Genomic DNA, 57,671 nt, shown 5'->3' with positions numbered 1-57,671 from the left:
GACGTCGCGCGTGGAAGGATCGGCCCAATGCACGTCGTCGAAGCAGATGACGCCGCCTTCGGGCACCATGACCCGCAGCAATTCGTGGCACAAGGCGCCGATCTCGTCCACCGCGCCGGGCATGCCCGGGCCGGGTGTACCCGCCTGTGCCCCGACCATCATGCGCTGGCCGATCGTCTCGAGTATGCGCTGCGCGCTTTCGGGCAGGGATGACGGTTCGGCGGCAAGGCGCTCGCAGGCGCGCATCCATCGCACGAAGGGGTGATAGGGCATCTGCCTGAGCTCGGACGAGCATTGCAGGACGACGCGCTCGACCTGCAGGGTGTCGCAGAAATGCTCCACGAGAAAGGACTTCCCGAGCCCCGCCTCGCCGCGCACCAGGCCGACGTAGCACCCTCCCCGGTGGTAGGCGTCGACGAGCCGCGCCATTTCCTCGTCCCGCCCGCAGAACGCGCGCGCAGCGTCCTGCCGTTCCGGGGAATGCTTGCCGCTGACCAGGAAAACCTGCACCTCGACACCGCGGGACCAGTCGGTCAGCTGTCCCGCCGGCTCGATACCGTACTCGTCGCCCAGCAGGTGCAGGGTGACGTCGCTGACGGCCACGCCGGCCCCGCCGGCCATGGCGCCAAGCTGGAGCGCCAGGCGCGACACCATCCCGCCCGCGTCGGGAACGTCGTTCTCGGCGGAACTGATGGCGATGCCGGTATGCACGCCCAAGGCGACGCGCACCGGCAGGCTGCTTTCCTCGTCGCCCCAATGCCGCGACCAGATGCTGTTGTGGCACACCAGCGCCGCCGTCACGGCGCGCCGCGCGGAATCCTCCTGCGCGAAGGGATAGCCGAAATAGGCCAGCAACCCGCTGGGCATGCGCACGACGTGGGCGCCCGCGGCCCGCAGCGTCGGTTCGCAGCAGGCCATCAGCTGACGCTGGACCTCGACGATGTCCTCGGGTTCGCCGGTCACCTCGAATTCGCAGGAAAGCACGGTCAGTTGGCGGCGCTCGCCCATCGACGCCTGCCGGCGCGCTCCAGCCTCGCGGCCCGTGCCAGGCGCCTCGAGCAGCGCCGCCACCGAAGCATCCGGCGTGGTTCCCAGTTCCATGTCGAGCAGGTGGCGATAACGCTGAAACTCGCGCCTTGCCCGATCCAGCTGGCCGGCTTTCACCAGCAGGCGCAGCATCTGGTGCCAGGCCGTGCCGTCCAGCGGCGCGACGGTCACCCATTGTTCGGCGCATTCGATGCCCGCCTGCAGGTTCCCTTCCCGCTCGTGGCTCTCGACCAGCATCCCCAGTGCCTGGAGATAGCGCTGGTGATATTGCTCCCGGCGCATCTGCACCCAATTACCGAAGTCGGGCGCATCGTCCAGCTCCAGCCCCTGCAGGAATTCGCCGCGATACAGCGCCACCGCATGCGCGATGCGCTCGGAGTCGATCACCGCACCCATGGCCAGCGCGCGCTGCTCCCCATCCAGCACGGAAGTGAAGGCTCCGACATCGGTCCACAAGCCGGCCTCGGCGCGCAGCCTGAGCACGTCGCGGCTGCTTTCGATCGCATCGGGCTTGAGGGCGTCCTTCAGCAGGAACAGCATGCGCCGCAGGTTTTCCCGGCCGGCCTGCACGCTGGCGTCGGGCCACAGCATGAAGGCCAGCGCCTCGCGCGTATGGAAGCCGCCCTCGAGTGCCAGGTACGCCAGCAACGCTCTTGCCTTGTTGTAACGAATGGAAAGCGGTCCATCCGCGCTTTCCATGGCCAGGGGCCCCAACAGGTACAAAGAGAGCGAAGATCGCATAGCCTCGTGGATTCCGCGCAATAGATGTCTGAAGAGAACCGTGCCGGGAGCGAGCCCGCCAGGCTTACCGCCGCGGCCGAGTCCCAAGCTTACGGTTCATGCGTGACGGCTGTTTCAAGCCGCGCGCCGAAGCCTTTTCGTGGCCCCTTATTTTGCGTTTGGGTGACTTAAATACATCATTTATAGACCGCTTGCTAGAGGTTGTCGTTCCGCGAATCTTTTCCAATTGAAAAGAATGTCACAATCATGCGAACTTGGCATGTGCAACATGTTTCAGTCGGTTTTACGCTGACAAAAAGACAAGACATGAATCGCCGCAGCGAAGGCAGGCCCGCGCTCGGCGGGCCGGGCAGCTCAGTGCACGCGCCGCGCCTTGGCGGCGATCAGCGCGGCGAAGAAGGCCGCGAGTACGAACGCAAGAAATGCGCCCAGGTAGGGCCCCTGCCGCAGGCCCGCATCCAGCATCACGCCAAAGGCAAGCGGTGCCAACGCCGAACCCGTGTCCATGCCGGAGTATACCAATCCGTAGACCGAGCCCGTGGCGCCGCGCGGCGTGACCCGGCGTACCAGCATGTCGCGGGACGGCCCCGCGACGCCCGCGCACAACCCCGCCAGGGCGACGCAGGGTACCGCCGCCGCCACCGGCAGCCAGCCGGTGGCCAGCAGGGCCAACAGCGCGCCGGCCGCCACGAAGGACATGCCGACGATGCGCTCGCTGTAGGGACCGCTGGAGACCAGGAATCCGCCCAGCACCATTCCGCAGGCGCCGGCCACCATGTAGCCGGACAGCGCGGTACTGGCGGTCACGCTGGAGATGCCGTAGATGGAACCCAGGATGGGAATGGTGTAGTTCTGGACCGCCGAGATCGCGACGGACGAAAACATGAAGAACAGGAAGGCCCCCCACACTACGGGGTTGATCAGCAGCGCGCCCAGCGACGTACCCGCCGGGGCCGCGTCCAGGCGGCGCCCGCGGGCGGGGCGGCGCGCCGCCTCCACCGCCAGCAGGCGCCGGCCCACCACCGTCATGGCCAGGATGACTGCCACCAGCAGGCCCGCGCCGAAGGCGGCGACCCGCCAGTTGAACAGGTGGGTGAGCGTCGTGATGAATATGGGCGTGGTGGCCCAGCCCAGATTCCCGGTGATGCCGTGCGCGCTGAAGGCGTGTCCCAGGCGGGGACTGCTGACGCGGCGGTTCAGGATGGAGAAATCAACCGGGTGGAACACCGAATTGCCGATGCCGGCCACGACGGCCGCGGCCATCAGCCAGCCATAGTTGCTGGCCAGCCCGAGCAGCAGGCCCGCCACGACGAAGCAGGCGAGCCCGAACCACAGGACCGGACGCGCGCCCGCACGGTCCACCACGAAGCCGGAACTGGCCTGGCCCACGCCCGAGATCGCATAGAACACCGCGACCAGGACCCCCAGTTCGGCAAATCCCAGTCCGAACTCCGCCGCCAGCGGCGCGAACAACGAAGGAATCACCAGTTGGAAGAAATGGGAGCTCGCATGGGCGATTCCCACCAGTCCGATGACTTTCCAGTCGAGCCTGCGCCGGGCGAACCTCATCCCGGGGGCGGCCAATGCTTGCTGCACGTCGTCTCCTGCTTTATTGCTCTGCGGACTGCGCCGCGAATCCCGCCGTGCCGGCCCTAGGCAGATCGCCGGATGACCGGCCAGGCCCGCTGCAGGTAATACATCATCGACCACACGGTCAGCACGGCGGCGATCTCGATCAGCCTCGACCCCCACCAAAGCGTGTCGATGCCGGCCACGCGTCCGCCGTACAGCAGGCACGGGATCGCGGTCATCTGCGCCGCGGTCTTGAACTTGCCCAGCCAGTGCACGGCGACGCTGGTGCTGGCGCCGATCTTGGCCATCCATTCGCGCAGGGCCGAAATGGTGATCTCGCGGCCGATGATGACCAGTGCGATCATGGCGTCGACCCGCCCCAGGTTCAGCAGCACGAGCAGCGCCGCGCTGACCATGAGCTTGTCGGCCACGGGGTCCAGGAAGGCGCCGAACGAGGATGTCTGGTTCAGCCGCCGCGCCAGCCAGCCATCGAGCCAGTCCGTCAGCGCGGCGAAGATGAACATGCCCGTGGCCACCGCATCGCGCACGGCCGTGGGCAGCACATGCTCCGGTACGTAGTACACGCTGACGACCAGCGGGATCATGGCGATCCGCACCCAGGTCAGGATAATCGGCAGGTTCAGAGGCATGGTCGAATGCTAACAGGCTACGGGGAAAAGTTCTCGGCAGGGGTCAGTGCAGTTGGCGGTGGATGCGCTCGGCCAGTTCCAGGGAGATGCCCTCGACGGACGCCAGGTCCTCCACGCTGGCCGAGATCACCCCGCGCAGGCCGCCGAAGCGCGCCAGCAGGCGCTGCCGGCGCTTGGCGCCGACACCCTCGATTTCCTCCAGCCGCGACACGTTGCGGGCCTTGGCCCGCCTCGCCCGCATGCCGGTGATGGCGAACCGGTGCGCCTCGTCGCGGATCTGCGCGACCAGCATCAGCGCGGCCGACTCGCCCCCCAACGCCAGCGGCTCGCGGCCGTCGGCGAAAACCAGCGTCTCCAAGCCCACCTTGCGCCCTTCCCCCTTGGCGACGCCGACCAGCAGCCCGATGTCCAGCCCCAGTTCGGCGAACACCTGGCGGGCGATCTCGACCTGCCCCTTGCCGCCGTCGATCAGCACGACGTCGGGCATGATCCCTCCCCCATCGGCGATTTTCTCGTAGCGGCGCGTCAGCACCTGCCGCATGGCCGCATAGTCGTCGCCGCCGGTGATGTCGTCGATATTGTAGCGACGATACTCCTTGGGCTGCATGGCATGGTGGTGGTAGACCACGCACGAGGCCTGCGTCGCCTCGCCGGCGGTGTGGCTGATGTCGAAGCACTCCATGCGCAGGGTTTCCAGCGCGGCCTCGTCGGCGTCTATGCCCAACACCTGGGCCAGGGCCGCGGTGCGCGCCTGCTGCGACCCGGCCTCGGCCAGCACTCGCGCCAGCGCCAGTTCGGCGTTCTTCCTGGCCTGCTCGAGCCAGCTCTTGCGCACGCCCTGCGGTTGCTTGACGAGATTGACCTTCGATCCGGCCTGCTCCGCCAGCATCGCGACCAAGTCGGCGTCGGGCAAGGGGTGCGACACGACGATGGTGCCGGGCAAGGCACGGTCAATGTAGTGCTGGGACATGAAGGCCTCCAGCACCTCGGCGGGCGAATCGCCATCGGTATGCGAAGGGAAGAAGGCCTTGTCGCCCAGGTGGCGCCCGCCCCGCACCATCGCCAGGTTCACGCAGGCCTTGCCCCCCTGCATGTCGACCGCGATCACGTCGGTATCGCCGCTGCCCCCCTCCATGGTCTGCTGGTGCAGCACGCGCGACAGGGCCGACAACTGGTCGCGCAGGGCGGCGGCTTCCTCGAAGCGCATCTCCTGCGAGGCGGCGAACATCCGCGTCTCGATGTCCGTGAGCACGGCCTGGGTCTGGCCGCGCAGGAACTGCGTGGCCCGGTCCACGTCCAGGGCGTAGTCCTCTTGCGAGACCAGGCCCACGCAGGGCCCGGAACAGCGGTGGATCTGGTACAGCAGGCACGGCCGCGACCGGTTGGCGAAGACCGTGTCCTCGCAGGTGCGCAGGCGAAAGACCTTCTGCAGGATCTGTATGCTTTCGCGTACCGCCCACACGTTGGGGAAAGGGCCGAAGTACTGGTTGGCGCGGTCGGTGGTCCCGCGATAGTACGCGATGCGGGGGAACGCATGGCCGCTGACCTTCAGGTAGGGATAGGACTTGTCGTCGCGGAACAGGATGTTGTAGCGCGGCGCCAGCGACTTGATCAGGTTGTTTTCCAGCAGCAGCGCCTCGGCCTCGGAGCGCGTCACGGTGACCTCGACCCGCGCCACGCGGGCCAGCATATGCGCGATGCGCGGGCTGCCCACCTGCTTCTGGAAATACGAGGAAACGCGCTTCTTCAGGTCCCGCGCCTTGCCGACGTACATCACCTCGCCTTCCGCGTTGATGTGCCGGTACACGCCCGGCAGGTGCGGAAGCTGCGCCAGGAAGGATTTGATGTCGAAGGCCTGCCCGGGCTCTTCCGCGGCGGCCGGAGCGGGCGACGCCGGGGGCGCCACGGGCGCGTCCGGCTGCGCCGTCGTCTCCGGGGCCTGGTTCTCGTCCTTCTTGCGGCCGGCCATGTCGCCCTCCTCAGGCGCCGGCCCGCGCCAGGGCCTGGACCGCCTTGCGGGCCTTGCGATAGGCCGGATCGGCCGTCAGCGCCTGCCAGTCCTGCGCGGCGAACCTCGGCTTGAGCGACCGGATGCGCGCCACCGAGGCCGGATCCTGGACCCAGTCGAGCCGGCCCAGCAGGTCGTCCGCCATGTCGGGCCGGTTGCAGACCAGCACCATGTCGCAGCCCGCGCGCAACGCGGCCATCGCCCGGCCATGGATGTCGCCCGCCACCGAGGCGCCTTCCATGGTGAGATCGTCGGAGAACACCACGCCGCCATACTGGAGGCGCTTGCGCAACACGGTCGTCACCCACTTGCGCGAGAACCCGGCGGGCGACTTGTCGACCCGCGGATAGATGACGTGGGCCGGCATCACGGCGCCCAGGATGGCATCGCCCAGCCAGCGATAGGGCTGCGCGTCCTCGCCCAGCACCTCGTCCAGCGACCGGTCGTCCACCGGGATCTCGTAGTGGGAATCGGCGGCGGCAAAGCCGTGGCCGGGGAAATGCTTGCCGCAGGCGGACATGCCGGCCAGCGCCAGCCCCTGGATCAAGGCCCGGGCCAGCATGGCCACCACGCGCGGATCGCGATGGAAGGACCGGTCGCGGATGACGCGGCTTTCGCCGAAATCCAGGTCCAGCACCGGCGTGAAACTCAGGTCCACGCCGCAGGCACGCAGCTCGGCGGCCAGCACCCGGCCGGTATCGGTCGCCATGCGCATGGCTTCGAGCGGGTCGCTTTCCCACAGGCGGCCCAGGGCCCGCATGGGCGGCAGCGCCGTGAAGCCATCGCTGCGGAAACGCTGGACCCGTCCGCCCTCGTGGTCGACCGCGATCAACAGCGGCTCGCCGCGGGCGGCGTGGATGTCGGCGGTCAACCTGGTCAGTTGCGCCCGGTCGCGGAAATTGCGGGCGAACAGGATCACTCCGCCCACCAGCGGGTGGCGCAGCCGCTCGGCCTCGGCCGCGGTCAGTTCGAAACCCGCCACGTCCACCATCACGGGGCCGGGTGCAGGCAAGGAAGAAAGAGATGCAGTCATGATCGGATCCGTCACGGGCGCCGCGTCTCCACGATGACGTAGGCGGCGACCATGTCGTGTTCGTCGGTCAGCGATACGTGGGCGGCGCCGAAGCGCGCCTCGTACCAGGTCTTGAGCGGCTCGGCCAGGACCACGACGGGCCGCCCGCCCGGCGCGTTGAGCGTTTGCATGCGGCGCCAGGTCATGGGCATGCGCATGCCCAGTCCCACGGCCTTGGAAAAGGCCTCCTTGGCGGCGAAGCGCGTGGCCAGGAAACGCACGCCGCGCTGCGGGTCGCGGCTGCGGCGCGCGGTGAATTTCGCGAATTCCTCGGCGCCCAGGATCTTCTGCGCGAAGCGGTCGCCCCGGCGCGCCAGGGCCTGCTCGATGCGTTCGACCCGCAGCAGGTCAATGCCGATGCCGGCCAGGGCGGGAAGCGCACCGTCGCGCAGCGGCTCGGGCATCAATGCGCCGGCCTCGGCAAGGCACCGCTGCGCGCGGTGATCATCAGGGCCTTCATCTCGCGCACCGCCGTCTCCAGGCCGCAGAACACGGACTGGGCGATGATGGCGTGGCCGATGTTGAGCTCGGCGATGCCGTCCAGGGCCGCGACCGGCTGCACGTTCTCGTAGTGCAATCCATGGCCGGCGTTGACGCGCAAGCCCTGCCGCAACCCGACCGCCACGGCGTCCCGGATGCGCGCCAGTTCCCGCTGCGCCGCATCCGCCACGGCCTCGGCATACGCGCCGGTATGCAGTTCGATCACGGTCGCGCCCGTGCGGGCGGCGGCCTCGATCTGGTCCGCCTGCGGATCGATGAACAGCGACACCCGCACGCCGGCATCGTGCAACCGCGACACGGCGGCCTTCACATCGTCGAAATGCCCCAGCACGTCCAGTCCGCCTTCGGTGGTGAGCTCCTGGCGTTTCTCGGGCACCAGGCAGACGTCCTGTGGCCGGATCCGGCAGGCGATCTCCAGCATTTCCGGCGTGATGGCGCATTCCAGGTTCATGCGCGTGCGCAGCTTGCCCCGCAGGCTCTCGACATCCGCGTCCTGGATATGCCGGCGATCCTCGCGCAGATGCAAGGTAATCAGGTCCGCGCCCGCCTCCTCTGCCACCAGCGCGGCCCGGACCGGATCCGGATAGGAAACGTGCCGCTGCTGCCGCAGCGTCGCCACGTGGTCGATATTGACGCCCAGATCAATCATAGATATCCAACAATTCCATCCATTCAGCCCCTCTCGCCGGTCAATCGGCGGCTTTTCCAGGATGCGGTGGATCCGGCTCCGCCGGTCCGCCCGCATCACCCCCGGGGGGGGCGCGCGTCAGCGCGCAGGGGGGGAAAACTCCTCAGGTCTCGCAATACCTGCCGCGTCGCCATCGGCCGGCCATTCATATGATAGTCCAGCCGTTCCCGCAGCAAGCGGCGCAGCTCGGGCTCGGCGGCGACATCGTCGAAGCGGCCCGCGGCCAGCGCCAACAGCGACTCACCGGTAATAGGCGTGCCCAGTTGCGGCGCTTCGGGCTCCTCGGGCTCCGGCCCGGCTTCCAGCGGCACACGGTAGCGCATGCCGGCTTGCACGGGCTCGTCGTTGCCCGTTGCGGCCGGGTCGAAGCCATAGCCGATCTCGCACAGCAGCCGCCATTCGAACTCCCTCAAGGCAGCCGACAACCGGGGCTGCGCGGCCAGCCTGGACAAGGCGTCGACATAGGCGTCGTACAAGGATTCGTGCGGATCGTCGCGTCCCAGCAGGCGCAGCAGCAGCTCGTTCAGGTACCAGCCCGACATGGCTGCGGCCCCTTGCAGGCGCTGGGGTGCCCCGGACCACTCGGCCCGCACCAGGGTCTTGATCTCGCCCGCGCCGCTCCAGGACAGGCTCAGCCGCTGGAAGGCGATCAGTACCGGCCGCAGCGCCGAATGAGGCCGCTTCGCGCCCTTGGCCACCAGGGCCAGCCGTCCGTGGGAACGCGTGAACACGTCCAGGATCAGCGAGGTCTCGCGATAGGGATAACTGTGGATCAGGAAGGCGGGGACATCGTCCACCCGGTGCCCACGGCCACGCGGACGCGCCTGCCTGGCGGGCGCCGGAGCGGCCGCCAGGGGCGTCCGCCGGAACAGCGATCCTGCGGCGTCGGGCAAGATCTCGTCCGGCGCCACGGGATCCCGGGAATTACTCATAACCCAGGTCGCGCAGCGCGCTTTCGCGCTCGGCCCAGCCCTTGCGCACCTTCACATAGATTTCCAGGTGCACCGGCTTGTCGATCAGCTTGGCGATGTCCTGCCTGGCCTCGGTGGCGATGCGCTTCATGCGTTCACCCCCGGTTCCCAAGAGGATAGGCCGATGGCTGTCCCGGTCGACGATCACGCAGGCCGCGATGCGGGTCACGCGGGGCTGCTCTTCCCATTGCTCGATCACCACGGTGGACCCGTAGGGCAGCTCGTCGCCTACCAGGCGGAAGATCTTCTCGCGTATGAGCTCGCTGGCGATGAAGCGCACCGGCCGGTCGGTCAGGGTGTCTTCCTCGAACATGGGCTCGCCTTCCGGCAGCCCCTTGGCGATCTCGTCCAGCAGGTGATCGAGCTGGCGCGACTTGGCGGCGCTGACCGGCACGACGGCATCGTAGGGATGCAGCCCCATGATGCGCGACACGTAGGGAAACAACGCGTCGCGGTCCTTGAGCAGGTCGGTCTTGTTCACGGCCAGGATGCGCCGCGCCCGCGCCGGCAACAGCGGCAGCAGGTTGGCATCGCCCTCGGACCACTTGCCGGCCTCGACCACGTGGACCACCACGTCCACGTCGGCCAGCGCCTGGGTCACCACGCGGTTCATCATGCGGTTCATCGCGCCGCCGTGGCGGGTCTGGAAACCGGGCGTGTCGACGAACACGAACTGCTCGGCGCCACGCGTGAAGACGCCGTGGATACGGTGGCGCGTGGTCTGCGCCTTGCGCGAGACGATGCTGACCTTGGCGCCGATCAGCGCGTTCAGGAGGGTCGACTTGCCGACGTTGGGCCGGCCGACGATGGCGACGAAACCGCAGCGGCTGGCGGTGGAGGAATCAGAAGACATGGTCATTTCTTGCCGGCGGGCTGCCCCGAGGCGGACAGGGTTTCGCCGGGAGGCTGCGGCGCCGGAGGCGCTGCCTGGGGTTCTTTCCGGGGCGCGGCCGCCGGGACGGGCGCCTTGCCCTCGGCGGCCTGGGTCGAGGTGATCTTGGCGACGGGCGCCTCGATCACGGCGGCCCTGGCCGGAGCCGAAACGGCGGCCGCCTCTACCTTGGCGGCGTTGGCGGGTTCGTCCGGCACTTCCTGCGCCACCGCAACCGGCAGCGACAACTGGGCCGTCTTGCGCGCGCGGGGCGAACGCTTGGCCGGCGTCGGATTGGCGGCCAGCGCGGCTTCCAGCGCCTGCTTGGCGGCCGCCTGCTCGGCGGCGCGGCGGCTGCCGCCTATGCCGACCACCTGCACGTCCAGCTTGGGGATGGCGCACTCGACCTCGAATTCCTGGCTATGCGCCGCGCCGTGCGTGGCCACCACCGTATAGACCGGCAACGCGATCTTGCGGCCCTGCAGGTATTCCTGCAGCAGCGTCTTGGCGTCCTTGCCCAGCGTCTTGGGATCGACGGTCTCGAGCACGGGCTTGTAGAGCCGGGCGATCACGGCGCTGGCCGCGTCGAAGCCGCCATCCATGAAGATGGCGCCGAAGATGGCCTCGAGCGTGTCGGCCAGGATCGACGGCCGGCGAAAGCCACCGCTCTTGAGTTCGCCTTCGCCCAGCCGCAGGAAGCGGGACAGTTCCACCCGCTGGGCGATGTCGGCCAGCGACGCCTGCTTGACCAGGTTCGCGCGCAGGCGCGACAGGTCGCCCTCGTCGATGCGGGCGAAGCGGTCATACAACAGGGAGGCGATCGCGCAGTTCAGGACGCTGTCGCCCAGGAACTCCAGGCGTTCGTTGTGCTTGCTGCTATGGCTGCGATGCGTCAGCGCCTGCTCCAGGAGGCTCTTGTTCCTGAAGGTGTAGGCGAGGCTGGTCTCGATATTCATGGCTCCCCCTACGCGCTGCGCGCGCCCGGCATGGTGAGCCCCCAGCCGCTACGCGGCAGCCCCCCGAGGGGGCGGGGCCCCGCCTTGGGGCGGCCCGGCGCCGAGCCCCCCGGGGCGGCACTGGCGGACCGGCGGAGCCGGATCCGCTGTGCCCATGGGTACGACCCGGCTGATGACGGATGGAGAAGCTGCGTGGCGGGGCAATGCGCATGCGCGGCCGCGCCGCCAGGCGCGGGGGGCGCTTGCGGCCGGGTGCGACAGGCGGAGGTAGGCGACGAATTCATGCGGTGCGGCGCATGGCGCAAGACATCAATGGAAGCGGCCAATCCGTTTCAGGTCCCCGAAGTTCATCCAGACGAAAAACGCCTTGCCCACGATATTCGAATCCGGCACGAAACCCCAATACCGGCTGTCCGCGCTGTTATCCCGATTATCGCCCATGACGAAATAATTGCCTGCGGGCACTTTGCAACGCACGCCCTCGCGGGAGTATTCGCAGGCGTCGCGGTTCGGATAGCCCCCAAAAGGATCGATTTCCGGCGAACGTCGCTCATCTATCAATATCTGATGATTTACGCCCTTGAGGTTTTCATCATATAGCGCGGCGTAGGAAACCCGGTCTGGGTCGAAATATTCCCCTACCTTTTTCATGGGTATTTCCTGCCCGTTGATGGTCAGCCGCTTGTTCAGGTAGGCCACCTCGTCGCCCGGCACGCCGACCACGCGCTTGATGTAGTCGACCTGCGGATCGACCGGATAGCGGAAGACGACGACGTCACCGCGCTGCGGGTCGCCCAGCGGGACGACCTTCTTGTCCACGATGGGCAAGCGCAAGCCGTACGAAAACTTGTTGACCAGGATCAGGTCGCCGATCTGCAGCGTGGGCATCATCGAGCCCGAGGGGATGCGAAACGGCTCGACCACGAACGAGCGCAGCACGAACACGAACAGGATGACCGGGAAGAAACTGACGGAGTACTCCACCCACCAGGGCATCTTGCCGGCGCGGTCCACCGCTTCCTGGCGCTGGCGTTCGACCTCGGCCTCGCCGCTGGCGGCGCGCACCGACTGGGCGCGCCCGGCGTCGAACTCGGCCGCGGCGCGGGCCATGCGGGCGGTACGCTGCGGACGCAGGGACACGCGGTCGAATGCCCAGACGATGCCGGTCACCACCAGCAGCACGAACAGGATCAGCGCGAAATTCAGGCTCATGCCCCCTTCCCCTCGATATGGTTCACAACACCGCGGTTCATTTGTCCTCCACCTGCAGAATGGCCAGGAAAGCTTCTTGCGGAATCTCGACGCTGCCGACCTGCTTCATGCGCTTCTTGCCGGCCTTCTGCTTTTCGAGCAGCTTCTTCTTGCGGGAAATGTCGCCGCCATAGCACTTGGCCAGCACGTTCTTGCGCAAGGCCTTGACGTTCTCGCGCGCGATGACCTCGGCGCCGATCGCGGCCTGGATGGCCACGTCGTACATCTGCCGGGGAATGAGCTCGCGCATGCGGGCGGTCACGTCCCGCCCGCGGGCACGGGCGTTGGCACGGTGCACGATGAGCGACAGCGCGTCGACCTTGTCGCCGTTGATCAGCAGGTCGACCCGCACCACGTCGGCGCTGCGGTATTCCTTGAACTCGTAGTCCATCGAGGCATAGCCCCGCGACACGGACTTGAGCTTGTCGAAGAAGTCCAGGACGATCTCGGCCAGCGGGATCTCGTAGGTCAGGTGGACCTGGCGGCCGTGGTAGGCCATGTTGATCTGGATGCCGCGCTTGGCCGTGCACAGGGTGATGACCGGCCCCACGTACTCCTGAGGCATGAACAGCGTGACCGTGACGATGGGCTCGCGCACGTCGGCGATCTTGCCCACCTCGGGCATCTTGGACGGGCTGTCGACCATGACCACCGAACCGTCGCGCAGTTCGACCTCGTAGACCACCGATGGCGCGGTGGTGATGAGGTCCATGTCGAACTCGCGCTCCAGCCGCTCCTGCACGATTTCCATGTGCAGCAGCCCCAGGAAGCCGCAGCGGAAGCCGAAACCCAGCGCCTGCGAGACTTCCGGGTCGTACATCAATGCGGCATCGTTGAGCTTGAGCTTTTCCAGCGAGTCGCGCAGCGAGTCGTACTCGCTGGATTCGACCGGATACAGGCCGGCGAATACCTGCGGCTTGATCTCCTTGAAGCCCGGCAGCGGCGCGGCGGCCGGCTTGGAGGCGTGGGTGATGGTGTCGCCCACCTTGGCGTGCTTGAGTTCCTTGATGCCGGCGATGACGAAGCCCACTTCCCCCGCCGACAGGTGCGTGCGGGCTTCGGACTTGGGCGTGAACACGCCGACCTGTTCGCACAGGTGCGCGGCGCCCGTGGCCATCAGCAGCAGCTTTTCCTTGGGCTTGAGCACGCCGTTGACCACGCGCACCAGCATCACCACGCCCACGTAGTTGTCGAACCAGGAGTCGATGATGAGCGCCTGCAGCGGCTCGGCGGCATCGCCCTCGGGCGGCGGGATGCGGGCGATGACCGCCTCCAGGATGTCGTCGATCCCCATGCCGGTCTTGGCGCTGGCCGGGATGGCGTCATCCGCCGGGATGCCGATGACTTCCTCGATTTCCTGCTTGGCCGTTTCCGGGTCGGCCTGCGGCAGGTCCATCTTGTTCAGCACCGGCACGACCTCGACGCCCAGCTCGATGGCCGTGTAGCAATTGGCCACGGTCTGGGCCTCCACGCCCTGCGAGGCGTCGACCACCAGCAGCGCCCCTTCGCAGGCCGACAGCGAGCGGCTGACTTCATACGAGAAGTCCACGTGCCCCGGGGTATCGATCAGGTTCAGGTTGTAGGTCTTGCCGTCCCGCGCCTGGTAGCGCAACGCGGCGGTCTGGGCCTTGATCGTGATGCCGCGCTCGCGCTCGATGTCCATCGAGTCGAGTACCTGGGCCTCCATTTCCCGGTCCGACAAGCCCCCGCAGCGGTGGATGATGCGGTCGGCAAGCGTCGATTTGCCGTGATCGATGTGGGCGATGATGGAGAAATTGCGAATGTGCTGCATGCGATCCAAATGATGAGCCCACCCCCTACGCGCTGCGCGCGCCCCCTCGAGGGGGCGGCACTGGCGGACCGGCGAAGCGGGTCCGCGGTGCCCTTGGGGATTTGCAAAAAAAGGGGGCGCAACGCGCCCCGCCTGTATCGGCCGTGCGGGACGTTCCCGCACGGCTTGCCTGATAGATATGTCGCGACCCGGCATTTTACCGCCGAGCGCGAATGTCTGCCCGACTACCGCGTGGGCCGTATCGGCACCCACTGGGTCAGGTCGTCGCGCCGGACCAGCACGCCGTGGACCTTGCTCCGGTCAATCTTGGCCACCAGCCCGTTGAACTGCGACGCGCCGGTGATTTCGGTATTGTCCAGGGCCAGGATGACGTCTCCCTGGCGGATGCCGGCCCGCGCGGCAGGGCCGTCGGCGGCGTCCACCTGCACCCCGCCCCGGACCCGCAGCTCGCGGCGCCGGGCGGCGGGCAGGTCGGAAACCACCAGCCCCAGCACGTTGGTCTTCTGGGCCTGGCTGCCCCCTTCGTCCTGGCGGGCCGCGGCGGCCTTGTCCGGCTCGAGCTCGCCCACGGTGATGGACAGGTCGCGGGTACCGCCGCGCCGCCAGACCTGGATCGTGGCCTTGGTGCCCGGCTTGGTCTCGCCCACCGTGCGCGGCAGGTCGGACGAACGTTCGATCGTCTTGCCGTTGAATTTCAGGATGACGTCGCCCGGCTCGATCCCGGCCTTCTCGGCGGGGCTGCCTGGCTCGACCATGCCCACCGAGGCGCCGGCGGTCCGGCCCAGCCCGATGGCGTCGGCGACTTCCTTGCTGACTTCGCCGATCTGCACGCCGATGCGGCCACGGATGACCCGGCCGCTGGAACGCAACTGGTCGGCCACGCGCATGGCTTCGTCGATGGGAATGGCCAGCGAGATGCCCATGAACCCGCCGCTGCGGGAAATGATCTGCGAATTGATGCCCACCACCTCGCCGCGCATGTTCAGCAGCGGACCGCCGGAGTTGCCGGGGTTGACCGCCACGTCGGTCTGGATGAACGGCAGGTAGTCGCCCGTGTCCCGGCCCGTGGCGCTGACGATGCCCGCGGTGACGGTGGAGTCGAGCCCGAATGGCGAGCCGATGGCCAGGACCCACTCGCCCTTGCGCAGCTGGGTGGGATCGCCCGGCTTGAGCGGCGTCATGCCGGTGGCCTCGATCTTGATCAAGGCCACGTCGGTGCGCTCATCCGAGCCGATGACCTTGGCCTTGAACTCGCGCCGGTCGGTCAGGGTGACGTAGATGTCGTCGGCGCCGTTGACCACGTGGTGGTTGGTCAGGATGTAGCCGTCGGCCGAGATGAAGAACCCCGATCCCACGCCGCGCGGAACCTCCTGGCCCTCGTCGTTGTTGCCCGGCGGGGTCGGCTGCCGGGGCCCCCGGCCGGGAGGCACGAAATCAGGACCGAAGAACCAGCGGAAAAGCTCGTAGGGGTCCTGGCCGCCCCCGCCGCCATAGGGGCCGCGTGCCACGGCCCGTGCGGTGGTTCGGATGTTGACCACGGCAGGATCGGCCTTGGCCACGAGATCGGTGAAATCCGGCAAGGCACGGGTCTGCGCCTGCGCGGCCGGCTGGCCGGCGGCCAGCAGCAGCGCGGCGAACAGGACGAGCAGGAACGCGGTGCCCAGGGTCGAGCACACCCGTTTCATCGGATGCGGATAGCACGCAGCACCATGGAAAACTGACATGTAAGCTCCGGGTAAAGAAAAGGCTCGAACCGGCGGCGCTCAAGGCTTGCGCGCGGCCACCGGCGTATAGCTTATCGAATCGGCGATCTGTTGAATCGTACCGAGCGGCGCTTCGCCCAGCACGGTGATCCAATGGTCGCCCAGGCGGCGCCCCACCACATTGATGGCGCCGCGGGCGCCCGGCCCGACCTGCCGCGGATGCGATTCGCTATAGGGCTCGATGAAGACGGAAATCGCCGCCAGGCCATCCGACAACATGACCTGCTTGACGTCGGGCTTGCCGCCCATCGAACGCTGGACTTCCATCATCCTGTGGAAACCCACCGGTTCGCCCACCTTCCAGCCGAGATCGGCCAGCTTGACCGGCTTCAATTGCGTGCGCACGACGCGCCAGCCCTCGGTCTTCCAGCGCGGCTTGAGTTGCTTGCGATCGACATCCGCCCCCACCTGCAGCGCAATGAAGGCGACCTGCTCGACCACGTCGTCCTCGGGCGACAGGGTCTGGGCCCGCAGCAGCAGCCCGGAGCTGCTGTCGGCGCACAGCCGGTAGCCGTAGCGATCGGCATCCCGGGGGCGCAGGGTGATGACCTGGCAGTCCCGGTCGGCCACCCGTTCCGGCTGGGGCTCGACGCTGACGTCGTAGTGCTCGCCCAGTTGGTCCGGGCCGCCTATCATCAGGCCGGGGAAACGATCGCGCGCGGTCCGGGTCTCGACCAGCACGGCGCGCTTCTGCGGCAGCAGGCACTGGATCTCGTCGTCCTTGCGCAGAAACTCCAGCGGCTGGCCGTCCAGCAGCTCGAGGCGCTCGTGCTCGCTCTTGCCGTCGTAGATATGGGTGATGCGGGAGGACTGCATCGAGGCGCCCTGCTGATACGCGAAGACGCCGGAATAATTGAGTTCCCGGGCCGAGGCCTGGATGCGCTGCAACAACCCGGTGCCATCGGCCGGGGCCGCGGGGGCCGGGGGCTGGGCCTGGGACGCGATCGTCACCAGGCACAGCATGGCGAACGCCAGGGAACGTGTGGACCACACCACGGCCGAACGACTAACCTCCGACACGAGACCTTCCTTCAACGTTGCCCTGCGGCGGATTCGAAAGAGGTGGCCGACACCTGCCGGATGGCGCTCCGGCCGGCGATCTGCCGGTGGGCCTCGAGGTATTCGCCCAGCGAAACATCGACCGCCGGCTCGGCCCGGCGCGCCGCGGCCGGCGCGGCGACCTGGACGACGGCCGGCGTGGCGGCGGGCTGGGCGCTGGCGGAAAATTCGACCGGTGCGCCCTGCCCGCCGAAATAGGGCTGGGCGATCCAGGTGACCGAGGCGACGGCGGCCGCCGCAGCCAGACCGGGAAAACCATAGCGCGTCATGAACCGGCGGGAAATCGTCCGCCGGGGCGCCGCGACGATGGGCGCCTCGTGTTCCAGCGCCTCGAGGAAGCGCCGGTGGAAGCCGGACGACACGGGCAGCGCCAGTTCGGGCGTGCGCACCACGTCGCCGACCAGATGGTAGAGGTCCCAGTCGGCGCGGCCTGCGCCCGTCGCCAGGTAGGCGGACACTGCCGCTTCCGCTTCATCGGCCTCGTCGGCGAGTTCGCCGTCCATGTAGGCCGACAGCCATTCCTCGACGCGGGCCTGATTCAACCCGTCCAGATCGTCCTGCGCAGACGCGGCCGCTTCCCGGCCGAAACCGACGGACTCATTCCGATGCGATGTCACCTGCATTTCCATAACCTCCGGGGCTGCCGATTGCCCGGTTACCTGCCATTTTGCCCAAAATTCATGCCGCCCTGCTCCCCTGGCTACCAACGCTTGTCGTCCTGGGTATCCAGCAGGGGCCGCAATCGGGCCGCAATTGCCTCGCGCGCCCGGAAGATCCGGGATCGCACGGTGCCTATGGGACATCCCATCGACTGGGCGATGTCCTCATAGCTCATTCCTTCAATCTCGCGCAACACGATAGCCGTTCGCAGCTCCTCGGGAAGAGCTTCGATCGCCAAATTGACCGTTTCAGCAATTTCGCGGGTCGCCATCATGGATTCTGGCGTGTTGATATCGCTTAGGTTGTCGGTTTCGTCGAAAGTTTCACCATCCTCGTTCTCGTATTCGGACGGCGAGCTGGGACGCCTGCCCGAAGCCACCAGGTGGTTCTTGGCGGTATTGATGGCGATGCGGTAGAGCCAGGTATAGAAGGCGCTTTCCCCGCGGAACTGCGGGAGCGCGCGATAGGCCTTGATGAAGGCCTCCTGGGCGACGTCTTCGATTTCGCTGGGATCGCGGATGAAACGCGACAGCAGGCGCAGGATCTTGCGCTGGTACTTCAGCATCAGCAGTTCGAACGCCTTCTTGTCGCCCCGCTGCACGCGGGCGACCAGCTCGGCGTCGATCTCGCGCTCGCTCGTCATGCCGAGGCCCCCAGGCGGGGATCACGAGCCTGGGGCGCGACCAGCAGGCCTTCGCCCCGCTGCTCGGTCCAGGCGACGGCCATGCGCAGTTGCCGCCATTCCCTGGCCTCCAGGCTGTCGGCCCACACGGTGAGCGTCGCACGCGCGGGGGCCCGGGGCCGTCCGGGCGGCGGCGCGAGGTCGCCCTGCAGCGTCAGCCAGCCCAGCGGGGAATGCCAGATGTGGCGGGGACGGAAACGCCGCCAGCCCTGGTGGTCGGCCAGCGCCCAGTTGCCGCCGGCATCGACGGCAAGCGCCCGAAACGGCTGGCGCGCCCGGCGTTGGCAGACGATGGCGCCCAGCGCCAGCCCCAGGCCGGCAGCCGGGGCTGCCGCCCAGGCCAACGGCGAACCGGCCAGCGCGAACCAGGTCCCGGCGGCCGCGGCCCATCCCGCTGCCAGGGCGATGCAATGCCCCAGCAGGCCGGCGCGGCGCGAAGGCCGCAGATGCGCCAGCATGGACAGACCGGAGGGTGCCGTCCCGATATCGCTCAAATCAGACCTTGCGCACGATCATCGTGCCGTTGGTACCGCCGAACCCGAAGGAGTTCGACAGCGCGACGTCGATCTTCATCTGCCGCGCCTGGTTGGCGCAGTAGTCCAGATCGCACTCGGGGTCCTGATTGAAGATGTTGATGGTGGGCGGAGCAACCTGGTTATAGACGGCCAGCGTCGTGAACACGGCTTCGATGCCGCCGGCGGCGCCCAGCAGGTGGCCCGTCATGGACTTGGTCGAGCTGACCACGATCTGCTTGGCGTGGTCGCCGAAGGCCAGCTTCAGGGCCTCGGTCTCGTTCTTGTCTCCCAGCGGCGTCGAGGTGCCGTGGGCATTGACGTAGTGGACCTCTTCCTTGTTGATCCCGCCGTTGCGCAGCGCGTTGACCATGCCGCGGCAAGGTCCTTCGCGGTCGGGCGCCGTGATGTGGTGGGCGTCGGAGCTCATGCCGTAGCCGGCGAATTCGCCATAGATGCGCGCGCCGCGCTTCTTGGCATGTTCGTATTCCTCGAGCACGAGCACGCCCGCGCCCTCGCCCAGCACGAAGCCGTCGCGATCGCGGTCCCAGGGACGCGACGCCGTCTTGGGATCGTCGTTGCGGGTGGACAGCGCCCGCATGGCGGCAAAGCCGCCGATACCCAGCGGCGACACGGTGGACTCGGCGCCGCCGGCCAGCATGACGTCGGCATCGCCGTACTCGATCAGGCGCGCGGCGTCACCGATGCTGTGCAGGCCGGTGGTGCACGCCGACACCACGGCGTAGCTGGGTCCCTTCATGCCATAGCGTATCGACAGCTGGCCCGAGATCAGGTTGATCAGCGACGCCGGGACGAAATAAGGCGAAATGCGGCGCGCGCCGCGCTGCAGGTAATCGGCCTCGGTTTCCTCGATGCGGGGCAGGCCGCCGATACCCGAGCCGACGATGACGCCGACGCGTTCGGCGTTGGCATCGGTGATTTCAAGCCCGCTGTCCTTCAAGGCCTGCACGCCGGCCGCGATGCCATAATGGATGAAGGTATCCATCTGGCGCACTTCCTTGGCGGGCACGAACTGGCTTGCGTCGAATCCTTTGACTTCACCGGCGATATGGCAGTTGAAATCGGTGGGGTCGAAGCGGGTGATGCGGTCTATGCCTGAACGGCCGTTGACGATGTTGTCCCATGCGGAGGCGATGTCATTGCCCACAGGGGAAACGATACCGAGACCGGTGATGACGACGCGTCGCTTCACTGACTACTCCTCAAGTGCGCGGAGAAAAAGCGAATCCGGCAGCTGCCCTCCCGCCGTTGGCTCCGGCAAGGTCGCGCATGGCCGCGCCGAACTTAAAAAACGAAGGCGGCCGATGAGCCGCCCGCGTCATCGCACGAAAACGATTTACTTCTTGATGTGCGCGCCAACGTAGTCGATGGCTTGCTGCACGGTCGTGATCTTCTCGGCTTCCTCGTCGGGAATCTCGGTCTCGAACTCGTCTTCGAGCGCCATGACGAGTTCCACCATATCGAGCGAATCGGCACCGAGGTCGTCGACAAAAGAAGATTCGTTCTTGATCTCGGCTTCGTTGACGCCGAGTTGCTCAGCGACGATCTTCTTGACGCGCTGTTCGATGCTATCCATGGAGATCCTCCAAAAGGGTCTATATCTAACTGAATTATAGCCAAGCTCGCCTGTCTAAAGCGGCCCGGCCGGACGAATGCATATCGCGGTTGCAATACGCGGAAATCAATTCATGTACATGCCGCCGTTGACGTGCAAGGTGGCACCGGTTACATATCCAGCCCCCGGCGAAGCCAGGAAGGCGACGCTGTGGGCGATGTCCTCGGGACGGCCCAGCCGGCCCAGCGGGATCTGTCCCAGCAAGGCACCGGTCTGCTCGTCCCCCAGGGCGCGGGTCATGTCGGTGTCGATGAAACCCGGCGCCACGCAGTTGACGGTGATGTTGCGACTGCCCAGCTCCCGCGCCAGCGCACGGGTCATTCCGGCCACCCCGGCCTTGGCGGCGGCGTAGTTTGCCTGGCCGGCGTTGCCGCTGGCCCCCACCACCGAGGTCACGTTGATGATCCGGCCCCATTTGGCCTTCATCATCCCCCTCATGACGGCGCGGGACAGGCGGAACACCGCCGTCAGATTGGTGTCGATCACCGCCGACCAATCCTCGTCCTTCATGCGCATCGCGAGTGTATCTCGGGTGATGCCGGCGTTGTTGACCAAAATGTGCAGACCGCCGTCGGCCTTGCCGATCTCGTCCACCAGGGCGTCCACCGCCGCGGCGTCGTTCACCTGCAACACCACGCCGCGCCCCTTGGCGGGAAACCCGCTCAGCGCCTCGGTAATGGTGTCGGCGCCGGCCTGGGTCGTGGCGGTCCCGACCACCGTCGCACCCCGCGCGGCCAATTCCGCCGCGATCGCCTTGCCTATCCCCCGCGACGCGCCCGTCACCAGGGCGACCTTGCCTTGCAATTCCATGATTTTTCCTTATCTCATCCCGGCGCGCCCCAGCGCCCCGGACTTATCCATCCAACCCCGCCCCTTCTCCCGCTCTTGCCAGGATGCGATGGATCCGGCTCCGCCGGTCCACCTGCATCGCCCCTTGGGGGGCGCGCGTCAGCGCCTAGGGGGAGCCCTAATTGGAGGCCACCGCCTCCAGGGCGGCTTGCAGCGACGCCTGGTCCGTCACGGCCAGCGCCGTCAGCTCGGGGGCGATGCGCTTGGTCAGGCCGGTCAGCACCTTGCCCGGGCCACACTCGACGACGTGGGTAATCCCCTGTGACTGCATCAGTTGTATGGTTTCCACCCATCGTACCGGATGCCAGGCCTGGCGGACCAGCGCGTCGGCGATCGCCGCCGGCTCGGTCGGCGCGGCCACGTCCACGTTGTTGAGCACCAGGATATGGGGGGACTGGATGTCGATGGCCTCCAGCGCCTTGGCCAGGGTCTGGGCGGCCGGCTGCATCAGGCTGGAGTGGAAAGGCGCCGAGACCGGCAAGGGCAGCGCGCGCTTGGCGCCCGCCTGCTTGGCGGCCTCGCAGGCGCGCTCCACGGCGGCCTTGCTGCCGGCGATCACGACCTGCGCCGGCGCATTGAAGTTCACGGGCTCGACCACCTCGCCCTGGGCCGCGGCGGCGCAGGCGGCACGCACCTGGTCGTCGGTCAGGCCCAGGATGGCCGCCATGCCGCCCTGCCCCACTGGCACCGCGGACTGCATGGCGTCGGCACGGATGCGGACCAGCCGCACGGCATCTTCCAGCGTCAGCGAGCCGGCGGCGACCAACGCCGCGTACTCGCCCAGGCTGTGCCCGGCGACCACGGCGGGAGCCGGCCCGCCCGCCGCCTGCCAGGCAGCATAGGCAGCCACGCCGGCGGTCAGCATGACCGGCTGGGTGTAGGTGGTCAGGTTCAGTCGTTCGGCCGGGCCGTTGGCCATCAGGCCGCCCAGGTCCTCGCCCAGGGCGGCGCCGGCACGGGCCACGACGTCCGCCACCGAGGCGTTGCCCGCGAAGCCGTCGAGCATGCCGACCGACTGCGAACCCTGGCCGGGAAAGACGAATGCGATTTTAGTCATGGGTAAAGCCCCGCTTGTTCTGTTTTCCTACCGGACTCACATGCGCGCCAGCACGGCGCCCCATGTGAATCCGCCGCCCACGCCCTGCAGCATCACCAGGTCACCCCGCTTGACGCGGCCGTCGCGGCGGGCGGCGTCCAGGGCCAGCGGCACGCTGGCCGCCGAGGTGTTGGCGTGCAGGTCCACCGTGGACACCACGCGTTCGAGCGGGATGCCGAGGCGCTTGGCGGTGGCGTTGATGATGCGTACGTTGGCCTGGTGGGGAATGAGCCAGTCCAGCTCGGACAGCGGCACGCCCGCTTCCTCCATCACTTCCTGCGCCACGCGGTCGAGCACCGTGACGGCCTGCTTGAAGACCGCCTGCCCCTCCATCCGCAGGAAGGGATCGCCGGTCACCTCGCCATAGGCCACGTTCCCGGCGGCGCACAGGATCTTGGTCTGGCTGCCGTCGGCATGCAGCCTGGCGGCCATCACGCCCGGCTCGGGCGAGGCCTCGAGCACCACGGCGCCGGCACCGTCGCCGAACAGCACGCAGGTCGACCGGTCGTTCCAGTCGAGGATGCGCGAAAAGACCTCGGTGCCGATGACCAGGGCCTTGCGGGCCCGGCCGGCGCGCACGAAGCTGTCGGCGGTGGTCAGCGCGTAGATGAAGCCTGTGCAGACGGCCTGGACGTCGAAGGCGGCGGCGCGCGAGGCGCCGAGCCTGGCCTGGATCAGGCAGGCCGTGCTGGGAAAGACGAAGTCGGGTGTCGAGGTGGCGACGACGATGAGGTCGAGCTCCGCGGCGTCGACCCCGGCATCCTGCAGCGCGCGCCGCGCGGCCTCGGTACCGAGGTCGCTGGACGTGACGCCGCGCTCGGCGATGTGGCGCTGGCGGATGCCGGTGCGCTCGACGATCCAGGCATCGGACGTCTCGACGCCGCGCTGGGCCAGTTCGGCCGCCAGTTCGTCATTGCTGACCACGCGCTCGGGCAGGCAACTGCCCGAACCGACGATTCTCGACCATGCCGCGGGAGCCGGGCTGCTGGACGGATGCGCCGCTGTTGCACTCATGCAATATCTCCGTGCGAGGACGGCTCGAGGCCGGCCTCATGCTCGGCCCCGCCGGCCGGCACGCTCGTGATCTGCGCGATGGTTTGCGCAGTCCGGCCGAGCAAGCCGCTTTCGACCGCGTCGTAGGCGTCCTGCAGGGCCCATTCGAACGCGTAGGTGTCGGCGGAACCATGGCTCTTGATGACGACGCCGCGCAGCCCCAGCAGTGCCGCTCCGTTGTAGCGGCGCGGATCCACGCGCTGGCGGAAGCGGTTCAGCACCGGCGTGGCGATGGCGCCCATCAACAGCGTGAACAGGTTTCTCTTGAACTCTTCCTTGATGAAGACGCCCAGCATCTTGGCCAGGCCCTCGGAAGACTTGAGCACGATGTTACCAACAAAGCCATCGCAGACGACCACGTCCACGGTGCCCTTGAAGATATCGTTGCCCTCGACGTTGCCGTGGAAGTTCAGCGCGCTGCCGCGCAGCAGCTCGGCGGCCTGCTTGACCACGTCGTTGCCCTTGATCGCTTCCTCGCCGATGTTGAGCAGGCCCACGGTGGGCCGCTCGCGATGGCCGACGCTGGAAACCAGCGCCGAACCCATGATGGCGAACTGCAGCAGGTGCTCGGCCGTGCAATCGACGTTGGCGCCCAGGTCCAGGATGACGGTCATGCCGCCCGACTGGTTGGGTATGGCCTTGGCGATGGCGGGACGATCGATGCCATCGAGCGTCTTGAGCACATAGCGGGAAATGGCCATCCATGCGCCGGTATTGCCCGCCGATACGCAGGCGTCGGCCTGGCCGTCGCGCACGAGTTCGGCGGCGATGCGCATGGAGGAATCTTTCTTGCGGCGCAGCGCGACCTCGACCTTGTCGTCCATGGTGACGACTTCGGTAGCAGGCACGATGCGCAGCCTCTCCCGCTGGCCGGAAGAGGCCTTGGCCTGCGCCAGGCGGGCTTCGACCTGGTCGGCCAGGCCGACCAGCAGCAGCTCGACACCGGGATGGCGGTCGGCGAACGCCAGGGCAGCAGGAATCGTCACGGGCAGGCCGAAATCGCCTCCCATGCAATCGATCGCGATACGGATCATAGCCATGGACGCAGAAACGCCTGCCCGCGCGCGCGACGGCTGCCCGGATCGCTACAGACGCAAGCTGTATCGGTCATCGGCAAACCTGGTTCGGCGGGACAGACAAGACCGGAAAAACCATTCCGCAAGTGCCCAGGGGAGGAACGCCGACCTTGCGGCCTCGCGGCGTCCGCATTCCACCCCTGAGTAAACGACCCCAGTGCAAGGGACTGCCCAGGGCCGTTCGGTATCACTCGTCGTTCTTGGTCTTGAGGACTTTGCGACCGCGATAGATGCCGTTGGGGCTGATGTGGTGACGCAGGTGCGTCTCGCCCGTGGTCGGTTCGACCGCAACGGGGGGATTGGTCAGGAAATCGTGGGCGCGGTGCATGCCACGCTTGGAAGGCGACTTTTTGTTTTGCTGAACGGCCATGTGACTGGACTCCTAGGAACGGCGCGCATTGTAAGCCAGATGCCTACGCGTGACCGCCGCGAGTTCTAAAACCTGCTTTCTCGAATGATGACGGCGGTCTGCGCAGGCTTGCCCGAAACGCCGTCCAAAAACCCAAACTACTACGAAAACGCTTACAACGATCGCTTACTTGTCCGCATCGCGCCGGACGCGAAGCCCGAGGCCCCAATCCGGTTCGCTGCGACTATACACAAAATATGTCGCTTATTTGCCGACATCGCCCGTCGAGCCTTTCAGCCCGGCCAGCACCGCGAACGGCGACGGCTTTTTCTCGGGCGCATCGCCCGAGGATCCGCCCCCGCCGTCGGGACAGACGTCGTGCCGAGGGACGTACGGCACGCTCAGGATCAGCTCGTCCTCGACCTGCTCGAACAGATCGAAGCGACGCGACCCCAGCACTTTCTCGAAATCCTGCCCCGAACCGAGCTCTTCCAGGTCGGACTCGTCGAACGAGTCCGGGTCGTCGAGCTCGGCCTCGGTTTCGACCAGCTGCAGCGCGACCTCGGATTCGATGGGCATCGCCAGCGGCCCCAGGCAACGCTGGCACTGCACGGTCAGGACCGTTTCGACAGCGAGCCGGATCAGGGGTTCGCCCAGCGGACCGCGGTCGGCCTGGGCCGACCAGCGCACTACCGCGGAAGGATCCTGCTCGGGCAAGCCGTCCAGCAACCGGACGAAACGCGCGAGCGGCGCGCTGCCTTCGAGCGACCGCCCGAGCCGAACGAACTCGAACGCATCGATGTGGCGCACCGCGCCGGGTTCGCTGGACTCTTTCACGACCTGCCGCCTTGCATGTTTTTCCCTTGGTGGAAAAGAAGCTCGGGAAAACGTTGGATAATAGCGTGAAAACCCGAAAAGAGTCAAACAAGTCAAACACTTATCCCACCATGGCAAGCTCCGAAACCACGGCGCGGTCCCTGATCCTCGCCTCGACCTCCCCCTACCGCCGCGAGCTGCTCGAACGGCTGAGGCTTCCCTTCTCCGTAGCCGCGCCCGGCGTGGACGAAACACCGGTTCCGGGCGAAGCGCCCGAGGACCTGGCCCTGCGACTGGCCCTGGCCAAGGCCCGCGCCGTGAGCCAGGCCCGTCCGGGCGCCCTGGTGATCGGTTCGGACCAGGTCGCGACGGTGGACGGGGCCCCCATCGGCAAGCCCGGCGGCTTCGAGCAGGCGCTCGCGCAATTGCAGGCCATGCGCGGCCGCACGGTTTTCTTCCACACCGCCGTGGCCGTGGATGACGGCCGGCGGCCGGCGACCGCCGTCGTAAGCACGCGATGCATGTTGCGCGAACTGTCCGACCGGGCGCTGCGCGCCTACCTGCACGCCGAGCGCCCCTACGACACGGCCGGCAGCGCCAAGGCCGAGGCGCTGGGCATCGCGCTCATGGAGCGCATAGAAAGCGACGACCCCACCGCCCTGATCGGCCTGCCGCTGATCGCCCTGACCCGGCTGCTGGCCGGCTTCGGCATGGACCCGCTGGACGCGCTCGAGGAGCCCCGGGCATGAAATCCTCCGGCATCCTGCACCTGGTCCCCGTCTCGCTGGGCGACGTGCCGCCCGAGCGCTGGCTGCCCGCCGAGGCCCGTGCCCTGGCCGGCCGGCTGGACACCTACATCGCCGAGAATGCCAAGACCGCGCGCGCTTTCCTGAAGGCCATCGGCACCGTGCGGCCCATCCAGGAAATCACCATCCACACCCTGGATGCCCGTACCGACGACCGCGACATCGCCGCCTGGCTCAAGCCCATCGCGGCGGGCGGCGAAATCGGACTGGTCTCAGAGGCCGGCTGCCCGGCGGTGGCCGACCCCGGCGCGCGCGTGGCCCGCGCCGCGCATGCCATGGGCATACGCGTGCAGCCGTGGGTGGGCCCCTCCTCCATCCTGCTCGGCCTGATGGCCAGCGGCCTGGACGGCCAGCGCTTCGCCTTCCACGGCTACGCGCCGGTCGACGCGGGCGAGCGTGCTCGCCAGTTGCGAGAGTGGGAGCAAACCTCGGCGCGGCACAACCAGACCCAGCTCCTGATCGAGACGCCCTATCGCAACGGCGCCATGTTCGCGACGATGCTGGCCACGCTGCGGCCGGCGACCCTGCTGTGCGTCGCCCGCTCGCTCACCACGGATCGCGAATGGGTGCGCACGAACAGCGTCGCGGACTGGAAGCGCCTGCCGCCGCCCGACCTGGACAAGCAGCCCACGCTGTTCCTGTTCCTGGCCAAGGGCTGACCAGGCACTGCATCACATGCGATAAACGGATAACCAAGCACGAAAGAAATCGTTGGGCGGCCAGCCTTCCGTCTCTAGCATCCTTGGACATGAACGACCGGCATGCGGGAGAAGGCGCTCTTCTCCCGCTGCGGTCCCCCGCACTCCGGCCCACGGCCGGTTCCAGGAGAGACGAACATGGCGGTACGCGATTTGCACCCCCTGCCCGGCATCGAAGCCTCGGTCCGGCACGATGCCGATGTGCTGATCATAGGAGGCGGCCCGGCCGGCACGTGGGCCGCCGTCAGCGCAGCCGCACGCGGCGCGCGCGCGCTGCTGGCGGACAAGGGATACTGCGGCACCTCCGGCGCGACCGCGCCCTCCGGCACCGGGGTATGGCACGTCCCGCGCGACACCGCCGCGCGCGAGAAGGCCAAGGCCAGCCGACTGGAAATGGGCGGCTTCCTGGCCGAGCACGCCTGGATGGACCGCGTGCTGGAACAGACGTGGAACAACATCGAGACACTGACGGAATGGGGCTACCCCTTTCCGCAGGACGAACACGGCCAGTTGCACCGGACCTCGCTGCAGGGCCCGGACTACATGCGGCTGATGCGCAAGGCGGCCAAGCAGGCGGGCGCGCGCATCCTCGACCACAGCCCGGTGCTGGAGCTGCTGGTGGACGAGCACGGCACGGTCTGCGGCGCCTTCGGCATCAACCGCCAGACGGGTTCGACGTGGGTGGCCCGCGCCGGCGCGGTGGTGCTGGCCACGGGCGGCTGCGCCTTCCTGAGCCGCGCGCTGGGCTGCAACGTCCTGACCGGCGACGGCTACCTGCTCGGAGCCGAAGCCGGGGCCGAGCTGTCGGGCATGGAGTTCTCCAACGCCTATGGACTGGGCCCGGCCTTCGCGTCGGTCACCAAGTCCCTGTTCTACAACTGGGCGACCTTCTACGACCGCGATGGACAACGCATCGAGGGGGCGGGCTCGTCGCGCGGACGCGGCGTCATCGCCAGGACGCTGGCGACCCAGCCCGTCTACGCCTGCCTGGACCGCGCCGACGCATCCATCCGCGCCTGGATGCGCACCGCCCAGCCCAACTTCTTCGTCCCCTTCGACCGGCAGGGCATCGATCCCTTCACCCAGCACTTCCCGGTCACGCTGCGCCTGGAAGGCACGGTGCGCGGCACCGGCGGCCTGCATGTGGTCGACGATGACTGCGCCACGACGGTGGCCGGGCTGTATGCCGCGGGCGACGCCGCCACGCGCGAGCTGATCTGCGGAGCCTTCACCGGCGGAGGCAGCCACAACGCCGCATGGGCCATGTCCTCGGGTTTCTGGGCCGGTGCCGGCGCCGCCCGGTTCGCCCGCGAGGCGCGCGCCTTCGGCCATCGCAACGTCCATCGCGCCGGCGTCGCCGGGCTGGGCGGCAACCCGTCCGCCCCGTGGGACGCGGACGCGGTCATCCGCGCGGTGCAGGCCGAGGTGTTTCCCACCGAACGCAACTGGACGCGCAGCGGACCGCTGCTGGAGGACTCGCTGCGACGGCTGGATGCACTATGGGCCCGCGTGCGCCACGGACGCCCCGCGGGCACGGGCACGCAGTGGGTGCGCGCCCGCGAGGCGGCGGCCATGCTGGCAACCTCGCGCTGGATGTATCGCAGCGCCCTGCGACGCACCGAAACGCGCGGCATGCACCGGCGCGCCGAGCACGCGGCCGTCGACCCCGCCCAGCACCATCGGCTGGTCAGCGGCGGATTGGACGAGGTCTGGGTGCGCACGCAGGCCGTCTCGACGCCCGCGACCCCGGGCGCCTACACGGGCAAGGTGGCGGCATGATCGAGATCGTCAGCGCCGAACGCTGCACCGCCTGCAACATCTGCGTGCACGCCTGCCCCACGAACGTCTTCGATCTCGTTCCCGGCGGCCCGCCGCGCATCGCGCGGCAATCCGATTGCCAGACCTGCTTCATGTGCGAGCTCTACTGCCCGGTGGACGCGCTGTACGTGGCGCCGTCGGCCGACGCCGCGCAGGCGGTCGAGGAAGCCGCGGCGCAACCCTTGATGGGCAGCTACCGTGCCGCGATCGGCTGGGGCGCCGGGCGCACGGCGACGGCACGGCGCGACAGCAGCTTCGAGCTGTTGATACGCGCGCATTGATAGAGCCCCCCTACGCGCTTGCGCGCGCCCTGCACGGGTGAGCCCCCAGCCGCTACGCGGCAGCCCCCCCCACAGGGGGCCGGGGCCCGCCCTGGGGCGGCCCGGCGCCGGGCCCCGTGGGGGCGGCACCGGCGGAGCCGGATCCGCTGTGCCCTGGCAACGGCTGGGGGCATCGTCATTTTCAACAAGGATAGGAATATGCGGTTCATTCGTTATGCGGCGGCGGCGGTGGTGTCGGGATTGGTGGCGGCGGGCGCGCAGGCGCAGGGCTGGCCGGAGCAGGTGCGGTTCGGCGGGTTCGGACAGGGATTCGGCAAGCCCTATGGGCTGGCGGTGCTGGCGATCGCCCAGGGCAAGGGATTCATCGCCGATGAATTCAAGGGCACGCCGGTCAAGCTGAGCTTCGAGTACTTCACGGGCACGGGGCCGGCGATCAACGAGGCCATCGCCAACAAGCGGCTGGATTTCGCCCAGTACGGCTCGCTGCCCAACATCGTCGGCCGCGCCAACGGGCTGCCCACGCGCATCGTGGCCTCGTACGGCTACACCACCATCTTCGGCGTGGCCCGGCCCGACCTGCCGGTCAGGTCGTTCAAGGACCTCAAGGGCAAGCGGGTGGCCGTGGCCAAGGGCACGGTGCTCCACTGGGCCTTCCTGAAGGCCCTGGAGGGAAACGGCCTGCCCCTCAAGGACGTGACCCTGCTCGACCTGGCCACCGCAGACCAGTTGGCGGCGCTCACGGCAGGCAGCGTGGACGCGGTGATCGGTTCGAGCGTGCTGCTGTCGCTGCGCGACAAGGGACTGGCCAAGGTGTTCTACAGCTCGCACGACATCGGCCCCAAGGCAGCCGGCTTCGGCGCGATCACGGTGACGGAATCGTTCGAGCAGCGCTACCCCGAGGCCACGCAGCGCGTGGTGCGCGGGCTGGTGCGCGCGGCGGAGTGGCTGGGCCATGAGGAGAACCGCGAGGAAGCCCTGCAGATCTGGACCCGCTCCGGCGTGCCCTACCCGGCACTGCGCGACGAATATGCGGGCGTGGCGCTCAAGGACGTATTCAATCCGCGCATCGACGAGTTCTTCATCTCCCAGTACCGCGACGCCATCGCCTTCAGCCGGGAACAGAAACTGATCCGCTCGGGCATCGACCTGCAGCAATGGTTCCTGCCCCGGTACGTCGACCAGGCGCTCGACCAACTCGGCCTGCAGCGAACCTGGCCACGGCGTGACGCCAGCGGCAAGCCGCTGGAAGGCTGAGCGGAGCGACAGCCATGGCTTCCCATACCGACGCCCGCCTGGACGCGATCGCCGTCCCCGCCTCCACGCCTCGCCCTCGCCCTTCGCGGGCCTGGCGCGCCGCGCTGCTTCCCCTGCTGCTGCCGGCCTTGGCGCTGTGCGCCTGGCAACTGGCCGCCTCGCAGGGCTGGATGGCACCACAGATCCTGCCGGCGCCGGAACAGGTATGGGCCAGCTTCGTGGAACTGCTGGAGAACGGCGACATCGCCGCGAACTTCGCCGTCAGCCTGCACCGCATCGGCATGGGTTTCCTGCTGGGCGCCGCGCTGGGCCTGGCCACCGGCATCGCGCTGGGGGTCTCGAACACCGCGCGCGACTATCTCGACCCGCTGCTGCGCGCGCTGTTCGCCATTCCGTCCATCGGCTGGATACCCATCCTGATCCTGGTCTTCGGCATCGCCGAGACGCTGAAGATCCTGATCATCGCCAAGGCGGTCTTCGTGCCCATCGTCATCAATACCGCCCAGGGCATACGCGACATCCCCAAGACCCACCTCGAAACCGCGCGGGTGCTGCGCCTGCGGCCCTGGACCCGCTTCATCCGGGTGATCGCGCCCGCCAGCCTGGGCCCGGTCTTCAGCGGCGTGCGGCTGGGTCTGGGCCACGCGTTCATCGCCCTGATCGTCGTCGAGATGCTGGCCGCCACCGAGGGCATCGGCTACATGATGGTGTGGGGCCGCAAGCAGTTCCAGACCGACATCGTGATCGTCGGCATGATCGTGGTGGGGCTGGCGGGCTTCGCGCTGGATCGCGCCCTGCTGGCCATCGAGCAGATCCTGAACCGCAAGGTGCCGCCCCATGGCTGATACCGCCTGGCAAGGGCCGCTGGCCGCCCTCTCGCGCATTCCACCCCGCGTGCGGCGCGGCGCCGTCCTGCCCGCCGCCCTGGTGCTGGCGTGGCTGGCCGTGGTCGATACCGGCTTCGCGAGGACTCCGCTGCTGGTTCCGCTGCACCAGGTGCTGTCGGCGCCGTTCGTGGATCCGGACGGCCGGCAGATCTGGACCGCGCTGGCCGCCAGCCTGGCGCGGGCCACGGCCGGCATCGCGCTGGGCGCGTCCGCCGGCGTCGCGCTGGGTGTCGCCCTGGGACTGTCGCGCCCGCTCCAGCGCGGAATCGCTCCCACGCTGCACGGGCTGCGCCAGATCGCCCTGTTCGCATGGATTCCGCTGCTGACCGCCTGGTTCGGCACGGGCGAGATCGCCAAGGTGGTCTTCATCTCGCTGTCGGCCTTCTTTCCCGCCTTCCTGAACACCGAGCAGGGCGTGCGGGCGATCGCGCCCGCCTACTGGGAAACCGCGGCGGTGCTGCGGCTGCGGCCGTGGCGCCGAGTGACGAAGATGGTCCTGCCCGCCGCGCTGCCCGCCATCCTGATCGGCCTGGAAATCGCGCTGCTGACTGCCTGGATAGGCACGGTGGGAGCCGAGTACGCGATCGGCGTCGGCCGCGGCCTGGGTTCGTTCCTGGTGGCGGCGCGGGAACTGTTCCGCATGGACCTGGTGCTGGCCGGGGTCGTCGCGCTGGCGCTGGTGGGCTATGCCTGCAACCGGGCCTCGCGCCATGTCTTTTCACGCATCATCACCTGGCGGGACCGCTAATGACGACATCTTCCCCTTCCCTGGCCCGGCCCGGATCCTACGCGCTGTCCCTGCGCCGGGTGGGCAAGCAATACACCGTGGACGACCAGCCGCTGCCGGTCCTGGAGCGCATCAACCTGGACCTGCGGCACGGCGAATTCCTGAGCATCGTGGGTGCGTCCGGCTGCGGCAAGTCGACGCTGCTGCGCCTGGTGGCCGGCCTGGACGCGGCATTCGAGGGCGAGATCCTGATCGACGGCCGGCCCATCGCCGGACCGGGCATCGAACGCGGCATGGTGTTCCAGGACCACCGTCTCTTCCCCTGGCTGAGCATCGCGGACAACGTCGCGCTGGGACTCGACAGCCTGGATCTCGATCCGCGCGACCGCGACCGGCGCGTGGCGGCGATGCTGGAACTGGTGGGGCTGTCCGCCTTCGCCAAGGCCCATCCCCACCAGCTTTCGGGCGGCATGGCCCAGCGCGCGGCAATCGCCCGCGCATTGGTGTCGGAACCGGAGATACTGCTGATGGACGAGCCCTTCGGCGCCCTGGACTCGCTGACGCGTGTCCACCTGCAGGAGGAGTTGCTGCGCATCTGGTCGCAGCGGCGGGTGACGGTGATCGTGGTGACCCACGACGTGGAGGAAGCCGTCTACCTGAGCGACACGGTGGCGGTCATGGCGCCCCGCCCCGGCCGCGTCGTCGGCGCGACCCGGATCGACCTGCCGCGCCCTCGCGATCGCGCGGATCCGCGCTTCGGCGACATCCGGCGCGCCATCCTGGGACAGTTGCGGCGCTGAGGCCGCCGCGCATCGCGCCCCGGGGCCCCCCGGGGCGGTCCGTCACTTCCAGTGCCAGAAGCCGCCGGCACCGCCCAGGCCGGTCTTGGCCAGCCCGGCGCCGAAGGACACGCCCACGCGCTTGGCGACCCGCTCGGCGAAGTTTTCCCGGACCGTGTAGTCCACCACCGTGTCGGCCTGGATGACGTCGCGCGCGACGCTGTCCACCGTGCCCAGTTCGTCGGCCAGGCCCAGTTCGACGCTCTTGGCGCCCGTCCAGATCAGGCCGGTGAACATGTCCGGCGTTTCATGCAACCGCTCGCCGCGCCCTTCCCGCACCGCGCCGACGAACTGCTGGAAGATTTCCTGGACCAGCGCCTGGGCGTGGGCCTGCTGCCCGGGATTGGCGGGCGAGAACGGATCCAGCAGCGCCTTGTTCTCTCCGGACACGACCAGGCGCCGTTCGATTCCCACCTTGTCCATCAGGCCGGTGAAGCCGAAGCCTTCCATGATGACGCCGATGGAGCCGACCACGCTGGCCTTGTTGACGTAGATCTTGTCGGCCGCGGCGGCAACGTAGTAGCCGCCGGAGGCGCAGATTTCCTCGACCACGGCATACACGGGCTTGTCGGGATTCTGGGCGCGCAGGCGGCGGATCTCGTCGAAGATCATGCCGGCCTGGACCGGGCTGCCGCCCGGGCTGTTGATGCGCAGGACTACTCCCTTGGCGTTGTCGTCGTCGAAGGCGGCCTGCAGCGCTGCGTTGATCTTGTCGGCGCTGGCCTCGCCCTGGGCATCGATGACGCCGTCCAGTTCGATCAGCGCGGTATGCGGGTCGGGCGTGCCCGAACCCGAACCCCTGAACAGCACGCCGGTGGCGGCGAGCACCAGCAGGACCACGATGGCGAGCATCAGCAGCCGGAAGAAAATGGTCCAGCGCCGCCTGGCGCGCTGCTCCTTGAGCGAAGCAAAGACCAGCTTCTCCAGCACGTCGCGCTCCCATTCCCCCGGAGCGCGGGACGAAGCATCGGGCGGGGAGGAATAGGCATCCTGGGACATGAAGACAACTCGCTATGAAAGGTCGAAGGTAAGCAATCGCTAGGATAGGGCAAGTCGCGGCGCGGCGACAGCGGCCCTCGCGGCCAGGGCCGGTTCACACCGCGCGCCTTGCGCGGGTCCTAGGCCGCCCGGGCCGCGATGCGGCCGTGCAGCCAGTCGCCCAGTTCGGCGATGCTGCCGGCCAGTGTCTGCGGCGCGCATCCGGCCAGCTCGTCCACGGCGTGCGCCCCATAGGTCACGCCCACGCCATGGATCCCGGCGTTGCGGGCCATCTGCAGGTCGTGCGACGTATCGCCCACCATGACGGCGGATGCCGGATCGGCGCCCAGCTCGCGCATGATCTCGAACAACATGGCCGGGTTGGGCTTGGAGAAGGTCTCGTCGGCGCAGCGGGTGGTGTCGAAATACCGCCGGATGCCGGTGGCGTCCAGCGCCCGCTCCAGGCCGACGCGGCTCTTGCCCGTGGCCACCGCCAGCCGCGCGCCGCGCTCGGCCAGGCGCGCCAGCATCTGCTCGGCGCCGGCGAAAAGACGCAGCTGCGGATCGCGGGTCAGGTAATGGAAGCGGTAGCGCGCGACGAAGGCCTGGACCTGGTCCTGCGCCAGCGTGGGAACGGCCGCCATCAGCGCGTCCTGCAGGCTCAGGCCGATGACCCAGGCGGCGGCCTCGTCGGGCGGCACCGGCAGCCCGAGGTCGCGACAGGCGGACTGGATGGCGGCGATGATGGTCGGCGTCGAGTCCATCAGGGTGCCGTCCCAGTCGAACACGATCAGCGAATAGCCCGGGAGGGGTGAAGTCATGGATGTTCCAGTTGCTGTAGGAATTCGACGCAATCTTCGGGCAGACGGGCTTCCAGCGCCAGGGACTCGCCGGTCAGCGGATGCGGGACGGCCAGGGTGTGGGCGTGCAGGAACATCCGGCGGAACCCGCGCCCGGCCGCAGCCGCGTTGGCGTGGTCGTCGCCGTACTTGTCGTCGCCCACGATGGGAAATCCGCAACTGGTCACGTGCACCCGGATCTGGTGGGTCCGCCCGGTCTTGAGTTCGGCGTCCAGCAGGGAATACAGGCCGTAGCGCCGCTTGAGGGTGAAGATGGTGTGGGCCGCCTGGCCATCGGGATCGACCTTCACGCGGCGTTCGCCCGACTGGGTGGACCACTTGGTGAGCGGCTTGCGCACATGCTGCCGGTCGTTGACCCAGTCCCCCACGACCAGGACCAGGTAATGCTTGTTCCAGAGGCCGTTGCGCAGCGATTCGTGCAGGCCGACCAGGGCGCTGCGCTTCTTGGCCACCAGCAGCAGCCCCGACGTGTCGCGGTCGAGCCGGTGCACCAGTTCCAGGAAGCGCGCCTCGGGCCGCGCCCGCCGCAACTGTTCGATGACGCCGAAATCCACTCCGCTGCCGCCGTGCACCGCCACGCCTGCCGGCTTGTCGATCGCCAGCAGCGCGTCGTCCTCGAACACGATGGGGAATTCGCCGGGAGGCACGAAGCGCACCGGCGCCTCGGGCAGCCGGAACGGCGGCACCCGGACGACGTCGCCGGCGGCGATCCGGTGGTCCACCGGCACCCGGCCACGGTTGACCCGCACCTGGCCGCCCCGGATGGCCTTGTACAGGTGGCTCTTGGGCACGCCCTTGCACAGGCGCAGCAGGAAATTGTCCAGCCGCTGGCCATCGTGCGCCTCGTCCACTTCGACCAGGCGCACGGCGGGGGCCGCGGCCGGTTCGGGGTTCCGGGGCGGGCGGCCCTGGCCGGGCGTGGATTTCGCTTTGCGCAACAATGGTAGCGACATATAATCCTGAAGCCTGATCGAATCAGGCGGGTTGGAGCACAGGGTTGACGTACACGTTGTGTCCCTGAACCGCGCTTCCGGCGTCGAGACGCGCTTTCATGCGGCGTTTCCGCCAGATGTGCGCGAGACACCTTTCCGAATCCAGGCCGCGTCCCAATCGGGCTGCCGCCTGCCGCTGAATGTTTCGCGGCAAGCCGTGCAGCCTTTGCAGCACGCCGCCGGGTCAGGACAGGTCGCAAAGTGTGCCGGAATTGTACCCGTCCCGCCCGCCGGATTCTTCCGGGCCGTCATGGTCGCCCGCCTGTCGCGCCGCAATGGCTTCGAACCCGAAGCCCAACCGCGCGACGACGGATATGCGCCCGCGGACGCAAGTACAAAGAAACCGTCGTATACGCAAAGGCTCGCCCAAGAGGCGAGTCTGTCTGGCTCGCAAATACCGTGAACACCACTGCTTTCGATACCGCAACCATCCCTCGCCCCCACCGCAAGCCGCGGTCAGTGGGCGACGGCCGCGGCATCCACGGTGCCTGCGCTCTCTCCCGACCTTGCGCATTCCCACCCGGCCGGTCATCGTGACCTGAGTCCGCGGGGTGCGGCTTTTCGCGCACCGGTTTCCTCCACTCGCTCCGCGCACCGCGCATCTTCCCGACGGCCCGAGGCTGCGCGCCGGTTTTCGGCGCGACACGACCACGGAGAACTTCATACATGAAGCGCATGCTGTTCAACGCAACGCACCAGGAAGAACTGCGCGTTGCCATCGTCGACGGGCAGAAGCTCATCGACCTCGACATCGAAACCGCCGGCCGCGAACAACGCAAAGGCAACATCTACAAGGGCGTCGTCACCCGCATCGAACCCAGCCTGGAAGCCTGCTTCGTCAACTACGGCGAGGAACGCCACGGCTTCCTTCCCTTCAAGGAAATCGCCCGCACCTACTTCAAGGAAGGCGTGGACGTGCGCAGCGCCCGCATCCAGGACGTGCTGCGCGAAGGCCAGGAACTCATCGTCCAGGTCGAGAAGGAAGAGCGCGGCAACAAGGGCGCGGCCCTGACCACGTTCATCTCGCTGGCCGGCCGCTACCTGGTGCTGATGCCCAACAACCCCCGCGGCGGCGGCGTGTCGCGCCGCGTCGAGGGCGAAGACCGCCAGGAGCTGCGTGAAACCATGGAGCAGCTCCAGGTTCCGCAGGGCATGAGCATCATCGCCCGCACCGCCGGCATCGGCCGCAACGTCGAAGAGCTGCAATGGGACCTGTCCTACCTGATGCAGCTGTGGACCGCCATCGACGGCGCCGCCCGCGAGAATGCCGGCCCCATCCTGATCTACCTGGAATCGAGCCTGGTCATCCGGGCCATCCGCGACTATTTCTCGCCCGACATCGGCGAGATCCTGATCGACACCGACGACATCGCCGACCAGGCCTGCGCCTTCATGAGCGTGGTCATGCCGGACAACGTCCAGCGGGTGAAACGCTACCGCGACGACGTGCCCCTGTTCTCGCGCTTCCAGATCGAACACCAGATCGAGACCGCCTACGCCCGCACGGTGCCCCTGCCCTCGGGCGGCGCGGTGGTGATCGACCACACCGAGGCCCTGGTCGCGGTGGACGTCAACTCGGCGCGCGCCACCAAGGGCAGCGACATCGAGGAAACCGCGCTGCGCACCAACCTGGAAGCGGCCGACGAAGTGGCCCGCCAGTTGCGCCTGCGCGACCTGGGCGGCCTGATCGTCATCGACTTCATCGACATGGAAGACGGCAAGAACCAGCGCGCCGTCGAGCAGCGCCTGCGCGAAGCCCTCCATTTCGACCGCGCCCGCGTGCAGATGGGCAAGATCTCGCGCTTCGGCCTGATGGAGCTGTCGCGCCAGCGGCTGCGCCCGGCGCTGAACGAGGGCTCGCACATCACCTGCCCGCGCTGCAACGGCACCGGCGTCATCCGCGACACCGAGTCCAGCGCCCTGCAGGTGCTGCGCCTGATCCAGGAAGAGTCCATGAAGGAAAACACCGCCGCCGTGCACGCCCAGGTGCCGGTGGAAGTGGCCACCTTCCTGCTGAACGAGAAGCGCACCGACATCGCCAAGATGGAAGCGCGCCTGAAGGTCAACGTCATCCTCATCCCCAACAAGCACCTGGATACGCCGCACCATCGCATCGAGCGCCTGCGGCACGACGACCCCAGGCTGGAAAGCACCAAGGCCAGCTTCGAGCTGGCCGAGGCGCCCGAGACCAACCTTGCCTATTCCGCGCAGGAACACGAGGTCAAGGCCCGCCCCGAGGCGCTCGTCAAGGGCATCACCCCCGCCCAGCCGGCGCCCGTCTCCTCCACGCCCCCGTCCGGCGCGAATGGCTCGCGAGCCAAGGCCGAGCCCGCCGCGGCGCCGTCCGCCGGCGGCTTCTCGGCCCTGGTGTCGCGCCTGTTCGGCTGGCTGAAGGGCAGCCCCGCCCAGCCGGCCGAGCCGGCCGCCCGCCCGCGCAAGGAAGAATCGCGCGAGGAACGAGACGCCCATCGCAACCGCCGCCGCCCGCCCCAGGGCGGCAACCGCGGCCGCCGCGACAACCGCGAGGCGCGCCCCGATGACCGCGAGCGCCAGGAAGGCGAGGAAGGCCGCAAGGAAGCCCGCGATTCGCGCGGACAGCGCCGCGATGGCCGCCGGGACGACCGTGCCCGCGCGCCCAGGCAGGAAGAGCAGCGCCCCGTGGCCGTCGCGCCCGTCGCCGATGACGCCGAGCAACAGTCGGGCGAGGCTCGCAACCGCAACCGCCGCGGCCGCCGCGGAGGACGCCGCGAGGACCTGCCGGCCGATGAAGCCGCCGGCTCGACCGTTGCCGCGGCCGCCGTCGTGGCTGGCGAGGCCGTCGCACCCGTCGCCGCCCCCGAGGCCCCGATCGTCCCCGACGCGCCCCTGACCGCCGAGCCGCAAGGTCTCCAGGAAGAGGAACCGCTCGCCGCCGCCGATGGCGCCGATGGCGAACCGGAACGCAAGCGCCGCCGCCGTCGTGGCCGCCGTGGCCGCCGCCAGGGCGAAGCCGGCGCCCAACTGGGCGAAGATGGCCTGCAGGACGACGAGGCAGCCGATGACGAAGACGCCGCTCCGGCGTCCGCCCCGGCCCAGCCGCTGGCCACGGTATCCGAGCCCATCCTGATCACGGCCGAGGCCCTGCCCATCGACACGCCCGCCCCCGTGGTGGCGGAAGTCGTGCACGCGCCGGCCCAGCCCGCCCAGGAAGCCCAGCCGTCGCAAGAGGCCGCTCCCCAGGCCGAGGAAACCGCCCCCGTGGCGGCTCCGCAGGCGGTCGAGGAACCCGCGCCCGCCATTGCCGCCGAGGCCCCTGTGCAGCAGGCCGCCGAAGCTCCGGTCCAGCCGGCCGAGCCCACGCCCCAGGCCGAGGCTCCCGCCGCGCAGCCTGAACCGGTTGCCGCGGAGGCCCAGGCCGAGGTGCCCGCGCCCGTGGCCGAGACGCCTGCTCCGCAACCGTCCTCCATCCTGGATACGCCGGCCCAGATCGTCGTTCCCCAGGCCGCCGCGTCCCACGACGAACTCGTGCGCGTGGTCGAGCAGGCCGGCATGCAGTGGGTGGAAACGGACAGCGCCAAGCTGGCGGCTGCCCGCCAGGCCGCTCCCGCCGCCGCGCCGGTCCGCCTGGGCCGCGAGCCGCGTGTCCGGCCGCCGGCGGCCGCCGAGGCGCTGGTCCAGGTGGAAACCCGTCCCGAGCTGCGTCACTGATCACGCAGCCGGACCGTCACGAATGCCGCACGTTCGCGTGCGGCATTTTTTTTGCCCGGAGTCCGGCCTGCCAGCCCACAGCATCATGTTGCACGGGCGGCCGCCGAAGCGGTGCCGCAAAATCACCACAAGGCTGCCCGAGCCCGGCCGCAACGCCTAGAATGGCGGCTTGGCCTGCCCTACGGGATATCCCCCCATGTCCAGCAAGAAGACCCTCGAGAACTCATGGCTGGGGAATATCCCGCTGACCGGCAAGGTATCGCTGCTGGTGGGCTCGCTGCTGACCCTGTTCATCGTCTCCAGCATCGGCACGTCGCTAGTCCTGGAACAGGAGAAGCAGAACCGGGCCGCCTTCCGCGCCACGGTCGACCTGCTGCGCGAGATCGAGCAGACCAATCGCGTGCTGTATCAGCGGCAGTCCGAACTGCGGCAGTTGCTGCTGAGCCCGGGCGAACCCGACACCAAGACGCTGCAGACGGCCAACGCCGCGATCACGCAGCACCTGGACCACCTGGAACAGCAGGTCCGGAACGACGCCGCGCAAAGCACCCGACTGGACACCATACGCGGCCTGGACGCCAGTTGGCGCAACAATGTCGAACAACAGGTGCTGCCCGAGCTGCGGCGCCTGGCCAAGGAATCGCCGACCGAGGCCGCCAGCCAGCGCGAGCGGCTCTTCCCGAAGTTCACCGCCAGCACCCCGGTCGCCACACCGGCCATCGTCGCGGCCCTCGACGGGTTCGGCACCTATGCGCGGCGGCAGTTGGAAGAGCGCGAGAGTGCCCTGGAGCAGTCTGAATCCCAGCGCGAGTGGCTGCTGTGGGGCACGCTGCTGCTGGCCGCGCTGTGCGGCGTGGCGGCCTTGCGGCTGTCGGCCACGCTCGTGACCCGGCCCTTGCGCCTGATGAGCGAGCGCATGGAGCGCCTGGCCCGGCACGACCACGCCATCGAAACGCCCCGGCTCGACCGGCGCGACGAGATCGGCACCATCTCCAGGGCCTTGACCGAGTTCAAGCAGATGGCCATCGACATCTCGGACCAGAATTGGGTGGGCCACTGCGTGGGACGGATCGCCGACCGCCTGCAGCGCGCGTCGTCCCATGCCGAGTTCGCCCAGGCGCTGCTGTCGCAACTGGGCACGGAGCTGAGCGCGGGCGTGGCGCTGTTCCACCTGCGCGCGGAGGACGACGTCCTGCATCCGGTCGGACACTACGGATACCAGCCCGATCCCGCGGACCGGATCCAGCCGTTCAGGATGGGCGAAGGCCTGGTCGGCCAATGTGCCCGCGAAGCCCGGGTCATCGAGCTCGACGCGGTGCCGGACCATTACCTGCGCATGCGGTCCGGCCTGGGCGAGGCCGTGCCTCCCCGCCTGATGCTGATCCCCGTCCTGTCGATGGAGCACGTCCTTGCCGTCATCGAGCTGGGCCTGATGGGGCCCCTGGACGTCCGTCGCCGCCGCCTGCTGGAAACCCTGCTGCCCGTCGTCGCCCTGTCGCTGGAGAACATCACGCGCTCGGTGCGTACCCGGGAGCTCCTGGAACGCACGCAAAGCCAGGCCGCCGAGCTGCGCACCTCCGAGGAAGAACTGCGCACGCAGCAAGAGGAGCTGCAGGCCTCGAACGAAGAGCTGCGCCAGCAATCCGAGATCCTGAACCAGCAGAAGACGCTGCTGGAAGCCCTGCAGCGGGAGACGGCCGACAAGGCGGACGCGCTGGCCCGCGCCAGCCAGTACAAGTCCGACTTCCTGGCCAACATGTCGCACGAGCTGCGCACGCCGCTCAACAGCCTGCTGATCCTGTCCAACGACCTGGCCGAGAACCGCGAAGGCAACCTGAGCGAAGACCAGGTCGAGTCGGCCCGCATCATCCACGAAGGCGGCACCAACCTGCTGCGCCTGATCAACGACATCCTGGACCTGTCCAAGATCGAGGCCGGGAAGATGGAACTGTCGCTCGAACAGGTGGACCTGCGCGTTTTCGCGGCCCGGCTCAAGCGCCAGTTCGATCACGTGGCGCGCGGCAAGGGACTGCGTTTCGCGGTCGAGATCGCCGATGCGCTGCCGTCCGCGGTGCAGGCCGACGGCGGCAAGCTCGAGCAGATCGTGACCAACCTGCTCGGCAATGCCTTCAAGTTCACCCAGTCGGGCGAGGTCCGGCTGGTGCTGCGGCGCCCGGCCGCCGATCTTCCCGGCTTTCCGGCGGACCGGTCCGTCTCGATCGAAGTGCACGATACCGGCATCGGCATCCCGCCCGAAAAATTCGCGCAGGTCTTCGGCGCGTTTGAACAGCTCGATGCCGGCACCAGCCGCCAGTTCGGCGGCACGGGCCTGGGGTTGGCGATCTCCCGCCGCCTCGCGCGGCTGCACCATGGCGACATCCAGTTGCGCAGCGAGCCCGGGCAAGGCAGCGTCTTCACGGTGCTGCTGCCGCAGGCCCAGCCCGGCGCGGCCGAACCGGCACCCCTTGCCGAGGCGCCCCCCGCGGCCGGCGACGCCACGGCGACGCTGCCGGATACACCGCCCGCCGCCCCCGTGTCCCCGCGCGACACCACCATCCTCGTGATCGAGGACGATCCGGCCTTCGCCCGCGTCCTGGCCGACATGATCCGGCGCAAGGGCTGTACGGCCCTGGTGGCCCACGGCGGCGAAGCCGGCCTGCAGCTCGCCCGCCAGCACCACCCCACCGGCATCATCCTGGACCTGATGCTGCCCGACATGGACGGCTGGACCGTCCTGGAACGGCTCAAGGCCGAGCCCGGCCTGCGCCACGTCCCGGTGCATATCGTCTCGGCGCTGGACCAACCCGGGCGCACGCGGGACTCCGGCATCGCCGGCTACCTGACCAAGCCGGTATCGGCCGACGCGCTCAACGGCGCCATCGACCGCCTGATGCTGCCGACCGAAGGACAGGTCCGGCGGCTGCTGATCATCGATGACGATCCGGCTTCCCGCACCTCGGTGCGGACCCTGCTGTCCTCCCAGCCCGTCGAGATCTCGGAAGCCGGCTCGGCCGAGGAGGCGCTGGCCATGCTGCGCGGCGAAACCTTCGATTGCGTCGTGCTGGACCTGGGCCTGCCGGGCATTTCAGGCTTCGACTTCCTCGAACAACTGTCCACCGTCGAACCGCGCCCGCCGATCGTGGTGTATTCCGCCCGCGAGCTGTCGCGCGAAGACCAGTTGCGGATACGCTCCCACACCGACAGCGTGGTGATCAAGGGCGCGCACTCGTCGGAACGGCTGCTGGACGAAGTCAGCCTCTTCCTGCACAGCGTGCGGCTGCGTCCCGCCGCGCCAGCCTCGGGCAGCGACGACGACCTGAAGGGGCGCAAGGTCCTGATGGTGGACGACGACATGCGCAACCTGTTCGCCCTGTCCAAGGCGCTGCGCGGCCGCGGCATGGAGGTCCTGATGGCGCAGGACGGCAGCAAGGCCCTGCGTCAGCTGGAAGAGAACCCCGACATCGAGCTGGTGCTGATGGACGTCATGATGCCGGTCATGGACGGCTACGAGGCCACGCAGGAGATCCGCAAGAATCCGCGCCATGCGCATCTGCCCATCATTTCGCTCACGGCCAAGGCCATGCAGGGCGACCGCGAGAAGAGCCTCGCCTCGGGCGCCAACGACTACCTGCCGAAACCGGTGGACATTCCCAAGCTGCTGTCTATGATGCGAGTATGGCTGCACCGCTAGGGCGGCCTGGAACGCCATGGAACCCGACCTGGACGAAATCGAGCTGGACCTGTTCGTGGAAGCCCTGCGGCGGCGCCACGGCTACGACCTGAGCCAGTACGCGCGCCCCTCGCTCAAGCGGCGCGTGCAGGGGCTGGTCCGCCAGCACGGCCTGGCGCACATCGGCGAGCTCACTTCGCGCATGCTGCGCGACGCTTCCTTGCTGCCGCAGGTGATCGAAGGGCTGTCGGTGCCCGTCTCGGAAATGTTCCGCGACCCTTTCGTGTTCGAGGCGCTGCGCACCAAGGTGTTCCCTGTCCTGGCCTCGTATCCCAGCATCAACATCTGGCAGGCGGGCTGCGCCCACGGCGAGGAAGTCTATTCGCTCGCCATCCTGCTGCAGGAAGCCGGGCTCTACGATCGCAGCCAGATCTACGCCACCGACTTTTCCGATGCCGCGCTGGCGCGAGCCCGGGAAGGCATCTTCCCCGTACGCGAGGCGCGGGCGGCCTCGCTGCGCTACCAGCAGGCGGGCGGCACCCGTACCCTGGCCGATTACTACCACGCGCGCTACGACCTGGTGAAGCTGGACGAATCGCTGTGCCGGAACGTGGTCTTCGCCAACCACAATCTCGCCACCGACGGTGTGTTTTGCGAAGCGCACCTGATCCTGTGCCGCAACGTGCTGATCTACTTCAACAACGCCTTGCAGGACCGCACGCTGGCCCTGTTCGCCGACAGCCTCGTGCGCGGCGGCTTCCTGTGCCTGGGCACCAAGGAAAATCTCGCGCTGGCATCGGCCTCCTCCAGCTTCGCCACGGTGGACGGTCCGGCGCGGATCTTCCGGTCGATACGGGCGACCTGACGGAGAGATGCGATGGAACTGGTGGCCATCGGCTGTTCCACCGGCGGACTGAAGGCCCTGCAAATCCTGCTGCGCGGCCTGGCCCCCTGCCCCCGGACCGCGTTCGTCGTCGTCATCCACACGGCGTCCGCCGATGCCGACTCCCTGCGCAGGTTGCTCGCCCGCGACACACCGATGCCCGTGCAGGAAGCGCAGGAGCGCGCGCCCGTGCTGCCCGGCGTGCTGTATGTCGCCCCGCCGGGCTATCATTTGCTGATTGGGGCCGATCACTATTTCTATCTGAATGTCGACCCCAAGGTCTGCTTCGTGCGACCCAGCATCGACGTGCTGTTCGAATCGGCCGCCGATGCGTACCGCCACCGCATGGCCGGCGTGATCCTGACCGGCGCCAACGACGACGGCGCCCGCGGATTACGCTGCGTCCGGCAGGCCGGGGGTATCGCGCTGGTGCAGGACCCGGAGGAAGCGGAAGCCTCCGGCATGCCGGAAGCCGCGCTTTCCCTGGCGGGCGCCGACCATTGCCTCGGGCTCGCCGACATTGCGAGCGAACTCAACCGGATGTGCCTATCTTGAAGACCGACCTGCCCACACCCAAGATCCTGATCGTGGACGACACGCCGGCCAATCTGTTCGCCATGCGCAAGCTGCTGGCGCAGATCGATGCCGAACTGGTCACGGTCGCCTCGGGCAACGAAGCGCTGGCGCTTTGCCTGGACGAGCGCTTCGCGCTGATCCTGCTCGATGTCAACATGCCCGAGATGGACGGCTACGAAGTCGCCGCCCTGCTGGCCAACGAACCGCTCAATCGCGACACGCCCATCATCTTCGTCACCGCCGCCTTCGCCGACGACCTGAATCAGTTGAAAGGCTATCGCAGCGGCGCGGTGGACTACATCGCCAAGCCGGTCAACGACTCGATACTGCTGTCCAAGGTCAAGGTGTTCCTGGAGCTGGAAACCAGCCGCCAGCGGCTCGCGCAGGCGCTGTCCACGCTGGAACAGCGCAACCAGCAACTGCAGGTGGAGATCGCCGAACGCCGGCGCATCGAGGAACAGATGCGGCACCAGGCCACGCACGACCAGTTGACGGGCCTGCCGAACCGGGCCTTGTTCATCGAGACGCTGGACCGCTTCCTGAGCCGTGCCCAGCGACACGATGAACTGTTCGCCCTGCTGTACGTGGACATCGACGGCTTCAAGCAGGTCAACGACGGCCATGGCCACCAGGCCGGCGACATGCTGTTGCAGGCCTTCTCGCTGCGGCTGCGGTCCGCCCTGCGCGCCGAGGACGTCGTGGCCCGCCTGGGCGGCGACGAATTCGGCGTCCTGCTGTGCAAGGCCGCCGACGGCGGCGCGATCCGGCAAAAATGCGTCGACCTGTGCGAGATCCTGCGCGCGCCCTATCGCCTGACCACCAATGGCCAGGCGTTCACGGCCCACGTGGGCGCAAGCATCGGCGCCGCGATCGCCATGCAACACGGCACCAGCCGCGACAGCCTGGTGCAGGCGGCCGACAACGCGATGTACGAAGCCAAGCGCAGCGGCAAGAACCAGGCGAGACTGGCCACCACGCTGCTGTGACCGCTCGCGCTACAGGGTAACCGCGACGCCCTGGCGGGCGTCGGCATGGCGCAGGAAATCGGTGACGGCATCGGCGCCCATGGGGGGCGAACAGAGGAACCCCTGCCAGGCATCGCAGCCCAGGTGCCTGAGCGCCTCCAGTTGCTGCGGCGTCTCGACGCCTTCGGCGATGGTCTGGATATCGACGGACCGGCAGAACTGTATGACGGTGCGCAGCATTTCCTTGTCGTAGGTGTTGTCCAGCATCCCGGCCACGAACTGGCGGTCCAGCTTGACCGCCGCGAACTGCGCCGAGCGCAGCCGCAGGAAGTTGGAATATCCGCTGCCGAAATCGTCCAGGCTGAAGCCCACGCCCATTTCTCCCAAGCGCCGGGTGATGGCGCCTGCCTCTTCCGGATCGGGAATCTCGGCCGACTCGGTCAGCTCGATTTCCAGCCGGCCCGGCTCGATGCCGTACTCCTCCAGTACCTGGCCCACGCTGGCGGCCAGGTCCCCCTGCAACTGGGCGGCGCTGAGGTTGACGGCCACCTGGGCACAGAACACGCCTTCCTCGCGCCATTCGGCCAGTTGCTGGCAAGCGCGCCTGAGCACCCACATGCCCAGCGCGGAACTGAGCCCCGCCGCCTCGACCTCGGGCACGAAGTCGTTGGGCATGACCATGGTTCCCTTGCGATGCCAGCGTACCAGGGCCTCGACGCCCCGTACCCGGCCGGTTCGCATTTCCAGCTGGGGCTGGTAGAACAGTTCGAACTCGCCGCGATCCAGGCCCTGCATGACCTCGGTGACCAGCGTGTCCTCGCGCGACATCAGCCTGCCGTCCAGGTCCTCGGGACCGTCGTTCCAGCATACCCACCGCGCCCGCGTGCGCAGCGCGTAGCGGGCCGCCTGCTGGGCGCGCAGCAGCACGTTCGAAGGCTGGGGCAGGTCGCTGGGCAGCATGACGATGCCGAAGGCGGCCAGCGACGACCCCTGGCTGGCACCCAGTATCTGCAGCAACGAGGAGCGCTGGAACAGCCGCTGGGCGGCGCCTATCGCGCCCGACTTGTCGTTGACGTCGCGCAGCACGATGATCAGGCTGGTGTCGTCCAGCATGCACAGCAGGTCGTCCGCGCGGATGAAACGGCGGATCTTGCCGAGGATTTCGTCGCGCTGATGGGGAGCGGCATCGGAAGGCAGGGCCAGCGCCATGACGGCGGCTCGCCGGCGCTCGCCGATCAGCACGCCCAATTCGCGCAACAGCATGGCCCGTTCGCTGACATTGGCGAACTGTCGTACGGCCTCGGCGGGCTTGGACCTTCTAGGCATCGGCGACATGGAAAAATCGAACAACCATCAAGCTTCTTTTAATCGATATACCGCTAGTCCGTCATCGGCGCCAGGCACACGGAGCCGTGATACATGATCATCGCACACAGGCGATCATCGCAAAAGCGAAACCGCGCCCCATGCTGCCGGCCCTGCCACCCGGCGCCGGACACGTGCCTTTCGCGGCAAGTTAGTAAACGCCAACATTGGACTTCACCCGATAATTGGCGTGGGGAACATTACGGGAGGCATACGCGGCAGGAACGGGTTCGCCCGTTACAATGTTAACAACTGTTGCCTCCGGTACGAACACCCCCCGGCAATACCCTATGCTCTCACTCAGGGAAACCATCGTGGATCCAACGACTCTCGAATATCTCGGCAGCCGGCTGGCATCACGGCAATGGACCGGGTTTCTCGGCGCCCTGGCCCGGGAATTCTCCGACCAGTTGCCCGAAGCCGATCTGCGCGCCTTGATGCATCGCGTCGGGGCGCGTTTTGCCAGCGAATCGGCCTTGGCCGATTGCCAGAGCCTGGACGATGTCCAGTTCGCGATGAGCAAGATCTGGATGGCGCAGGATTGGGGCTGGGTCACCGTCCATGAACACGACGACTCGTTGCATATCAGCCATCACTGCTCCCCCCTGTCCGCCACCTTCGGCCAGCAGGCATCCCCGTGGATGGCCGCCTTCCTCGAAGGCGCCTACCAGCGGTGGTTCGAGCAGCTGGGCGCCGGCAAGAGCCTGAGCGTCAAGCAGGCCGGCGAGCCGGATGCCGTCGGCTGCGTCGAATTCCGGCTGGGCAGGTAACCTCCTCCAAGCCCATGTGAAACGGATCAACGGGAAGCACATGAAAGAATCCGACGACATCGCCAACCTGTTCCGTCACTTCGGCGGCCAGCCTGGCCAGTACCAGGAAATCAGCCGCGCCAACGAAGCGCGCCAGTCGCGCGAGCGCTGGCCGCTGCTGGCCTCGATCGAAGCGGACCAGGCCGCGCAGTTTCCCCCCGTGGAAGCGCCCGTCCCCAGCGTTCCGCAGGCACCGCAGCCCGCCGCCGCGCCACCTGCGGCCGACTCCGCCCTCCAGCCTGCCGCCCCGCCGGCGGGCCGCATCGAGCCTCGCCTGTCCCCCGCCACGGCCTCGCCGCCTCCCCCCCAGGAAGCGCCCAACCCGCCGCGGGCAGCCGAATTCATTCCGCCCCGGGCCGGTGCGCTGAGCGACAGGATGCGGCCTGCCGCCGCCCTGGCGGCCCAGCAGCCAGCCCAGGTCGGTGAGCCGGCTCCCCGGCCTGCCCCCGCGCCGCGCACCGCCGCCGATACGTATGCGGGTCCGGAGCAGGAACCGGCACCGCAACTGCAAGCGCTCTTCACCCGCCTGGCCCGGCCCGCCTCGCGGCCTACGGCCGACAAGAGCAGCGCGTCCCTCCTCGAGCGATTGAATCGACTGTGAAGATCATTGCTGTTGTTTCCGCCAAGGGCGGCGTCGGCAAGACCACGGCCACCGCCAATCTCTGCACGGCCCTGCGGCAGGGCGGCCGCAACGTGCTCGCCGTCGACCTCGACCCCCAGAACGCCCTGCACCTGCATTTCGGCGACGATCCCCAGCGCATCGCGGGCACGTCCCGCGCGACGCTGGCCGGGCAGGATTGGCGCGACGTCGGCTTCGCCAGTCCGTCCGGCGTCGTCGTCCTGCCCTATGGCGCCGTCAACGAAGACGACCGGCAGGCATTCGAGCGCCATCTGGAAACACACGCCGACTGGCTGCCCCGCAACGTCCAGGCCCTGGGCCTGGGCACCGAGGACGTGGTCGTGCTGGACACGCCCCCCGGCCCCTCGATCTACATGCGCACCGCCCTGTCGGCGGCGCAATTGACCGTCATCGTGACGCTGCCCGACGCCGCTTCCTATGCCACGCTTCCCATGATGGAAGGCCTGGTCCAGACCTACTGCGTCACGCGGCCCGACTTCATCAACCACGTCTTCGTGGTCAACCAGGTGGACAACTCGCGGCTGCTTGCGCGCGACGTGCTGCAGGTCATGCGCGCCGACTTCGGCGAACGCGTGGTCGGCGTCATCCACCAGGACCAATCGGTCAGCGAAGCCCTTGCCTTCAACCAGAGCGTGCTCGACTACGATCCGCGGTGCCAGGCCACGCAGGACTACCTGGCGTGCGCCCGGAACATCGAGGCCATGCTGTCCACCTTCGGATCCTCGCTTTGACCTCGCGCCCGCGCCGCCCGATGTCCGCCCGCCTGGACGATTGGAGTGCTGTTCTGCTTCGATGGTCCGGCTGGCACCGTCCGGTGGTGCGGGTGATCACGGTGGTCCTGGCCGCCCTGCTGTTCGCGCTGGCCGTGACGGTGCCCCTGGAACTCGGGCAGCAGGCCGTCTTCGCGGCCGCATGCTTCGGGCTGGCGCTGGTGCTCAGCACCACCGTGGGCCGGCTGGCCCCCCTGGCGATGATCGTGCTGTCGGTAACCGCGTCGCTTCGATACATGTACTGGCGGCTGACCTCGACGGTGGGATTCGAGAACCTCCTCGATGCCTTCTTCGGCTTCGGCCTGGTCGCGGCCGAACTGTACGCGCTGGTGGTCCTGCTGCTGGGCTATTTCCAGACCGCCTGGCCGCTTGAACGCAAGCCCGCGCCCATGCCGCCCGATCCGGCCATGTGGCCGACGGTGGACGTCTTCATCCCGACCTACAACGAACCGCTGGACGTCGTGCGCCAGACGGTCTACACCGCCATCGGCCTGGACTGGCCCGCCGACAAGCTCAAGGTGTTCGTGCTGGACGACGGCAAGCGGCCCGAGTTCAGGGCCTTCTGCGAGGAACTGGGGGTCGGCTACGTCACGCGCGACAACAATGCCCACGCCAAGGCCGGCAACATCAACCACGCGCTGGAACTGACCAGCGGCGAATACGTCGCCATCTTCGACTGCGACCACGTACCCACGCGCTCCTTCCTGCAGATCTGCATGGGCTGGTTCCTGCGCGACCCCAAGCTGGCCATGCTGCAGACGCCGCACTTCTTCTTCTCGCCCGACCCCTTCGAGAAGAACCTGGACACCTTCCGCGTCGTCCCCAACGAAGGCGAGCTTTTCTACGGACTGGTCCAGGATGGCAACGACCTCTGGAACGCCACGTTCTTCTGCGGCTCGTGCGCGATGATACGGCGCGGCCCTCTCATGGAGATCGGCGGCGTGGCGGTGGAGACCGTCACCGAGGACGCCCATACCGCGCTCAAGCTCAACCGGCGCGGCTACAACACCGCCTACCTGGCGATTCCCCAGGCCGCGGGCCTCGCGACCGAAAGCCTGGCGCGCCACGTCGGCCAGCGCATCCGGTGGGCGCGCGGCATGGCGCAGATATGCCGCGTCGACAACCCGCTGCTCGGGCCCGGCCTGACCCTGGGCCAGCGGCTGTGCTACCTGAACGCGATGCTGCATTTTTTCTACGGCCTGCCGCGCCTGATCTTCCTGACCGCGCCGCTGGCCTACCTGCTGCTGGGCGCCCACGTCTTCCAGGCAACGGCGCTGATGATCACGGCCTATGCCGTGCCGCACATCTTCCACGCCTCGCTGACGAACTCCCGCATGCAGGGCCGCTTCCGGCATTCGTTCTGGAACGAGGTCTACGAGTCGGTGCTGGCCTGGTACATCCTGCGCCCCGCGCTGGTGGCCTTCGTCAACCCCAAGGCCGGCAAGTTCAACGTCACCGACAAGGGCGGCGTGACCGAGGAAGGCTATTTCGACTGGGACATGGCGCGGCCCTACATCGTGCTGCTGGTCCTGAACCTGGCCGGCTTCCTCGTCGGCGCGGGCCGGCTGGTCTTCCAGGAGTCGCCCGACGTGGCGACGGTGCTGATCAATCTCGCGTGGACGGTCTATAACCTGATCATGACCAGCGCGGCGGTCGCGGTGGCGGGCGAGACGCGCCAGGTGCGGCGTTCCCCCCGCGTCGCCACCGCCCTGCCCGCCAGCCTCATGTTCGGCAACGGCAAGACCCTGGCCTGCCAGACCATCGATTTCTCGCAGACCGGCCTGGGGCTGCGCGTGCCGGCCGACGCCGACGTCCCGATGGACGAACTCCTGCACGTCTCGCTCTATCGCGGCACCGAGGAAGGCATCTTCCCGGCCACGGCGGCGTTCCGCCGCGGCGACCACCTGGGGCTCCAGTTCAAGGACCTGAACGTGCAGCAGGAAGTCGAGCTCGCCCAGATGACCTTCGCGCGCGCCGACACCTGGGCCCAGGCCTGGGGCAGCCACGAGCGGGACTCCCTGCCCACCGCCTTCGCCGAGATATTGCGCATCGCCGTGAAAGGCTTCTGGGACCTCGCCCGCAGCACGGGCCGGCTCGCCTTGTTCTGGCGCCGCGACCGGCGCGCCATTCCATCCATACCCGAGACGGGGGATCAATGACAACGAGATCGACGCTGGGCAGCCTCGCGGCCACGAGGCTGCGCGCCCTGCCCGCCCTGGCGGCCGGGCTGATCGCCTGCCTCCCGCACGCATCCGCCATGGCGGCCGCGGCGGCTCCCAACGCGGCCAGCGCCACGCCGGTCAAGGTGACATCCGCCGTGCCGGGCGCCACCCGTACCCATACCTATACGCTCAAGCAACTGGGGGCGCTGTTCCCGCTGCAACTGCGCGGCATCGACGGCGTGTACGGCGTCCCGTTCAGCGTGCGGGCGGACGAAGTCGTCACGGGCGCCACGCTGCGCCTGGCCTATGCCTATTCCCCCGCCCTGCTGCCCGACCTGTCGCACATCAACGTGCTGGTCAACGGCGAGGTGTCCTCGTCCATCCCCGTCCCGCGCGAACAGGGCGGCGTGAACCTGACGCGCGACATCGCCATCCCTCCGCGCCTGATCACCGAGTTCAACCGGCTGAACCTGCAACTGATCGGACACTACACGATGGAGTGCGAGGACCCGGCGCATTCCAGCCTGTGGGCCAACATCAGCAACAACAGCGTGCTGGAACTGACAGTCACCCGCATCGCGCTGGAGAACGACCTCGCGCTGCTGCCCCAGCCCTTCTTCGACCGGCGCGACATCCGGCCGTTGAACCTGCCGTTCGTCTTCGCCTCGGCGCCGGGCGGCGCCGCGCTGGAAGCGGCGGGCGTGCTGTCCTCGTGGTTCGGCGCGCTGGCCAGCTACCGCGGCGCCACCTTCCCGGTCACGCAGAACGCCATTCCCGACCACGGCAACGCCGTCATCCTGGCCACGGCCAACGAACGCGTCGCCGGGGTGACCTGGCCCCAGGTCCAGGGGCCGACCGTGGCCGTCGCGACCAACCCCAACGATCCCTACGGCAAGCTGCTGCTCGTGCTGGGACGCGACGAGGCCGAACTCAAGACGGCGGCCACCGCGCTTGCCGTGGGCGCGCCCACGCTGTCGGGCCAGGCCGCCACCATCACCGGGATCGAGCAGCAGAAGCCGCGCAAGCCCTACGATGCGCCCAACTGGCTGCGCGCCGACCGCGCGGTCAAGTTCGGCGAACTGGCCGACGCCGCCGCGCTGAATGTCTCGGGCTATTCCCCCGACCTGATCCGGGTCAATTTCCGCATGCCGCCCGACCTGTTCGCCTGGCGCGAAAAAGGCATCCCGGTCGACCTGCGCTACCGCTACACGCCGCGCGCCGAACCCGACAAGTCCACGCTGAACATCAACATCAACCAGCGCTTCCTGCGCTCCGAGCCGCTGCTGGCCATCCGCCACGACGCCACCAGCCGCGTCGACCGGCTGCTGGACAAGGTCATGCCCGACGGCACGGTGCCGGCCCGCGCGAAGTTCCAGATCCCGCTGTTCATGCTGCCCGCGCAGACGCAGATGCAGTTCCATTACTACTACGACTACATCAAGCAGGGCGAATGCAAGGACGTGGTGCTGGACAACGTGCGCGGCACGATAGAGCCCGATTCGACCATCGACATCTCGCACTTCTCGCACTTCATCGCCATGCCTGACCTGGCCGCGTTCAGCAACAGCGGCTTCCCCTTCACCCGCATGGCCGACCTGTCCGACACCGCCGTGGTGCTGCCCGACTCGCCGACCCCGGCCGACTACTCCACCTACCTGACGGTGCTGGGCCGGTTGGGCGATGCCACCGGCTACCCCGCCACCGGCGTCACCGTGGCGGCGGCGCGGCAGGCGGAAACGCTGGGCGGCAAGGACCTGCTGGTGATCTCGTCGGGCGGGCGCCAGCCGTTGCTGCAACAGTGGGCGCAATACATGCCCGTCAGCCTGGACGGCAACGCCAAGCGCTTCTCGCTGTCCGACAAGGTCTACCAGTTGTTCTCGTGGCGCGACAGCGACTCGCGCACCAACGCCAAGCCGACCCGCCAGACGCTGGCGTTCAACAGCGCCAGCTCCGACGCGATCATCGCCGGCTTCGAGTCGCCGCTGTCCGGCGGGCGCAGCGTGGTCGTCATCTCGGCCAACCAGCCCGCCGGCCTGCACGAGGCCATGCGGGCCATGCTCGACCCGGACCTGGTCAAATCCATCCAAGGCAGCGCGGTCGTGATCCGCGAGAAGCAGGTGGACAGCCTGGCGGCCGACCAGACCTACTTCGTCGGTTCGCTCAACCCGCTGCTCCACGTCCAGTGGTACCTTGCCAACCACCCGCTGCTGCTGGCCCTGCTTGGCATCGTGGCCGCACTGCTGCTGGCCGTCGTGCTGTACCTGTCGCTGCGAGCCCGGGCCAGGCGCCGGCTCGCGCTTTGAGGCCATGGCCGGGATCCTGCCGCCTCCGCGCCAGGCTCCGAGCCGCGGCCTGGCGGCGCGATGGCGGCGCCGGTTGGCGGCGCTGTCGGCGCTCGCCGCGATACTGCCGGCGGGCGCCTGGGCCCAGGCCTGCCAACCGGCAGACTGGCCGCTGTGGAGCGATTTCCAGCGCCGCTTCGTCCAAGCCGACGGCCGTGTCATCGACCATAGCGTCGCCCAGCGCCCCTCCACGTCCGAAGGCCAGTCCTACGCCATGTTCTTCGCGCTGGTCGCCAACGACCGCGCGGTCTTCGACCGCGTCTGGCGCTGGAGCATCGACAACCTGGCCGCGGGCGACATCGGCGGCCGCCTGCCCGCCTGGCAATGGGGCCAGCGCCAGGATGGAAGCTGGGGCGTGATCGACGCCAACGCGGCCTCGGACGCCGACCTGTGGTTCGTGTACGCGCTGGCCGAGGCCGGCCGCCTGTGGAACCGCGCCGACTACGCCCGCGATGCGCGCGCCCTGCTGGCGCGGGTGGCCGCCGACGAAGTGGCCGACCTGCCCGGCCTGGGCAGGATGCTGCTGCCCGGCCCCACCGGCTTCGCGCTGTCCGGCCCGCTGTGGCGGCTCAACCCCAGCTACCTGCCCGTGCCCCTGCTGCGGCGGTTCGCCCTGATCGACCGCGACGGTCCCTGGCAGGCCATCGCCGCCAACACCGTCCGCATGATCCAGGCCACCGCGCCGCGCGGCTTCGTGGCCGACTGGGTCGCCTACCAGGCCCCCGAGGGGAAGGCCGCGGGCTTCGTGGCCGACCCCGAGAAGGGTGCCGTCGGCAGCTACGACGCCATCCGCAACTACCTGTGGGCGGGCATGACCCCGGCCGGCGATCCCGCGCGCAAGACACTGCTGCAGGCCCTCTCCGGCATGCAGGAGGCCACGGCCGCCACCGGCCTGCCGCCCGAATCGGTCGACGCCGCCACCGGCGCCGCCAAGGGCGAGGCCCCTGTAGGTTTTTCGGCGGCGCTGCTACCCTATCTCGCGGCGCGCGGCGCGAGCGACGAGCTCAAGCGCCAGCGGACCCGCGTCCAGGCCAGCCTGCCCGCGGATCCCCGGGCCCCGCCCGAACAGGCGCCACGCTATTACGATCATGTGCTGGGACTGTTCGGGATCGGCTGGGACCAACAACGGTATCGATTCCTGTCCTCGGGGACACTCAAGCTGAGCTGGGAGAAGGCATGTCAGCACGCCACAACACGGTAATCCTGGGCCTGTTGGCCGCGGCCCTGCACGGCGGCGCGCTGGCCCAGAGCGACCCCGTGAAGGTCCTGGTCGAGCAGGGCCAGTACTGGCAGTCGCGCGGCAACGGCGAACGCGCCGCCGAAGCGTGGCAGAAGCTGCTGCGGCTCGCGCCCAACCATCCCGACGCGCTGTACGGCCTGGCCCAGATCGAACTCGATGGCGGCCGCCCGGAGCAGGCCCGCGCCTACCTGGCCCAACTCCGGCGCAGCCATCCCGGCAGCCCGCTGATCGGCCGCCTGGAGCAGGCCATCGACCTGGGCGGCAATGCCCAGGTGCTGCAACAGGCCCGCCAGCAGGCGCGCAGCGGCCAGACCGACCAGGCGCTGGCCACCTACCAGACGGCGCTGGGCGGCAAGGCCCCGGAAGGCCCGCTGGCGCTGGAGTACTACCAGACCCTGGGCGGCACCCCGCAAGGCTGGGAGGAAGCCCGCCGCGGCCTGCAGAAGCTGGCCGGCGAATCCCCCAACGATCCGCAGATCGCACTGGCGCTGGCCCAGCACCTGACCTACCGCGAATCGACCCGGCGCGAAGGCATCCAGCAACTGGCCGCGCTGGCCCGGCGCCAGGATGTGGGCAAGGCCGCCGCCGACAGTTGGCGCAAGGCGCTGGCCTGGGCCGGCACGCGGCCGGCCGATGCCCCGCTGTACCGGGCCTATCTGGACGTCTATCCCGACGACACGGGCGTCAAGACCAAGCTCGACGAGATCGAGCGGCAACAGCAGCAGACCCGCCAGGCCGCCGCGGTGTCGGCGGATCCGCAGCGCCGCCGCGTGATGGAAGGCTTCCAGGCGCTGGACAACGGCGACCTGGTCAAGGCCGAAAGCGATTTCCAGGCCGTGCTGGCGGCACGGCCGGCCGACGGCGACGCGCTGGGCGGGATGGGCCTGATCCGCCTGCGGCAGGAAAACTTCACCCAGGCGCGCGACCTGCTGGAACGCGCCTCGCGGCAGGGTTCCGCGTCCCGCTGGCGCTCGGCCCTGAACAGCGCCGCCTACTGGAGTCAGATCGGCCAGGCCGGCGCCCAGCGCGCCAACGGCGACCTGGACGGCGCCCGGCGCACGCTGGAACAGGCGATCAAACTCGATCCGGCCGAACCGACCGGCCAGAACAGCCTGGGCGACGTGCTGGCCGAAAGCGGACAGCTCGATGCCGCCGAAGCGGCCTACCGCCGCGTACTGGCGCGCCAGCCCGACAATCCCGACGCGCTGCGCGGCCTGGTGGGAGTAATGGCGCAGAACAACAAGCCCGACCAGGCCTTGGCCCTGGTCGAGAAGCTGACCCCGCAGCAGCAGGAACGGATCGGCGAACTGGGGCGGCTGCGCGCCGCCCAGGCGGTGGGAGCGGCCAAGGCGGCCGCGCAGCGCGGCGACGATGCCGGCGCGCGGGTGGCCCTGGAGGACGCCCTGCTGAACGATCCCACCAGCCCCTGGATAAGGCTGGACCTGGCGCGCCTGTACATGAAGATGGGCGCCTACAACGATGCCCGCGGCGTCATGGACGGTCTGCTCGTCTCCAACCCCGACCTGCCCGAGGCACAGTACGCGAGCGCGCTGCTGGCCACCGAGATGCAGGACTGGCGCGGCGCGCTGAACACGCTCGACAACATTCCCGCGCAAAGCCGCACCCGCGACATGGCCGCGCTGCAAAAGCGCGCCTGGGTGCACGTCCAGGCCGCCGATGCCGCCGAGCTGGCCAGGCAGGGACGCGCGCAGGAAGCGATCGCGCTGCTGGCCCAGGCCGAGCCCCAGGCCGGCCAGGATCCGGAACTGCTGGGCGCCATCGCGCTGGGCTACACCGACGCCGGCGACACTGGACGCGCGCTCAACATGATGCGCCAGTTGCTGTCGCGCACCACGCGGCCCGACATCGGCCTGCGGCTGCAATACGCCGCGATCCTGCTGCGCACCCGGCAGGACGTCGAACTGGCGGGCATCCTGCGCCAGCTCCAGTCCGAGACCATGAACCCGACCCAGCGCAGGAGCTACGAGGACATCCGCGTGGCCTACATCGTGCGGCAGGCCGACGGCCTGCGCACGTCGGGCGATCTCGTCATGGCCTACGACACCCTCGCGCCGCTGCTGGCCGAACGGCCCGACGACCCGCAGGTGGTCGGCGCCCTGGCCCGCATGTACGCCGACGCGCGCGACTACCAGCAGGCGCTGGGCCTGTACAACCAGTTGCTGCAGAAGGACCCGCGCAATCTCGAGACCATGCTGGCCGCCGCGTCGATGGCGACCTCGGCCAAGGAATACGGCTATGCCGAGAACGTGCTCGACAACGCGCTGCGGCAGGCGCCCCAGAATCCGGAAGTGCTGACCGCCGCCGGCCGGCTCTACCGCGCGCAGGGCAAGTCCAGCAAGGCCGAACAGTATTTCGCCGCGGCCGTCCAGGCCGAGAACCGGCAGCGCGGCATCGCGCCGGCCTATGCGGCCAACGGCCAGCCCGGCGCCGCCCCCGGGCGCTCCGGCAATCCCTTCGTCGGGCTGCCGGGCCAGCGCTCCAGCTCGACCCTGGCGCCACGTCCCTTCGCGCCCGCCCCCTATGGGGGCGCGGCCCCGGTGCCGATGGCGGGCGGCTACGCCCCCGCTCCGGCCTACGCGGCGGCGCAAACGGCCATGCTGCCGGCCCAGGCCGCGCCGCAACCCGCCTATGCCGGCGCGCCGCAACCCTACATCCCGCCGCCGGCGGGCGCCTCGCGATTCGCAGCCCAGCCCGTGCAGCTTGCCGCGGCATCGGGCTACACGCCCTACG

49 protein-coding genes (1 of these 49 running past the window's edge) are annotated in these 57,671 nt (G+C 68.5%); 20 read left to right on the top strand and 29 right to left on the bottom strand.

Annotated features, from left to right (window positions below; genetic code table 11):
* The 25 genes from CDO46_RS21145 to CDO46_RS21025 all read right to left on the bottom strand — a co-directional run.
* Window positions 1–1,746 carry the start of an AAA family ATPase gene (locus CDO46_RS21145; RefSeq protein ID WP_176400812.1) on the bottom strand. It extends 1,947 nt beyond the left edge of the window, so only the first 1,746 of its 3,693 coding nucleotides appear in the window; the start codon lies at window positions 1,744–1,746; its stop codon lies off the left edge, out of view.
* A gap of 396 nt (window positions 1,747–2,142) precedes the next feature.
* Window positions 2,143–3,357 carry an MFS transporter gene (locus tag CDO46_RS21140; protein WP_087840558.1) on the bottom strand — a complete coding sequence of 405 codons (1,215 nt, stop codon included), beginning with the start codon at window positions 3,355–3,357 and terminating at the stop codon, window positions 2,143–2,145.
* 83 nt (window positions 3,358–3,440) lie between these two features.
* A complete protein-coding gene (gene pgsA / locus CDO46_RS21135; RefSeq protein WP_087840557.1) occupies window positions 3,441–4,010 on the bottom strand; it encodes a CDP-diacylglycerol--glycerol-3-phosphate 3-phosphatidyltransferase in 570 nt (189 codons plus the stop codon).
* 43 nt (window positions 4,011–4,053) lie between these two features.
* Window positions 4,054–5,979: an excinuclease ABC subunit UvrC gene (uvrC, locus tag CDO46_RS21130; protein WP_087840556.1), complete on the bottom strand. Its 1,926-nt coding sequence runs from the start codon at window positions 5,977–5,979 to the stop codon at window positions 4,054–4,056.
* A gap of 10 nt (window positions 5,980–5,989) precedes the next feature.
* Window positions 5,990–7,051, bottom strand: a complete 1,062-nt coding sequence (gene nagZ / locus CDO46_RS21125; RefSeq protein ID WP_087840655.1) for a beta-N-acetylhexosaminidase — start codon at window positions 7,049–7,051, stop codon at window positions 5,990–5,992.
* Between the two features lie 11 nt (window positions 7,052–7,062).
* Window positions 7,063–7,494, bottom strand: a complete 432-nt coding sequence (gene acpS, locus CDO46_RS21120) for a holo-ACP synthase (RefSeq protein WP_087840555.1) — start codon at window positions 7,492–7,494, stop codon at window positions 7,063–7,065.
* Window positions 7,494–8,240: a pyridoxine 5'-phosphate synthase gene (gene pdxJ / locus CDO46_RS21115; RefSeq protein WP_087840554.1), complete on the bottom strand. Its 747-nt coding sequence runs from the start codon at window positions 8,238–8,240 to the stop codon at window positions 7,494–7,496. The genes acpS and pdxJ overlap by 1 nt, the downstream gene beginning before the upstream one ends.
* A gap of 95 nt (window positions 8,241–8,335) precedes the next feature.
* The gene (gene recO / locus CDO46_RS21110) at window positions 8,336–9,211 is read right to left on the bottom strand and encodes a DNA repair protein RecO (protein ID WP_087840552.1); all 876 of its coding nucleotides are present in this window, start codon (window positions 9,209–9,211) and stop codon (window positions 8,336–8,338) included.
* A complete protein-coding gene (gene era / locus CDO46_RS21105) occupies window positions 9,204–10,103 on the bottom strand; it encodes a GTPase Era (RefSeq protein ID WP_087840551.1) in 900 nt (299 codons plus the stop codon). Before era ends, recO begins: the two co-directional genes overlap by 8 nt.
* Window positions 10,104–10,105: 2 nt before the next feature.
* The gene (gene rnc, locus CDO46_RS21100) at window positions 10,106–11,077 is read right to left on the bottom strand and encodes a ribonuclease III (RefSeq protein WP_087840550.1); all 972 of its coding nucleotides are present in this window, start codon (window positions 11,075–11,077) and stop codon (window positions 10,106–10,108) included.
* A gap of 309 nt (window positions 11,078–11,386) precedes the next feature.
* On the bottom strand, window positions 11,387–12,289 hold the full coding sequence (lepB, locus tag CDO46_RS21095; protein ID WP_087840548.1) for a signal peptidase I: 903 nt from the start codon (window positions 12,287–12,289) through the stop codon (window positions 11,387–11,389).
* A 37-nt stretch (window positions 12,290–12,326) separates the two neighbouring features.
* Complete coding sequence (lepA, locus tag CDO46_RS21090; RefSeq protein WP_087840546.1) at window positions 12,327–14,120, bottom strand: translation elongation factor 4; 1,794 nt, start codon at window positions 14,118–14,120, stop codon at window positions 12,327–12,329.
* 224 nt (window positions 14,121–14,344) lie between these two features.
* Window positions 14,345–15,805, bottom strand: coding sequence for a DegQ family serine endoprotease (locus CDO46_RS21085; protein WP_087840544.1), 1,461 nt, complete (start codon window positions 15,803–15,805; stop codon window positions 14,345–14,347).
* A gap of 78 nt (window positions 15,806–15,883) precedes the next feature.
* Entirely contained in the window at window positions 15,884–16,903 is a 1,020-nt protein-coding gene (locus CDO46_RS21080) for a MucB/RseB C-terminal domain-containing protein (protein ID WP_243724645.1), read from the bottom strand.
* Window positions 16,904–16,914: 11 nt separating this feature from the next.
* A complete protein-coding gene (locus CDO46_RS21075) occupies window positions 16,915–17,559 on the bottom strand; it encodes a sigma-E factor negative regulatory protein (RefSeq protein WP_243724644.1) in 645 nt (214 codons plus the stop codon).
* 83 nt (window positions 17,560–17,642) lie between these two features.
* Window positions 17,643–18,245 carry an RNA polymerase sigma factor RpoE gene (gene rpoE / locus CDO46_RS21070; RefSeq protein ID WP_087840542.1) on the bottom strand — a complete coding sequence of 201 codons (603 nt, stop codon included), beginning with the start codon at window positions 18,243–18,245 and terminating at the stop codon, window positions 17,643–17,645.
* Window positions 18,242–18,742 (bottom strand): protein YgfX, encoded by a 501-nt coding sequence (locus tag CDO46_RS21065; RefSeq protein ID WP_087840540.1) that lies wholly within the window; start codon window positions 18,740–18,742, stop codon window positions 18,242–18,244. Before CDO46_RS21065 ends, rpoE begins: the two co-directional genes overlap by 4 nt.
* Window positions 18,743–18,779: 37 nt before the next feature.
* Window positions 18,780–20,009, bottom strand: a complete 1,230-nt coding sequence (gene fabF, locus CDO46_RS21060) for a beta-ketoacyl-ACP synthase II (RefSeq protein ID WP_087840538.1) — start codon at window positions 20,007–20,009, stop codon at window positions 18,780–18,782.
* Window positions 20,010–20,153: 144 nt separating this feature from the next.
* Window positions 20,154–20,393, bottom strand: a complete 240-nt coding sequence (acpP, locus tag CDO46_RS21055; RefSeq protein WP_087779058.1) for an acyl carrier protein — start codon at window positions 20,391–20,393, stop codon at window positions 20,154–20,156.
* Window positions 20,394–20,498: 105 nt separating this feature from the next.
* The gene (fabG, locus tag CDO46_RS21050; RefSeq protein ID WP_087840536.1) at window positions 20,499–21,242 is read right to left on the bottom strand and encodes a 3-oxoacyl-ACP reductase FabG; all 744 of its coding nucleotides are present in this window, start codon (window positions 21,240–21,242) and stop codon (window positions 20,499–20,501) included.
* Window positions 21,243–21,399: 157 nt separating this feature from the next.
* On the bottom strand, window positions 21,400–22,338 hold the full coding sequence (fabD, locus tag CDO46_RS21045; RefSeq protein WP_087840534.1) for an ACP S-malonyltransferase: 939 nt from the start codon (window positions 22,336–22,338) through the stop codon (window positions 21,400–21,402).
* Between the two features lie 36 nt (window positions 22,339–22,374).
* Window positions 22,375–23,391 (bottom strand): beta-ketoacyl-ACP synthase III, encoded by a 1,017-nt coding sequence (locus CDO46_RS21040; RefSeq protein ID WP_087840532.1) that lies wholly within the window; start codon window positions 23,389–23,391, stop codon window positions 22,375–22,377.
* Window positions 23,388–24,464 (bottom strand): phosphate acyltransferase PlsX, encoded by a 1,077-nt coding sequence (gene plsX, locus CDO46_RS21035; RefSeq protein ID WP_087840530.1) that lies wholly within the window; start codon window positions 24,462–24,464, stop codon window positions 23,388–23,390. Before plsX ends, CDO46_RS21040 begins: the two co-directional genes overlap by 4 nt.
* 229 nt (window positions 24,465–24,693) lie before the next feature.
* Window positions 24,694–24,876, bottom strand: coding sequence for a 50S ribosomal protein L32 (gene rpmF / locus CDO46_RS21030; RefSeq protein WP_087840528.1), 183 nt, complete (start codon window positions 24,874–24,876; stop codon window positions 24,694–24,696).
* Between the two features lie 243 nt (window positions 24,877–25,119).
* Window positions 25,120–25,692: a DUF177 domain-containing protein gene (locus tag CDO46_RS21025; protein WP_087840526.1), complete on the bottom strand. Its 573-nt coding sequence runs from the start codon at window positions 25,690–25,692 to the stop codon at window positions 25,120–25,122.
* 110 nt (window positions 25,693–25,802) lie between these two features.
* Here CDO46_RS21025 and CDO46_RS21020 point away from each other — a divergent pair, with 110 nt between their 5' ends.
* The 8 genes from CDO46_RS21020 to CDO46_RS20985 all read left to right on the top strand — a co-directional run bounded on the left by CDO46_RS21020 (window position 25,803) and on the right by CDO46_RS20985 (window position 32,942).
* Window positions 25,803–26,420: a Maf family nucleotide pyrophosphatase gene (locus tag CDO46_RS21020; RefSeq protein WP_087840524.1), complete on the top strand. Its 618-nt coding sequence runs from the start codon at window positions 25,803–25,805 to the stop codon at window positions 26,418–26,420.
* Window positions 26,417–27,136 (top strand): SAM-dependent methyltransferase, encoded by a 720-nt coding sequence (locus CDO46_RS21015; protein WP_087840521.1) that lies wholly within the window; start codon window positions 26,417–26,419, stop codon window positions 27,134–27,136. Before CDO46_RS21020 ends, CDO46_RS21015 begins: the two co-directional genes overlap by 4 nt.
* 177 nt (window positions 27,137–27,313) lie before the next feature.
* Window positions 27,314–28,954, top strand: a complete 1,641-nt coding sequence (locus CDO46_RS21010) for an FAD-binding protein (RefSeq protein WP_087840519.1) — start codon at window positions 27,314–27,316, stop codon at window positions 28,952–28,954.
* A complete protein-coding gene (locus CDO46_RS21005) occupies window positions 28,951–29,274 on the top strand; it encodes a ferredoxin family protein (RefSeq protein ID WP_087840517.1) in 324 nt (107 codons plus the stop codon). Before CDO46_RS21010 ends, CDO46_RS21005 begins: the two co-directional genes overlap by 4 nt.
* A 198-nt stretch (window positions 29,275–29,472) precedes the next feature.
* Window positions 29,473–30,528, top strand: coding sequence for an ABC transporter substrate-binding protein (locus tag CDO46_RS21000; RefSeq protein ID WP_087840516.1), 1,056 nt, complete (start codon window positions 29,473–29,475; stop codon window positions 30,526–30,528).
* 14 nt (window positions 30,529–30,542) lie between these two features.
* Window positions 30,543–31,373, top strand: a complete 831-nt coding sequence (locus tag CDO46_RS20995) for an ABC transporter permease (RefSeq protein WP_087840514.1) — start codon at window positions 30,543–30,545, stop codon at window positions 31,371–31,373.
* The gene (locus CDO46_RS20990; RefSeq protein ID WP_087840512.1) at window positions 31,366–32,163 is read left to right on the top strand and encodes an ABC transporter permease; all 798 of its coding nucleotides are present in this window, start codon (window positions 31,366–31,368) and stop codon (window positions 32,161–32,163) included. Before CDO46_RS20995 ends, CDO46_RS20990 begins: the two co-directional genes overlap by 8 nt.
* Entirely contained in the window at window positions 32,163–32,942 is a 780-nt protein-coding gene (locus CDO46_RS20985) for an ABC transporter ATP-binding protein (RefSeq protein ID WP_087840510.1), read from the top strand. Before CDO46_RS20990 ends, CDO46_RS20985 begins: the two co-directional genes overlap by 1 nt.
* 42 nt (window positions 32,943–32,984) lie before the next feature.
* Here the strand turns inward: CDO46_RS20985 and sppA are convergent, their stop codons facing one another.
* The 3 genes from sppA to CDO46_RS20970 all read right to left on the bottom strand — a co-directional run bounded on the left by sppA (window position 32,985) and on the right by CDO46_RS20970 (window position 35,772).
* Window positions 32,985–33,980, bottom strand: a complete 996-nt coding sequence (gene sppA / locus CDO46_RS20980) for a signal peptide peptidase SppA (protein WP_087840509.1) — start codon at window positions 33,978–33,980, stop codon at window positions 32,985–32,987.
* A gap of 119 nt (window positions 33,981–34,099) precedes the next feature.
* Window positions 34,100–34,780, bottom strand: coding sequence for an HAD-IA family hydrolase (locus CDO46_RS20975; protein WP_087840508.1), 681 nt, complete (start codon window positions 34,778–34,780; stop codon window positions 34,100–34,102).
* Window positions 34,777–35,772: an RluA family pseudouridine synthase gene (locus CDO46_RS20970; protein ID WP_087840507.1), complete on the bottom strand. Its 996-nt coding sequence runs from the start codon at window positions 35,770–35,772 to the stop codon at window positions 34,777–34,779. Before CDO46_RS20970 ends, CDO46_RS20975 begins: the two co-directional genes overlap by 4 nt.
* Window positions 35,773–36,477: 705 nt before the next feature.
* On the opposite strand from CDO46_RS20970, the gene CDO46_RS20965 reads away from it, so the two are divergent.
* The 5 genes from CDO46_RS20965 to CDO46_RS20945 all read left to right on the top strand — a co-directional run bounded on the left by CDO46_RS20965 (window position 36,478) and on the right by CDO46_RS20945 (window position 45,613).
* Complete coding sequence (locus tag CDO46_RS20965; protein ID WP_087840506.1) at window positions 36,478–39,498, top strand: Rne/Rng family ribonuclease; 3,021 nt, start codon at window positions 36,478–36,480, stop codon at window positions 39,496–39,498.
* A gap of 196 nt (window positions 39,499–39,694) precedes the next feature.
* A complete protein-coding gene (locus CDO46_RS20960) occupies window positions 39,695–43,189 on the top strand; it encodes a response regulator (RefSeq protein WP_087840504.1) in 3,495 nt (1,164 codons plus the stop codon).
* A gap of 16 nt (window positions 43,190–43,205) precedes the next feature.
* The gene (locus CDO46_RS20955; protein ID WP_087840503.1) at window positions 43,206–44,033 is read left to right on the top strand and encodes a protein-glutamate O-methyltransferase CheR; all 828 of its coding nucleotides are present in this window, start codon (window positions 43,206–43,208) and stop codon (window positions 44,031–44,033) included.
* Window positions 44,034–44,045: 12 nt separating this feature from the next.
* On the top strand, window positions 44,046–44,606 hold the full coding sequence (locus tag CDO46_RS20950) for a chemotaxis protein CheB (protein ID WP_087840501.1): 561 nt from the start codon (window positions 44,046–44,048) through the stop codon (window positions 44,604–44,606).
* Window positions 44,603–45,613, top strand: a complete 1,011-nt coding sequence (locus CDO46_RS20945) for a diguanylate cyclase (RefSeq protein ID WP_207958680.1) — start codon at window positions 44,603–44,605, stop codon at window positions 45,611–45,613. Before CDO46_RS20950 ends, CDO46_RS20945 begins: the two co-directional genes overlap by 4 nt.
* 9 nt (window positions 45,614–45,622) lie before the next feature.
* On the opposite strand, the gene CDO46_RS20940 is transcribed toward CDO46_RS20945, so the two are convergent.
* Complete coding sequence (locus CDO46_RS20940; RefSeq protein ID WP_140416894.1) at window positions 45,623–46,927, bottom strand: GGDEF domain-containing phosphodiesterase; 1,305 nt, start codon at window positions 46,925–46,927, stop codon at window positions 45,623–45,625.
* Between the two features lie 344 nt (window positions 46,928–47,271).
* Here CDO46_RS20940 and bcsD point away from each other — a divergent pair, with 344 nt between their 5' ends.
* The 7 genes from bcsD to CDO46_RS20905 all read left to right on the top strand — a co-directional run.
* Window positions 47,272–47,727, top strand: a complete 456-nt coding sequence (bcsD, locus tag CDO46_RS20935) for a cellulose biosynthesis protein BcsD (protein WP_243724643.1) — start codon at window positions 47,272–47,274, stop codon at window positions 47,725–47,727.
* 40 nt (window positions 47,728–47,767) lie between these two features.
* The gene (bcsP, locus tag CDO46_RS28100) at window positions 47,768–48,367 is read left to right on the top strand and encodes a cellulose biosynthesis protein BcsP (protein ID WP_165963294.1); all 600 of its coding nucleotides are present in this window, start codon (window positions 47,768–47,770) and stop codon (window positions 48,365–48,367) included.
* Window positions 48,364–49,137, top strand: a complete 774-nt coding sequence (gene bcsQ / locus CDO46_RS20925; protein WP_087840496.1) for a cellulose biosynthesis protein BcsQ — start codon at window positions 48,364–48,366, stop codon at window positions 49,135–49,137. The genes bcsP and bcsQ overlap by 4 nt, the downstream gene beginning before the upstream one ends.
* Window positions 49,138–49,157: 20 nt before the next feature.
* Window positions 49,158–51,335 carry a UDP-forming cellulose synthase catalytic subunit gene (gene bcsA / locus CDO46_RS20920; protein ID WP_087840495.1) on the top strand — a complete coding sequence of 726 codons (2,178 nt, stop codon included), beginning with the start codon at window positions 49,158–49,160 and terminating at the stop codon, window positions 51,333–51,335.
* Entirely contained in the window at window positions 51,332–53,641 is a 2,310-nt protein-coding gene (gene bcsB / locus CDO46_RS20915) for a cellulose biosynthesis cyclic di-GMP-binding regulatory protein BcsB (protein WP_087840494.1), read from the top strand. Before bcsA ends, bcsB begins: the two co-directional genes overlap by 4 nt.
* A gap of 4 nt (window positions 53,642–53,645) precedes the next feature.
* A complete protein-coding gene (gene bcsZ, locus CDO46_RS20910) occupies window positions 53,646–54,881 on the top strand; it encodes a cellulose synthase complex periplasmic endoglucanase BcsZ (RefSeq protein ID WP_087840492.1) in 1,236 nt (411 codons plus the stop codon).
* Window positions 54,857–57,671: tetratricopeptide repeat protein (locus tag CDO46_RS20905; RefSeq protein WP_140416893.1), on the top strand; the 2,815-nt coding region annotated here is incomplete at its 3' end. The genes bcsZ and CDO46_RS20905, both read left to right, overlap by 25 nt.

This window comes from Pigmentiphaga sp. NML030171 (assembly GCF_002188635.1).
GTDB classification, from domain to species: domain Bacteria; phylum Pseudomonadota; class Gammaproteobacteria; order Burkholderiales; family Burkholderiaceae_B; genus Pigmentiphaga; species Pigmentiphaga daeguensis.
Note: the sequence above shows the minus strand (reverse complement) of the source record. Positions and strands in the feature narration are given on the sequence as shown.

Excerpts from the sequence above, each read along its gene's own strand:
- CDO46_RS21140 (WP_087840558.1), bottom strand. The coding sequence starts at position 3,357 with ATGAGGTTCGCCCGGCGCAGGCTCGACTGGAAAGTCATCGGACTGGTG.
- pgsA (WP_087840557.1), bottom strand. The coding sequence starts at position 4,010 with ATGCCTCTGAACCTGCCGATTATCCTGACCTGGGTGCGGATCGCCATG.
- uvrC (WP_087840556.1), bottom strand. The coding sequence starts at position 5,979 with ATGGCCGGCCGCAAGAAGGACGAGAACCAGGCCCCGGAGACGACGGCG.
- nagZ (WP_087840655.1), bottom strand. The coding sequence starts at position 7,051 with ATGACTGCATCTCTTTCTTCCTTGCCTGCACCCGGCCCCGTGATGGTG.
- acpS (WP_087840555.1), bottom strand. The coding sequence starts at position 7,494 with ATGCCCGAGCCGCTGCGCGACGGTGCGCTTCCCGCCCTGGCCGGCATC.
- pdxJ (WP_087840554.1), bottom strand. The coding sequence starts at position 8,240 with ATGATTGATCTGGGCGTCAATATCGACCACGTGGCGACGCTGCGGCAG.
- recO (WP_087840552.1), bottom strand. The coding sequence starts at position 9,211 with ATGAGTAATTCCCGGGATCCCGTGGCGCCGGACGAGATCTTGCCCGAC.
- era (WP_087840551.1), bottom strand. The coding sequence starts at position 10,103 with ATGTCTTCTGATTCCTCCACCGCCAGCCGCTGCGGTTTCGTCGCCATC.
- rnc (WP_087840550.1), bottom strand. The coding sequence starts at position 11,077 with ATGAATATCGAGACCAGCCTCGCCTACACCTTCAGGAACAAGAGCCTC.
- lepB (WP_087840548.1), bottom strand. The coding sequence starts at position 12,289 with ATGAGCCTGAATTTCGCGCTGATCCTGTTCGTGCTGCTGGTGGTGACC.
- lepA (WP_087840546.1), bottom strand. The coding sequence starts at position 14,120 with ATGCAGCACATTCGCAATTTCTCCATCATCGCCCACATCGATCACGGC.
- CDO46_RS21085 (WP_087840544.1), bottom strand. The coding sequence starts at position 15,805 with ATGAAACGGGTGTGCTCGACCCTGGGCACCGCGTTCCTGCTCGTCCTG.
- rpoE (WP_087840542.1), bottom strand. The coding sequence starts at position 18,245 with ATGACGAGCGAGCGCGAGATCGACGCCGAGCTGGTCGCCCGCGTGCAG.
- CDO46_RS21065 (WP_087840540.1), bottom strand. The coding sequence starts at position 18,742 with ATGCTGGCGCATCTGCGGCCTTCGCGCCGCGCCGGCCTGCTGGGGCAT.
- acpP (WP_087779058.1), bottom strand. The coding sequence starts at position 20,393 with ATGGATAGCATCGAACAGCGCGTCAAGAAGATCGTCGCTGAGCAACTC.
- fabG (WP_087840536.1), bottom strand. The coding sequence starts at position 21,242 with ATGGAATTGCAAGGCAAGGTCGCCCTGGTGACGGGCGCGTCGCGGGGG.
- fabD (WP_087840534.1), bottom strand. The coding sequence starts at position 22,338 with ATGACTAAAATCGCATTCGTCTTTCCCGGCCAGGGTTCGCAGTCGGTC.
- CDO46_RS21040 (WP_087840532.1), bottom strand. The coding sequence starts at position 23,391 with ATGAGTGCAACAGCGGCGCATCCGTCCAGCAGCCCGGCTCCCGCGGCA.
- plsX (WP_087840530.1), bottom strand. The coding sequence starts at position 24,464 with ATGATCCGTATCGCGATCGATTGCATGGGAGGCGATTTCGGCCTGCCC.
- rpmF (WP_087840528.1), bottom strand. The coding sequence starts at position 24,876 with ATGGCCGTTCAGCAAAACAAAAAGTCGCCTTCCAAGCGTGGCATGCAC.
- CDO46_RS21020 (WP_087840524.1), top strand. The coding sequence starts at position 25,803 with ATGGCAAGCTCCGAAACCACGGCGCGGTCCCTGATCCTCGCCTCGACC.
- CDO46_RS21015 (WP_087840521.1), top strand. The coding sequence starts at position 26,417 with ATGAAATCCTCCGGCATCCTGCACCTGGTCCCCGTCTCGCTGGGCGAC.
- CDO46_RS21010 (WP_087840519.1), top strand. The coding sequence starts at position 27,314 with ATGGCGGTACGCGATTTGCACCCCCTGCCCGGCATCGAAGCCTCGGTC.
- CDO46_RS21005 (WP_087840517.1), top strand. The coding sequence starts at position 28,951 with ATGATCGAGATCGTCAGCGCCGAACGCTGCACCGCCTGCAACATCTGC.
- CDO46_RS21000 (WP_087840516.1), top strand. The coding sequence starts at position 29,473 with ATGCGGTTCATTCGTTATGCGGCGGCGGCGGTGGTGTCGGGATTGGTG.
- CDO46_RS20995 (WP_087840514.1), top strand. The coding sequence starts at position 30,543 with ATGGCTTCCCATACCGACGCCCGCCTGGACGCGATCGCCGTCCCCGCC.
- CDO46_RS20990 (WP_087840512.1), top strand. The coding sequence starts at position 31,366 with ATGGCTGATACCGCCTGGCAAGGGCCGCTGGCCGCCCTCTCGCGCATT.
- CDO46_RS20985 (WP_087840510.1), top strand. The coding sequence starts at position 32,163 with ATGACGACATCTTCCCCTTCCCTGGCCCGGCCCGGATCCTACGCGCTG.
- sppA (WP_087840509.1), bottom strand. The coding sequence starts at position 33,980 with ATGTCCCAGGATGCCTATTCCTCCCCGCCCGATGCTTCGTCCCGCGCT.
- CDO46_RS20975 (WP_087840508.1), bottom strand. The coding sequence starts at position 34,780 with ATGACTTCACCCCTCCCGGGCTATTCGCTGATCGTGTTCGACTGGGAC.
- CDO46_RS20970 (WP_087840507.1), bottom strand. The coding sequence starts at position 35,772 with ATGTCGCTACCATTGTTGCGCAAAGCGAAATCCACGCCCGGCCAGGGC.
- CDO46_RS20965 (WP_087840506.1), top strand. The coding sequence starts at position 36,478 with ATGAAGCGCATGCTGTTCAACGCAACGCACCAGGAAGAACTGCGCGTT.
- CDO46_RS20960 (WP_087840504.1), top strand. The coding sequence starts at position 39,695 with ATGTCCAGCAAGAAGACCCTCGAGAACTCATGGCTGGGGAATATCCCG.
- CDO46_RS20955 (WP_087840503.1), top strand. The coding sequence starts at position 43,206 with ATGGAACCCGACCTGGACGAAATCGAGCTGGACCTGTTCGTGGAAGCC.
- CDO46_RS20950 (WP_087840501.1), top strand. The coding sequence starts at position 44,046 with ATGGAACTGGTGGCCATCGGCTGTTCCACCGGCGGACTGAAGGCCCTG.
- CDO46_RS20940 (WP_140416894.1), bottom strand. The coding sequence starts at position 46,927 with ATGTCGCCGATGCCTAGAAGGTCCAAGCCCGCCGAGGCCGTACGACAG.
- bcsP (WP_165963294.1), top strand. The coding sequence starts at position 47,768 with ATGAAAGAATCCGACGACATCGCCAACCTGTTCCGTCACTTCGGCGGC.
- bcsA (WP_087840495.1), top strand. The coding sequence starts at position 49,158 with ATGTCCGCCCGCCTGGACGATTGGAGTGCTGTTCTGCTTCGATGGTCC.
- bcsB (WP_087840494.1), top strand. The coding sequence starts at position 51,332 with ATGACAACGAGATCGACGCTGGGCAGCCTCGCGGCCACGAGGCTGCGC.
- bcsZ (WP_087840492.1), top strand. The coding sequence starts at position 53,646 with ATGGCCGGGATCCTGCCGCCTCCGCGCCAGGCTCCGAGCCGCGGCCTG.